Source organism: Acerihabitans sp. TG2 (assembly GCF_035013185.1).
Classification (GTDB): Bacteria; Pseudomonadota; Gammaproteobacteria; order Enterobacterales; family Enterobacteriaceae; genus Acerihabitans.
Genome location: NZ_JAYGJO010000004.1, coordinates 230,091 through 271,677 on the forward strand (window position 1 = coordinate 230,091; position 41,587 = coordinate 271,677).

Here is a 41,587-nt window from a genome sequence, read left to right on the forward strand (position 1 = left end):
TATCACCCATTGATGGCGTCCGGTACGCCAAATTATCCTTATGCCACCGCGCTGCTGCTGACCGCCGGCGAGACATTACACTGCGTCTCACAACCGCTTGAGGGTAAACCTCTCCCCCGCGTCTTGCCGCAAAGCCTACGCTTTTTGCATAGCTGGTTGAGCGGCAAAAGGGAGTTCAGCATAACCGGTGAGCGGCTACGCTGGCGCTGGAGTTGTCAATGAATACCATTGAAGCCCCACCCGTCTGGGCCAAACCCGATAATGCGCTGAAATTTACCTGGCGATTATTGATGACCGGGGGCTGTTTCGTTTTATTCGGAATCGGCGGATTGTTGATTACCGCATGGTTTCATATTCTGTGTCTACTGTTACGCGATCCGCCTCGACGCACCTTTTTGGCACGCCGGCTGATATCAGCAAGCTTTCGGTTTTTTTTGGCGATAACGCGCCAATTGGGCGTGTTGGATTTTCAGATTCACGGCGCACATTTGCTTGATCAGGATCGCGGAAATCTCGTGCTGGCGAATCATCCGACACTACTGGACTATGTGTTGTTGGCGTCAGTCATGCCGCAGTGTGATTGTGTGGTCAAGCAGGCATTACAAGATAATATTTATGTCAGCGGCGCCATTAAAGCGGCAGATTATCTGATCAACTCGCAGGCGGAAATTCTGTTGGCTGAAAGCGGCAAGCGGCTGCGGGACGGGGGGAGACTGTTGATTTTTCCAGAAGGAACGCGCACGCGTTATGGCGAACCAATACAGTTACAACGCGGCGCAGCAAACCTGGCGGTACGCAGTGGCTGCGATATCCGCATCGTGCATATTCGCTGTAGCCAGCCCTTTCTTTGTAAAGGCAGCAAATGGTATCAGATACCCTCAGCGAAACCACTGTTCATTATTGACGTTAAAGCGTTACTTTCTGCCGGTGATTTTTTTTCCGCCGACGATCGTTCTCCCGCCCTGGCGGCTCGGCGCTTAACCACCTATTTGACTTCGGTCCTGGATCCGAAAAATTGTTAAACTTTTGAGATAACGCCATGCAACAGCTCAATGTGGAAATCAAGCAGCTCATTATTGATACCCTTAATTTGGAAGGTATCAATACCGAAGATATAGACACCGACGCACCGTTGTTTGGTGACGGACTGGGATTGGATTCCATTGATGCGCTGGAACTCGGCCTGGCGGTGAAAAGCCGCTATAACGTCGTACTATCGGCGGAAAATCAAGAAATACGCCAGCATTTTTTCTCGGTGGCTACACTATCGACCTATATTCGGTCGCAGCAGGCTGCTGGGTAACCCTTTTAAGCCACTGGATTTTACGTTGCAGTAAGCCAACGCCCCTGCAACGTGAAGTATGACGCAATATACCCTAAATAATTCGCGTTAGCAGGAAGGCGACGACGCAGCGAACTCCCAGGAGCTTACACCGGTAAGTGACTGGGGTGAGCGAGGAAAGCCAACGCACCTGCAACATGAAGTATGACGGGTAAAACTCAGAAGAACAGGTCCATCAATGGATAAAAACACTATTTACCAAGATGTGTCGCAATTGCTCATCGCATTGTTTGACACCAAGCCGGCGTTGATTACGCCGCAGGCACGATTGTACGAAGATTTGGATCTCGACAGTATCGACGCTGTGGATATGGTTGTGCACTTACAAAAGAAAACCGGTAAAAAAATCAGCCCGGAGACGTTCAAATCCGTTAGGACCGTGCAAGATGTAGTGGATGCGGTGACAGTATTACTGGCGTCGGGATAATTTCATGGCCGCCCGTTGCAAACCTGTAGCTGGACTAAAATCGCCAGTAGGAGCCCTGCGTCTGTTCAGCCTGTTGGCAGTACTGTGTTACCCGTTCGTCATCTGGTTTGGTTTAACCCACTGGCGAGCGGAAACCATCGCTCTGGTGATGGCAGTGCTTTTTCTGCTGCGCCTACTGACATTCCGGCACCGAATACCGGCACTGGAGGGGTTGGCCAAAGCGCTGGCACTATTTGGCATTCTGCTTTGTCTGGCCGGCGGGTTACTGAAGAGCCACCATCTGCTGCTCTATTATCCCGTGATGATGAATGTGCTCATGCTGCTGCTGTTCGGCACATCGCTACTGGGTCCAACCAGCCTGGTGGAGCAACTGGCACGCCTGCGTCAACCCGTGCTGCCGCCAGAGGCGATAATCTATACCCGGCGGGTCACCCAAATCTGGTGCGTTTTTTTTATCGTTAACGGCACAGTGGCTTTGTTCACCTGCCTTCACGGCAATATGCCCTTATGGGCACTCTACAATGGTGGTATCAGTTATCTGTTAATGGGATTACTGATGGGAACAGAATGGATAATCAGAACGCGCAAACGCATCGGGCAGTAGATTCCTTGGCGATCACGTCGCCTCAGCGATGGCTAAGCTGCGATCGCCCCGACAATACACCCATTTCCTTGTGGGACGGCGGCGTGCTGACGCTTGGACAACTGCGCGGTGATGTTGTGGCCTTATGGCTAGATTTGGCTGACGCGCCAGGAGAACGCTGGGCATTATGCGTGGGGGATGGATATACGTTGTTGGTCGCATTACTGGCACTTTGGCATCGCGGCAAAACCCCAGTGATTCCCGGCCATAACCGAGAAAAACAGCTTGAAGAGCAGCGTGGTGATTTTGACGGTGTGATAAGCGACACCCCGTTGACCATCGGCTGCCCGCTGATCATGCTTAAACCGACTCATCAGCCTGCCACGGAGATATTACCGGCTATTGCGGATGATGCCCGGCTGATCATATTCACCTCCGGATCCACCGGCCGGCCGAAAGCGATCAGCAAGACGCTGCGCACCATGGCCACCGAGGCCCGCTGGCTGGCGACGTTGGTGCGCAAAACGTCACGGGATAAGCCGATAGCCGGTTGTCGGGTGGTCTCAAGCGTCACCCACCAGCATATGTACGGCTTGTCGTTCGGCCTGTTTTTACCGATGACCCTGGGCATCCCTTTCGCACGGGAAACCTCCCGCTATCCAGAGCACTTGATCCGTCAAAGCGCCCAGCTTCCGGTGTTGTTTATCAGCAGTCCGGCATTTTTAACCCGGCTCGACCAAAAGTTACCGGCGCCCGACTGTATTGGTGTGTTCTCCGCTGGGGGCCCGCTGCCTTGGCAAGCGGCACAGCAGGCCGGACACTGGTTATGCTCCTGCGTCACGGAAATATACGGCACCACTGAAACCGGGGTTTTAGCCTGGCGTCGTCGCCGGCAGGAGACCGATGCCTGGCAACCGTTCGACGGCATCGATTTCCACCGGTCGGAAAACCACCTTCGTGTGAGCTCGGCGCTCATCGATCAGCCAGAAGGACAATATCTGGACGATCGGCTGGAATTTACCGGTCAAGGCCAGCATTTTCAACTGGCTGGTCGCCATGATCAGGTGATCAATATAGAAGAAAAACGAGTCTCTCTGTGCGAAATAGAACAACGCATCACCGCAATGGCTGAGGTCAGCGAGGCGGCGGTAGTGCCCATCACCAAACATGGCCGCCGGTGTGTGGGTGCGGTTATTGTGTTAACAGAGCAGGGTACGCTAGGTTTACATCAGGGCACATTGTCCACACTGACTCAGTTATTTCGTCGCCGATTGAGCACTTGGCTTGAACCGGTGGCGGTACCGCGCTACTGGCGAGTCGTTCTGGCAATGCCGCGCACTGGCCGGGGAAAATATGACAGTGATCGGCTCAACGCGTTATTTTTTAACCGGCTGCCCCTGGAAATATCGCGGCTAATCTCAGCCGAAACCCAGGCCGAACTGTTGCTAAAAGTTGATCCGTCGCTGTTTTGGTTTCGCGGTCATTTTCCTGAACAACCTATTTTACCGGGTTTGGCTCAGGTGGAATGGGCCATGCATTATGGGCGGGAAGTATTGATGACCGAGGGCGTTTTCGGTGGTATTGAAAACGTTAAATTCCAGCGGCCGGTCAAGCCAGGACAAACGCTGCGTTTGCAGTTGGAATGGCAAGCGCAGCGCCGGTTATTACTGTTTTGTTATCAGCTTTGTGATCCGCAACAGCGGGAAGCGCCGACGATCAGCAGTGGGAAGATAAAATTATGCCCTTAACCGCATCCTGTCCGGGTCCACTAAAGCCTTGTGTTATCATCCCTTGCTTCGATCACGGTGCCATGATGGCCGGGGTCATGGCGCGCCTGCGCCCCTTTGGTCTGCACTGCTTTATCGTTGACGACGGTAGTCAAGCGTCAACCCAAAAGCTGCTAGAGCAGCTGTGCGCCGGCCAAAGCGACGTTACTCTACTGCGGCAACCGCGCAACCTGGGCAAAGGTCAGGCGGTGCTTACCGGTCTGGCAGCGGCTGCGCAGGCAGGTTTTACCCATGGAATACAGGTGGACGCCGACGGTCAGCATCAATTGGAGGATATTCCAATATTGCTGCACGAATCGGCAATATACCCCGATACCTTGATTTCGGGGCGACCGATTTACGATCGATCGGTACCACGTGCCAGACTTTATGGTCGTTATATCACTCACCTATGGGTATGGATTGAAACCTTGTCGTTGACGCTCAAGGACAGCATGTGCGGTTTTCGTATCTATCCCATCGCGCCCACCCTGGCGCTGGCGCAGCGGATTAATCTCGGCAAACGGATGAATTTCGATACCGAGGTAATGGTCAGGCTCTATTGGCAGGGCAACGAAAGCCACTTTATACCCACACGGGTGATTTATCCGGCGGATGGACTGTCGCACTTCGACGGGCTAAGGGATAATTGCCGCCTGTCCTGGTTACATACCCGGTTATTTTTCGGCATGTTGCCCCGGCTACCCGGCCTGCTCAAGCGCAATTGGCAGCGGCGTTCGCCACAGCAGCACTGGTCTGGCGTTCCAGAACGCCAAGGCGCACTGGGTATGCGTTGCATGCTGGCCGCCTACCGTCACGGCGGCAGAAGATTATTCTCGCTATTGCTCTATCCGGTAATAGGCTACTTCTGGCTCACCGGGCGCGTGCAGCGTCAGGCATCCATGGCGTATTTGCAGCGGGTCCGGCAGACCGCCGCTCGCCAGAACCGGCCATTGCCGTCATCCCTTAACAGCTTTCGCCATTTTATGCGCTTCGGCGACGCTATGCTCGATAAGTTGGCCAGTTGGCAAGGCGGTATCCGGATGGGTGAACATATTGACTTTGCCCCTCTGTCACCGGCACGGCCGGATAATGATCGCCCGCGCGGACTGCTGATTTTGGCCTCCCATCTGGGAGACATCGAAGTATGCCGGGCGCTGGCCGAGGGCGAGGGCCGAGTCAAGATTAATGCGTTGGTCTTCACCGATCATGCGCAGCGTTTCCAGACGCTACTGGCACAGATTAACCCTCAATCGGGAATCAACCTGATCTCGGTGACGGATATCGGCCCTGAAACCGCCATGCTATTGCAAGAAAAACTGGATGCGGGCGAATGGGTGGCGATCGTCGGCGATCGCACCGCCATACCGACTCACCGACGGGATGCTACGCAACGGGTGATTTGGAGTGACTTTCTCGGCGCTCCAGCGCCGTTTCCACCGGGCCCCTTTATCCTGGCCGCGGCACTGCGCTGTCCGGTTGCCCTGATGTTTGCTCTAAAGGAACAGGGGAAACTGCAGATTTATTATGAACACTTCGCCGACCGACTGGATTTACCGCGCGACCGACGGCCTCAAGCGTTGCAAGATATCGTCGATCGCTATGCGGCCAGGCTGCAATACTATTGCCTGATTTCGCCGCTTGATTGGTTCAATTTTTTTGATTTTTGGCGATTGCCCGATGCACCAACGCCACCAAACGAGGCCTGATATGGTGTTAACCGACCCGCGTTTCACGACGGAAATAGCGATAACTATCCCCTTTCACGATGTCGACGCCATGGGCGTCGTCTGGCATGGACACTATTTACGTTATATGGAAATCGCACGCGAAGCGTTACTTGGCCAGTTTAATTACGGTTATCGGCAAATGAAAGATTCCGGTTATCTCTGGCCGGTGGTGGATGCACGGGTTAAATACCGGGCGCCGCTGACCTTTGAGCAACGTATCCGAGTGAGAGCAAGTATTGAAGAGTATGAAAACCGCTTACGCATCGGCTATCGTATATTTGATGACGCCAGCGGCAAAAATACCACGTCCGGTTATACGATTCAGGTGGCGGTGGAGCAACACACCCAGGCACTCTGTTTCGTTTGCCCGCCTGTTTTGTTAGCGCGGCTGGGAATATCATTATGAAAAAATCCCTCCGCAGCGTGATATTTTCCGTCATGCCGACCACACTGCTGCTGGCGCTGGTGGCAACGCTAACCTTGGTAAACCAGGCCCACGCGCTCACGCTTGACGATCTGCAGCAACGCTTTGCCCATCAACCGGTGGTACGCGCTCATTTTGACCAGCAACGCACCATTAGTGGCATAACACATCCGTTGCGCTCCTCCGGCGAACTGCTGATATCCCGGGACAAAGGACTGTGGTGGCAACAACAACAGCCCTTTACGCTGACGCTGATCCTCAATGATAGCCGGATGGTACAAATTACCGGCAATCAGCCACCCGAGGTGATAACCGCCGAGGGCAACCCACAAATGTTTCGCTTTAACCACCTGCTACGCGCCCTGTTCCAGGCCGATCGCGCCGTGCTGGAACAAAATTTCACGCTAACGTTTACCGATAAGGGACAGGATAACTGGCAATTGGTACTCATACCTAAGGCCTCACCACTGGACAAATTATTTACCGCCATCACCCTGACGGGCCACACCTATCTTGAACATATTCAGCTCGATGACAAACAGGGCGATCGTACCGCCATCACTTTCAGCCAACAGCACACCGAACCTAAACTTCTGAGCCATGACGAACAACAGCGTTTTATTCAGTAAATTTTCCCTGCGCTGCGCTGCCGCCTGGCTAGCCGTCTGCCTGGGTTTGCTGCTGGCGTTGGCCGTCATGCTGCCGCGTAGCCAAATTAACAGTAGCGTTTTGGCGTTGCTGCCCCGACAAGCCATGGACCAGTTGTCGCCGGAAATTTATGACGGTTTTATGCAGCGCCTCGATCGCCAATTGGTGTGGATGGTCAGCCCCGCGCCAGGACAAGGTCTGCAACCGGTGGACGAATGGGCACAACAGCTGACCACCGTTCCCGGTATGGGTACAGTTAAAGGGGTGATGACCGAAGAGCAGCAACGGCAATGGGCCGCGTTTTATTTTCAACACCGCAATGGAATGCTCGATGCAGCAACCCGTGCGCGCCTGAGTCAAGGCGGCAACGCCCAGGCCGATTGGATAACCGCACAGCTCTATTCCGCTTTTGCCGGGGTTGGTGGCGGTGAGTTACGGCACGACCCGCTATTATTGGTGCGGGGCGCGCAGATAGCCTTACAACAGAGCGCCGGCAAGCTGACGTTGCAAAACGGCTGGCTAATGAGCCGAGATAAACAGGGCCGTGATTGGTACCTGCTGCATGGGGAACTGGCAGCCTCCTCCTATGATATGCATTCGGCCCATCGCGTGGTAACCGAGTTGGAGACGTTAGCCCAACAGCTTAAAACCCGCTGGCCAGGAACCCAGATTTTATCGCGCGGCACGTTGTTTTATAGCGATCACGCCAGCCAGCAGGCCAAACACGACATCTCAACACTTGGTCTGGCAACGGTTATCGGCGTACTGCTGCTGGTCGGGCTGGTGTTTCGCTCACTACTGCCCCTGGCCTGCTGCGCTTTATCAGTGGCGGTCGGCGCACTGGCGGGGACCGTAGCCTGCCTGCTGCTGTTTGGTGAATTGCACCTGATGACGCTGGTTATGAGTATCAGTATTGTCGGTATTTCTGCCGACTATACGCTCTATTACCTCACCGAACGGCTGATTCACGGGCGGCAAAACAGCCCAATAACCAGCCTGCGCAAGGTGTTGCCGGCACTGTTATCAGCCTTGGCAACCACCGTGGCGGCCTATTTGATTATGATGCTGGCCCCGTTTCCCGGCTTGCGACAACTATCAGTGTTCGCCGCCACCGGTCTGATTGCTGCCTGTCTGACGGTAATATGCTGGTATCCCCTATTGGTGGGTCGTCTGCCGGTTCGACCGGTACCGGCATTATCGGTACTGCGCGCCTGGCTGCACGCCTGGCAACACCGGAAATCAGTGCGTTATGGCATACCCCTGATCATGACCCTGTTTATTATCTCGGGGTTAATGCAGCTACGGGTGAGTGACGATATCGCCGAACTGCAGTCTTTGCCGGAGAACATTCATCATCAGGAGCAGCAAATTACCCACCTGTCCGGACAGGAATCAGATCAGAAATGGTTTGTGGTAACCGGTGCCAGTGCGGAACAAACCTTGCAACGCATGGAACGTTTGGCTCCCGCATTGGCCGAGGCGCAAACCAAGGGATGGCTTAGCCAGTATCGTCTGCTGCCCTTATCCTCATTGGAACGTCAGAACCAGGATCGGTTATTGTTAACCCAGGCGGCCCCCACGATAACGGCTCAACTGCGGAAAATCGGCGTGGATACGATAAACCCTGATCTTAACGCGATGCCGGTCACACCCACTACCTGGCTGCACAGCGTGGTGAGCGAGGGCTGGCGGTTGTTATGGTTGTCGCTACCCTCAGGGCAAAGCGCGGTGCTGATACCGGTAAGCGGCGTAACGCATAGCCAAGCATTGCAGTACCTCGCGCAGACGCATCCCGGCGTCGGCTGGGTTGATCGTAAAATGGATTTCGATCGTCTATTTGCGTCCTATCGCCACAAGCTCGGGGTGCTGTTACTGATCTCGCTAGCGGTGGTTGCCCTGAGTTTTATCGTGCGGCAAGGATGGCGGCAAGGTCTGTTAAGTTTTGTCCCGACGGTACTGTCCCTGGGGGCTGGCCTCTCGGCGCTGGCCTGGAGCGGGCATGTGCTGAATCTATTTTCCATGCTGGCTCTGGTACTGGTCATGGGGATCGGTATTAACTACCCGCTATTTTTTGCCAACCCGCGCGGCACCCCCACCACGTCGATGCTCGCAGTCACCCTGGCGGTAATGACGACCTCGCTGACGCTGGGCATGCTGGTTTTCAGCCATACTCAAGCCATCAGTAGCTTTGGGATCGTATTATGCAGCGGCATATTCACCGCCTATATTTTATCGCCGTTGGCCTTGCCGCAGACGCGGGAGAATGATTCATGAGAGTGCTACCCTTGATGTCCCTGCTGGTTATGATGCTGCTAACGGCCTGTGCCAGCACCCCCAAAACACCATCAGCCTGGTTAAAACCCGGTATATCGGTCCGACTGCCGATGCCCGAAATCGACCCGACCATCAGTGAACAACAGCTATTGACCGCCACGGTGCGAGGGCACCAACAATCGTTGCTGGTATTGCTCAATGCCGATCAGCAACAATTGACGCTGGTAGGATTGTCCTCGCTGGGTATTCGCTTGTTTACCTTGACCTATGACCAGCAAGGCATTCATACCGTTCAATCCATGGTGTTGCCACAACTGCCACCCGCCGGTCAGGTACTGGCGGATATTATGCTGATTTACTGGCCATTAGCGGCATGGCACACCGTCTTGCCGGCACACTGGACCTTAGTCGATGAAGGCGACCGGCGCCTCTTGTCCGATCCGGCGGGCGATATCATTACCGAAATCACCTACGCGAGGGTTGCCGGCAAAAGGCAGCCGGTTAGCCTGGACAATCGGGTCTTTCATTACCACATTGTCATACAGCACCTGGACGACTAACCATGATCTCAATTTCCGCAGTGGGCATGCTGAATGCATTGGGTAATGATATGGCGGAAATTGCCGTCAATCTTAGCCGTGGTTATGCGCCAGGCATGAGGATCAACCACAGTCGCCTGTTACAGCAACGTCCCTGTTGGCTGGGCGAAGTCACCGCCAAGCTCCCAGCGGTGCCCGCTGCCTTAAGCCGCCACGATAGCCGCAATAACCGACTACTGCTAGGCGCGCTGGCGCAGATCCGCGACCCGGTGGATCGGACCATCGCCGCCTATGGTGCCGATCGGGTAGCCGTGGTGCTCGGCACCAGTACCTCCGGACTGGATGAAAGTGACCAGTTGGTCAGCGCATGCCAGCGAGGACAGACCTTGCCGGGCTATCATTATCACATGCAAGAACTGGGGGATCCGGCACGTTTTTTGAGTGCTTACCTGGCGTTGAACGGGCCATCTTATACCCTTTCAACCGCCTGCTCTTCTAGCGCCCGAGCGATTATCAGCGGACGACGGCTGATCGAAACCGGTATGGCGGATGTCGCGATTGTCGGCGGTGCCGACAGCCTGAGCCGCATGCCAATCAATGGTTTTGACAGCTTAGAATCCCTATCCGCTAACCGCTGCCGCCCCTTTAGCGCTGAACGTGACGGTATCAGCATCGGTGAGGGCGCCGCCCTATTGCTGTTGACCAGAGAGCCTCATGATATCGCCCTGCGCGGAATCGGCGAATCATCCGATGCCTGGCATATGTCCGCGCCGCATCCAGAGGGCAGCGGCGCCATTCGCGCCATTCAGATGGCCCTGATGGACGCCAGGCTGAACGCGGCGGATATCGGTTATATTAATCTGCACGGTACCGCCACCGAGCTTAACGACCACATTGAAGCCAAGGTGATACATCAGCTGTTTGGCAATCGGGTACCCTGTAGTTCCACTAAACATCTGACCGGCCATACCTTGGGTGCCGCCGGCGCCATTGAAGCGGCGCTCGCCTGGTTATGCCTGACCCAGGATATCCCTTTGCCGCCACAGGACTTTACCGATGCGACGCTTGACGGCGGCCTGGCGGATTGTGGTCTGCTGACCGCGCCCGGCCGGCTTGAGCGGCGTTTCATTATGTCCAACTCATTCGCCTTTGGCGGTAACAATACCTGCCTGATCCTGGGAGACCATTGATGGCTGAGTCAACGCACAATGCTAAGGTGAGCGGTAAAACGTGTTATTGCTCACCCGGCCACTACCTGCCCCACGCGGCACCGATGATACTGCTCGAACAAGTATGCGATATCGGCGTCGACCACGCGCGCTGCCGTGTGACCCTTAATGATACCGGCGTCATGGGACCGTTTCTGACCCTTGATGGACACCTGCCGGGATGGTATGCCATCGAGATGATGGCACAAACTGTTGGCGTCTGGTCCGGCTGGCACGGTCGCCACCGGGGAGAGCCGCCGCGCGCCGGTCTGCTATTAGGCGCCAGGGCGCTACACTGTGTACGCCCGTTCTTCAACGCCGACAGTGTGCTGGACATCAGCATCAGTCTGTTATTGCAAGACGAACGTATCGGCAGCTTTGACTGCGTGATACAGCAAGACGAGGACATTCTCGCCACCGGTAGGTTGACCACCTACCAGACCGATGAAAATGAAATTTTTCAATTATTAAAGGATTAACCAGATGACACGCTCGGTATTGGTGACCGGAGCCAGCAAAGGCATCGGCCAGGCCATTGCCTGCCGGCTGGCGCAGGATGGCTTTGAGGCAATTGTTCATTATCATCACGATTGCGCCGGAGCAGAACACACCCTGCAACACATTTTCGCGTTGGGCGGCCAGGGTCGGCTGATACAGTTTGATGTTGCCGATCGCACCGCGTGCCACCAGGCAATAATCGCTGACATTGATGCCAATGGTGCTTATTACGGCGTTATCAGTAATGCCGGCATCACCCGTGACGGCGCGTTCCCCGCACTGAGTGAAGATCAGTGGGATAGCGTTATCCATACCAACCTCGACAGTTTTTATAATGTCCTGCATCCTTGTGTGATGCCAATGATCGGCCTGCGTCAGGGCGGGCGGATCATTACGCTCTCGTCCGTGGCAGGCCTGGCCGGCAATCGTGGACAGGTTAACTACAGTGCCGCTAAAGCGGGTATTATCGGCGCCACCAAAGCACTGGCCGTGGAACTGGCAAAACGTCGTATCACCGTTAACTGTATTGCGCCTGGGTTAATTGATACCAGTATGGTTAATCTTGAAGAGAGCGCCTTAACCCAAGCAATGAGCATGATCCCCATGCAACGCATGGGGCAAGCGGAAGAAGTGGCGGGCCTTGCCAGCTACCTAATGTCGGACATTGCAGGTTATGTCACCCGACAGGTCATATCCATTAATGGAGGCATGTTATGAACCGGCGCGTGGTTATTACCGGTATGGGCGGCATCACGGCGCTTGGGGAAAACTGGTCAAGCGTATCGGCGGGCCTGAAACGCAGGGAAAACGCGGTAATCAGCATGCCCGAGTGGCGCGAATTCGAGGGCCTGAACACCCTATTAGCCGCGCCACTGCCACGATTCATCCTGCCGGAGCACTACACCCGCAAGCGCATTCGTTCAATGGGGCGCGTCTCGTTGCTGGCTACCCGTGCCTGCGAACTGGCGCTGGAACAGGCTGGGCTTATTGGCGATCCGATACTGACCGGCGGGCAAACCGGTATTGCCTACGGATCCTCCACGGGCAGCACCAAACCCATCAGCGACTTTGCCACCATGCTGACGGAAAAGCACACCAACAATATTACCGGCACCACCTATGTACAGATGATGCCCCATACCACGGCGGTAAACGCCGGGCTATTCTTTGGATTAACCGGACGGGTCATTCCCACCTCTAGTGCCTGTACCTCGGGTAGCCAAGCCATCGGTTACGCCTATGAGGCGATTAAACACGGTTACCAAACGATCATGGTGGCCGGTGGGGCTGAGGAGTTGTGCCCCTCGGAAGCAGCGGCATTCGATACGCTTTTCGCCACCAGCCAGCTCAACGACTCACCAAAATTAACGCCATCCCCCTTTGACCGGGATCGTGATGGGCTGGTCATCGGCGAGGGTGCCGGCACCTTAGTGTTGGAAGATCTGTCTTACGCCCAGGCCAGAGGCGCAACCATTTATGGCGAGGTGGTAGGTTTTGCCACCAATTGTGACGCAAGCCATATCACCCAGCCACAGCAGTCCACGATGCAAATCTGCATGGCCATGGCGTTGCACAACGCCGGCCTGACCACCAGTGATATTGGTTATATCAGTGCACACGGCACCGCCACTGAACGAGGCGATATTGCCGAAAGCCAGGCGACCGCCGCGTTGTTTGGCAACCAGACCCCTATCTCATCGCTGAAAAGTTATTTCGGCCATACGCTTGGTGCCTGTGGCGCACTGGAGGCCTGGATGGGTCTGGAAATGATGCGCGAAGGCTGGTTCGCGCCGACATTAAATCTGGTTCACCCCGACCCTCACTGCGGCGATCTTGACTACATCACCGGCGAAATACGACATATTGATACAGAATATCTGCAGTCTAATAATTTTGCCTTTGGTGGTATCAATACGTCACTGGTTATACGGCGTTGGGCTTAACCGCTTCATGCTATTTATGCTGTTATAAGGAACTGAGGTAATGACCGATATTTCATGTGTGTTATTTGACTGTGACGGCACGCTGGTGGACAGCGAGATCCTCTGTTGCGAAGCCTATGTGAGAGTATTTCGCAAATATGGTATTTTGCTGACGCTTGAGCAGGCGATCAAAACGTTTAAAGGGGTCAAACTCTATGAAATCATCGATCGAATGAAAGCCGAACAAGGCCTGAACCAACAGGTGGATATCCTGGAAGCCGAATACCGTGCCGAAGTTGCACAGTTGTTTGATGAACGCTTGGTGCCTATCGACGGCGTTCGTGAGCTCCTGCAGCAGATCATCGTGCCTATCGCGGTGGTCTCCAACGGGCCGGTGAGCAAGATGCATCATTCTCTCGGCCTGGCGGAACTGTTGCCGTTCTTTCAGGAGCATCTTTATAGCGGTTACGACGTGGGCCGTTGGAAACCCGACCCCGCGGTAATCTATCACGCCGTTGCCGAATTAGGCATACCGGTGGAACGCTGTATTTTAGTTGAAGATTCAGTTTCCGGCACCCAGGCGGGCATTGCCGCCGGTATTCCGGTATTTTACTACTGCGCGGATCCGCACAACCCACCCATCAACCATCCGCTGGTCACCCGCTTCGACCAGATGGCACAACTGCCTGAATTATGGCGTCAGAAAGGGTGGTCTCTTACCGAGGGTTAATTTCCCTTCACGGGAAATATCACAGATACCCCAGCCGGTTAGCATTATTGGCGATACCGGCCAAGATAGGTTTGCTGATATGTTCGGGAAAATCCGCAGGCAATTGTTCAACGACCCGTTGTAATACGGCGGGCGTTTGCTCCTGAAAAGCAAGTAAAATGCTTTTCATGCGATCAACACTAAACCCTACGCTTCTGGCGGTGGCGATAAAGTGACGCGGAAATAATCTATGCCATAAATTTTTTCGGTTTTGACCTTTCGATGATGCCAAGCTCATGGCCATTTTAATATCTTGCTTCGCCACCCCCTGCCCCCCAATCATCGGATAACACGACATGATGTCGTACAAAGGAGTTAACGTATATCCACCGTTTGGCCCGATATAAACCGAGAAATTTTTCGCATGACCATCGCTCGCCGCCAACAGCCAAAATAACACCTGACTGCGCATAAACGTCTCCCGGTCTTGTTCAACATTATCCGAACCCAACAATACCGCCATAATATCGCTAATGCCCGGACCACCGTCACTTTCATATTTCCTGGCAGAAGGAATATTTAATACCTGACAAAAGTCCTCCTGCGGTAATCGTATAATCCACGTGCCGTCTGCAGCCGGTCTACGGTCGAAACGTGCGACCGATAAGACCTTTGAATCACCAATGGTTATCATTTGACAGTCCGGCACGGCAAAACCGAATTCTCGTGCAACCAGCATACACAACCACTCATTTTCTACGCTATCGCGTAAATCCAGAGTATGCGAGTGGCTTGGTATGATTCCTATAGGCAGTTTAATGATATGCGTGGTGGGCGTCGCGCCATGCGGCACAAACCAGTTCCCTTGCTGGTACAATAAGGCGGTTTTCTCCTGAGCACCGGCGATTGAGATCCGAAAATCATCCTCTTGTTTAAGCATGCCGAGCGGGATGTCATTTTTATAACCGTTTATTATTCGAATAAAGCCCTCGGTATCAAGCAACTTCGCTTCAACTTTGTGAATATCGGGCGTCGGTAAGTTGCCAGGGATAAGCTGCAATGCCCCAATACAATCCCGACCAATTTCAAATAATAAATCATAAGGCTGAGTGGAGCGCGCCTGATAACGGGCCACTATCCGTTCACGAATTTGCCGATTGTCAGGTAATAGATTATCAAAAAAATTTATCACCTCTGCACCTTTATAGGCGCCCGATTTTAAGGGCAATGATAAGGATATTGGCCGCGCTCCCGTGGTTTCAAGCCACGTTTTTTCATAAATAAACCAATGACTACCATTGGTTTTTTGCTTTAACCGCCCGACAAGGTATCCATTCATATAGATATTTAGAAAATCCATTTACCACTCCTCTTTCCATTCGGTTTTAGCATCAGGCTCAGCTATTTCCTGATGGTTTCTCGGTTCAATATGCAGTTCCAGATCCAATGCGGCCAATATTTTAAACAGTGTTTCCATTTTTGCCGACGCTGTCGCTATCTCAAACTTCGAGACGGTATCTTGCCTAATGCCGATTTTCTGTGCGACATCCATTTGCGTGGTATTTTTTTGCTTTCGGCAATCCTTAATAACAATACCCAGCTGCTTTGCGGAGGTAAGTTTCATTGATATGGCTCCCATCTTTTAACCGCACGCTGTCAAGACCTTCTCTACGGATCGGACGTCAATATGAGATTCACTGTACCCGCAATGACACCAACAATAATTTTACACGCTATAGCGTGTAAAATCAAACTACACGCTATAGCGTGTAAACTGTAATGTGCTAACTGCAGACGCTGGGAATTGTCGTCGAGGCGGGTTATGTTTACACGCTACAGCAGGCAAATTTAATATACCTGCTGTAGCGTGTAAATGCGGGGGACTGTTTATAAAGCGACGCCCCGCAAATCACCGTGATCCGGCGGCGGGACATCGCCTGATGGGGCGCGGGACTTTATTCGGCGGGGTCTATTGCCGGTGGCGTACTCTCTTTGCCGCTCAGCAACGTTTCCAATGCATCACCGCCCACATGGCGGAAATCCTGACCTTTGACGAAGTAAAAAATGTACTCGCAAATGTTTTGGCAGCGGTCACCGATACGTTCGATGGAACGGGCACAAAACAGTGCAGTTAACACGCTAGGAATCGTGCGGGGATCTTCCATCATGTAAGTCATCAACTGACGAACGATGCCCTCATATTCCTGATCGACTTTTTTATCTTCGCGATAGATACGGATGGCCTCATCCAAATCCATGCGTGCAAACGCATCCAACACGTCATGCAGCATTTGCACAGTATGACGCCCCAAGGATTCCAGGCTAACCAGCATCGGCAAATGCTGCTGAGAGTATTTTTCCAGCGCCGTGCGGCAGATTTTATCAGCGCCATCGCCAATACGCTCCAACTCGGAAATGGTTTTGATAATGGATATCACCAAACGCAAATCGCTGGCGGTCGGCTGACGCTTGGCAATGATGCGCACGCAGGCTTCATCAATGGCCACCTCCATAGCATTAACCTTAGCATCACCGGCCACCACCCGCTTGGCCAGTTCCTCATCTTGATTATGCATAGCGCTGATAGCGTCGATGAGCTGTTGCTCCACCATACCGCCCATAGCCATCACTTGGGTACGAATATGCTCCAGCTCGGCATTAAACTGGCCGGAAATATGCTTATTTAAATTCAGGTTTTCCATGATATGTCCCGTTATTAACCATAGCGGCCAGTAATATAATCTTCAGTCTGCTTATTCTTCGGCGCGGTGAAAATACTGTCCGTATCGCTGAATTCGATAAGCTCGCCAAGATACATAAATGCCGTGTGATCGGAGCAACGCGCCGCTTGCTGCATATTATGCGTGACAATCACTACGGTATAATCCGTTTTCAATTCCGAAATCAGCTCCTCAATCCGCCCGGTGGATATAGGGTCCAACGCGGAACAAGGTTCATCAAGCAATAAAACGTCCGGACGAATGGCAATACCCCGGGCGATACACAAACGCTGCTGCTGGCCACCGGACAAACTGTAACCACTTTGATTAAGCTTATCCTTGGTCTCATTCCACAACGCCGCCTTAGTGAGCGACCACTGCACCCGCTCTTCCATTTCGCTGCGCGAGATATTTTCGAACAACCGAACCCCGAAGGCGATATTGTCATAAATCGACATAGGAAAAGGTGTCGGCTTCTGGAAGACCATGCCCACCCGGGCGCGTAACAAAGACACATCACGCTTGTCGGCCAGGATATTTTCGCCATCAAGCAAAATTTCACCCTCAGCGCGCTGGTCTGGATAAAGCTGATACATCTTGTTAAAGGTACGCAATAGGGTGGATTTACCACAGCCGGACGGACCGATAAACGCGGTTACCTGGTTACGGGCAATATCGAGACTGATATTCTTCAACGCGTGGAATTTTCCATAATAAAAATTCAGGTCGCGTACCTTTATTTTGCTGTCGGTGGCGTGGTTCATCCCGCTCATGCAACACTCTCTCTTTCAATCAAAGACGCGTCAGCGTCTGACGCTTAATAGGTTTTATTAGCAAAAATAATCCGCGCGATAATGTTTAATAACAGCACGCACAGTGTTATCAACAAGACTCCAGCCCAGGCCAGCTGTTGCCACTCAGCGAACGGGCTCATGGCGAACTTAAATATAGTCACCGGCAAGTTGGCGATGGGCTGCATTAAATCGGTGCTCCAGAACTGATTGGAGAGCGAGGTAAACAGCAACGGCGCCGTTTCACCGGCAATCCTGGCTACCGCCAATAATACTCCGGTGATAATCCCCGACATCGATGCTTTTAGCGTAATAGCGGAAATCATTTTCCACTTCGGCGTACCCAGAGCATAGGCCGCTTCGCGCAGCGTATCGGGAACCAGGCGCATCATATTTTCTGTGGTACGGATAACGATGGGCACCTGTAACAATGCCAGGGAAATCACCCCGGCCCAGCCGGAAAAGTGCTCCATTCTCGCTACCATCAGCGTATAAACGAACAAACCTATCACGATGGACGGCGCGGATAGCAATATATCGTTGATAAATCGAGTCAACTCCGCTAACCAGGATTTACGCCCATATTCCGCCAGATAGATCCCCGCCATAATGCCTAACGGCGTACCTAAAACGGTGGCCCAAAGGATCATCAAACCACTGCCCGCCAAGGCATTAGCCAACCCGCCACCGGCGGTATTGGGTGGTGGCGTCATTTGGGTAAACAAGGCCAGCGACATCCCGTCAAATCCACGACTCACGGTGGTCAGCAAAATCCAGCATAACCAGAATAAACCAAACGCCATGGTGGCCATGGACAGCACTAACGCCAGGCGATTTTTTTGCCGGCGCCAGGCTTGTTTTTTACGCCGAGATTCCATCTGCGAGGGGGTATGGGTAAGTTGGTGCTCAACACTCGCCATTATTTAGAGCCCTCATTTTTCGCCAGACGCATAATCATCAACTTAGAACAAGCCAGCACGATAAAGGTGATCACAAACAGAATTAACCCCAGCTCCATCAGTGCAGCGGTATGCAAACCGGCCTGCGCTTCGGCGAACTCATTCGCCAACGCAGAGGTAATACTGTTGCCGGGCGCAAATAGCGAAATAGTGTCCAACTGATTGGTATTGCCGATAATGAACGTCACCGCCATGGTCTCGCCCAAAGCACGCCCCAACCCCAACATTACTCCGCCGATAACGCCGTTTTTAGTAAACGGCAGCACAATACGCCAGATCACCTCCCAAGTGGTACAACCGATACCATAGGCGGACTCTTTCATCAGTACCGGCGTCTGCTCAAACACATCACGCATTACGGCGGCAATATAAGGAATGATCATAATCGCCAAGATCACGCCCGCAGCCAGAATACCGATGCCAAACGCCGGCCCAGAAAACAACACACCGATGAATGGAATGGTCGACATCACGTCGCCAAGCGGCTGTTGGAAATATTTGGCAAATAACGGAGCAAACACAAACAGGCCCCACATGCCGTAAACAATGCTGGGGATAGCAGCCAACAGTTCAATGGCCACACCAAGCGGGCGTTTTAACCAATTTGGCGCCAACTCGGTAAGAAACAACGCGATACCGAAACTCACCGGTACGGCGATTAATAACGCAATAAATGAGGTAACCAGAGTGCCATAAATCGGAACTAACGCACCAAATTTTTCTCCAGGTGGATCCCATTCTTTGGTCCAGAGAAACGCGAAGCCGAATTTTTCAATACTTGGCCACGAGGCGACAAACAGTGAAACAATAATGCCACCCAACATCAGTAGCGTAACCAGTGCGGCCAGCCTGACTAATGTGCCAAATATCAGGTCGCCTTGTTTACCGGGAGGATGTAATGCCGGCTTATTTTCAGCCATAGAATACTCTTTTAGTGGGCCCGTAATCCCTTCCCATCAGGGAAGGGATGATACACATTTGCTTAGTATAGAGCTTTTCCGTCACTGTCTTTAATATTTGCTTTCCAAGCAGCACGAATCTGGGTGACCACTTCTTTTGGCAACGTAGCGTAATCAAGGGCGTTAGCCTCTTTAGCGCCGTGGTTGTATGCCCAATCAAAGAACTTCAGAGTTTCACGGCCCTGTTCAGGCTTGGTCTGGGTTGTATGCATCATGATGAAGGTGGTGGAGGTGATTGGCCAGGCATTGGCACCTTTTTGATAAGTTAAATCCTGAGCAAAGGACTCTTTCCAGTTCGCACCCTTGGCCGCTGCACTGAAGTTATCCTCAGTCGGCATAACAGACTTGCCGTCGGCGGAAATCAGCTTAGTGTAGGCCAGTTTGTTTTGTTTGGCGTAGGCATATTCCACATAACCAATGGCACCGGGTAAACGCTGAACAAACGCGGCAATACCGTCATTGCCTTTACCGCCCAGGCCAACCGGCCAGTTCACCGTCGTGCCGGCACCGACTTTTTCTTTCCAGGTCGGGCTCACTTTTGACAGGTAGCTGGTGAAAACGAACGAGGTACCAGAACCATCGGCGCGGCGTACCACGGCAATACTCTGATCGGGCAGTTTCAGACCTGGGTTTAGCTTGGTGATGGCCGGGTCGTTCCATTTTTTGACGTTACCCAGATAAATTTCACCCAGAGTATGACCATCAAGAGTCAATTCGCCACTTTTGATGCCTGGAACATTGATGGCCAGTACCACACCGCCAATAACCGTAGGGAATTGAAATAACCCTTCTTCTTTCAGTTTTTCATTACTTAACGGGGCGTCAGACGCGCCAAAATCAACGGTATTGGCTATGATTTGTTTTATGCCGCCAGAAGAACCAATGCCCTGATAGTTTACTTTAACACCTGTTTCTTTTTGATAGGTATCGGCCCATTTAGCATATACCGGGGCGGGGAATGTGCCGCCGGCACCGGTCAGGCTTGCGGCAGCGAACGAAGAAATACTCGCCAGGGCGAACGTAGCTGCTACAACACTGGCAACGGTGGTATGCATCAGTCTCATAATCCCTCCTGTGGGATATTAATTTCGGCCCAAGGCCGTTTTCTTCAATTATCAAAGCTGCAGGAGGGAAAATAGGGCAATCAGGTTACAGCGACATGTCAATAATATTACATTTTTATGACAGCGGAATTAATGGGTCATCCGCCTATTTCTTACTGTTTTTAAGCCCCCGAGTTCCCGCTGCACAATCCAATATAGCGCATAACGCCTACTGGCGAACGCAGGTTGGCCAACGCATTGACCAAAATGCCATATAGGCCGCAATATGGGATAAAATCTTCCTATTGCCATGACATAAAGGGTTGTGCCATTACCCCCTTACATGCATGACTTTTTAGTCATACACTTCGCGACGATGGCCTATCGTCGCCGCAAGAATGACCAGTTCTTGGTCACGGATCTCACAAAGCACACGATAATCACCCACTCTGTATCGCCAAAACTCACCAAGTTCCCCTTTCAAGGGTTTACCCACGGCCCTTGGATCGACACTGTCAGCAATCCGCTTATCCAGATAATCAACAATGCGTTTTGCCGCCTGTCTGTCCATTTTTTTTAACGCCTTCAGCGCAAAGTCGGTGTATTCAATCCTCCAGACCAAGGGAATGCCTCACATCCTGTGAACGATGGGTTTTCTCTTTGCCACTCCTGACACGAGCAACCGTATCCGCCGCAAGATAGTAGTCCTCCAGATCCTCAAGATGCGCCAGGATAGCCTCGCGGGCATAGAATGTTTTGGTTCGACCGGTCACTTTCGCCAGATTGGCGAGCCTGCTCTCTATATCATCGGGTAAACGAATAGCCAGCATCATTCATCTCATATTGCTATACATGTATACCATCAAACTACACTAGCCGTGGCCTACAGTAAAGCAATGAACACTATTCCCACATATCACCTATTTAAACCCAAAACCACCGACTGGCGTAGTGAACCCGTAAAATTTATCCCATGATTATAAACTTCACATGGTTGAATTGGCGTCCCAGCCTGGTGCCAATGTGTCCCAAATCGCCCGTGAGAATAGCGTTGGCAGTAATCTTATCTTTAAATGGTTATGCCTTTTGCAACAGGAAGGCCGCATACCCCGCCGCCTGCCGACCACTGATTACCGGCTAATGCACAATGGACACCGGATAGAACTGAAGAGTGAATAGATGATAAAATTTTTAAAAAACAATAATATATGGTAAAAATGAAGAGAGAAAAAGCGCGCGGGAAAAGTGCGATCGGAATCACCGTAATCAGTGGTCGGAATCACCGTAATACGCAGCTGGAGCAGTATACCTCGGGCCGTGCGCTGATCACGACCGAAACCAGCTCAGAAGGCGACGAGGGATACCACACGACGGACCACCTGAACCCCAAGCTCGATTACAGCGCCGTCGCAGGTGACCGGCGCGCATTGCCACCTAGGATCATGTACAAACTCCGTGAATTGCCAGCGCTGCAGGCCGAAGTCGAACGGTAGATTAACGGAAGTTATAAGGCTGACGATGCCCCCGAGTTTTTTATAGCATTCTTTGTGCGGCGATATCAGTACAACAGACTCGGTCTAAAGGCGGTCTTCCTCTCCCGTCGATTGAGGGTTTTATGCGGGATGCCCGTCACGCGGCTTCATGCTAAAGAAGGGGCAACTCAAATCGTCTTATGGCAGACCTGGCGTGAGGGACGCCATCAATTGCTAACAAATGCTAAGAATCACTCCTTATCCCGTGTACACAAACAGACGACGGCTGCGCCGGATAGACCACTATGACAACGCTTGTTCCTTTTGGTGGGCCTTCCGCTTTACCCCTGCAGCAGTTGGTAGCCATCGACATTCCGGCGGCGCGGGCGGCGGCCATCCTTAAACATCGCAGCGATTAGGGCTATTAACCGGTTGGGTCAGCGCCGTGGTGCTAAACACTAAAATGTTTGCGCTTGATATAGCTTCCCGGCATCGAGCGACATTTCCGAGCTAGGCAACAAGCTGGTGACCAGGTCAAACATCGAGGAATATGCGTTTTTATAAACGACACTGTCAGTTTTCATGCTAAAAATTAGCTCCCTTATAATGGCATATAAGGGTGAGTTATGATAAATTTATGAGGCACATATTTGTCATAACCCTGGTTTCTACAAAATTCGATCAACTGACTTAACGCACTTACGCCGATTTTTTCATAAACGGATTGGAGATATTTACTCACTGTATTGGGTGATACCTTAAGGCGCTTGGCTATTTCTTTGGCGCTTAACGATTGCATGGCAAAAAAAACGACATCAAACTCACGGTCAGTAAATAGATCTGTAGGATTACCAAAACATAAGGATTCTGGAGAACGATTATTCTCCATATGGTACATCGAATAGATTTCAAGTCTCTTTGCTCTACCGACCACCCCGATGGATGTACCATTTTTAATCAAAGGTGTGACATCAGCCATGAATGGTTGGATGAGTTGCTCCTTGCCACCGTAAACAAACGTCATTAAGGTTGGAATAACTTTTTGACTATCCATTACATTCTTATCATTAGCCTGTATCACATCGGCAATCTCAGACCAGGGTGCGGGGCACTCACTGTCCAATTTACCTTCTGGATTATACCCTTTAGGCAGGCCGCTGTAATATATAGCGTAATTATTAATGTAAATAAATCTATGTTCGTGGTCTTTTATGTACCAAAATTCATTGGAGTGCTCCATAAAGGCAATTAAAGCATCATACGAAGTTGAACGAAATTTTGCATCTTCACTTACTGAAAAGTCCATACACTTGCTCTCCATAGCGCACCCCTCAATATGAATATATTTACTACAAAAAGGCTACACCAAAATAAATTTTATTCATACCGAAAATTGTCATGCGTTATCATAAAGTTTCATGCAATTGAACATATATTATCTGCTAAATAAATTGTAATAAATCTTATATTTATTATTATTTGATTATTCTATTATTTTTACTTATAAATCAATGACAAAATATCATGTGTTACACCGGAGACAGTTCAACATCGGCTCGGTCATCCCAACTTGCCACACAAGGACTACGATTAATCGGTGAGATAGAAGCTTAAAGCGTTGCGTGCACCTTTCATATTGGCAACCTCTGGAGTTAAGACCGCGTCAACCATCGCTGTTGATAAACTACGTTCAGTTGGATTCATCCTGGATATATCATGCACATCAAAATATACTGGAAAAGCCAATATATGAATTAGATATTTTTCATTTGTCAATGCTAATTTTTAGCAGTTTACAAAATTTACCATCTTCCATAATGTCATCTCATAGCAAGAGTAATTTTGACTTGATCTTTCTATTTTAAATTATGTTTATCAACCCTAATAAGTGAACATACTCAAGCATGGGTAGGATCTAACTTTATCAGACATATCTATCTACACATAGGACAACAGGAACTATGAAAGTTGATTGGCATAGGGCAGACATTTTTGCGGCTCTACGGAGAAAAAGCACGACCATGGCCGCCTTATCCCGCAATGTGGGATTGAGCTCTGGCACATTGTCTAACACAATATCTAGACCATGGCCAAAGGGTGAATATATTATCGCAAGTGCACTAGAAGTCCATCCTGCAGAAATTTGGCCAAGCCGATATTTTGATGCCAAGGAGAAAATGATTGACCGATTTGCAATGATACGGAAGAGTCGATGCCGAGGGTTGAGCCTTTTTAAATGTTGATCCGTTAGATACGATCAGGCTTTTATGTTTTATTCGTTTAGCCATAATGTATAATTATTGTAAAACCCCTATTTGAGGCTTCATAGTTACTAGATGCCTCAAATATTACTTTTTAATATAATACAAATGAAACTGTTTGCAAATTTAGTTTATTAACGGTATATATGATCTATGATTGATATATTCATAAGGTGCATATTTATCATATCCTAAATCTTTACAGAACTCGACTACTTGGCCTAAAGTGTTGGTGTGGGTTTTGTTGAAAATAGACTGCAGCCGTTCATTCACTTTTTCAAGTGATATATTTAATAGCCTAGAAATATCATCATTGCGTAATGATTGCATAACATAAAAAATGACATCAAATTCTCTATCAGTAAATAAATTTACTGGATAATCTACGGGTGATTTGGCATGACGTACATTATTGTCAACGTAATACATGGAAAAGATTTGCATTTTTTTTGCTCTGCCCACCACGCCGATGGATTTACCATTTTCAATCAAAGGGATCACCTCAGCCATGAAGGGGTTGATTTTTTTTTCTTTATCACCACTGATAAATGTCATCAACGTAGGAATAGCTTGCTGCCTTTCCATCACTTTCTTATCATTAGCTTGAATCACATCTTCGATCTCAGACCAATGCGCTGGGCACTCACTATCCAGTTTTCCCTCTGGATTATACCCCTTTGGCAATCCACTGTAGTATTTAGCATAATCAGTCATGTAGATAAATCTATGCTCTAGATCTTTAATATACCAAAATTCGCCTGATTGTTTCATATGAGAAATGATAGAATCAAATGTTTTTGCATGGAACTCCATCCCTATATTTATAGAAAATCTCATATTATTATCCTCATTATTATTTTTGATTAAGTAATTTTCACCTTCAAGACTACAATACAAATCTCGTTTTTCATAGCCCCAAAATAAAGGTTTTTTTCTATTTGATATTCAAAAATGATGCAAAGGTTCGACTTAGCTAATCGATTAATAATAATGAATTTAATACTGATTGGATTGAGTTTTATTGTAGGTGTCTGTGTCCATTTATTTGATTAAAATTTGACTTATTACGCAGATTATTTGTTTGGTGAAGATATAGTTATTACGTCCAGGTTATTAGCGCTTTCGCTGAAAGGGAATATTAATTTTATACAATAAAATTAACATCGTAATGGGTCCATGAACTCACGTTGTGCGGATAAAATAACGTTGCAGACTGGCCGGTATTAGCTAAAGCTATTTTCAGCGTAGGGCAACAGCTCGTTAATTCGGCTGTTGGGCCAGGTGGGAAGCGGGTTAATACGTCCCGCAGCCAAAGATAAGGATCGTGGCCGTTGCGTTTGGCGGTTTCCAGCAGGCTCAGGATAGCGGCCATGCGTTTCCCGGCGCGTAACCCCTAAATACCTATTTAGGCGAAAAAGCCAAAGTGATGAAGGCCGCAGCCATAAATTGGCTCTGCGATGCTACGCGAGCTGCATCATGGGGAATTGGCTTTGATGTAGCCCCAGTGATGTTGACAGTTAACAGTGGTTGATCCTGAACGCCTGATCACTACGAATGAAAAAGGGGTTGGTAAGGCAAGGGCTTTTGGCTGTGGATTGTTATTACTTCGCCGTATCTGAAACAACAACCCTTACACCGCCGGGAACACTATTAATTTGTCATTAAAAAACCGCCCTAATAATGTTTAAAATCATCATAAGGGCGGTTCTATTTATCAATACCTACTATTGCCTATACCCGTTAAATCCAGCATAGAAGGCACATACCCGCTTAGGGTGCGCCATCAATAGCCTCACTCCACCGTCACCGATTTCGCCAGATTCCTCGGCTGATCGACATCCGTGCCTTTAATCAGCGCAATGTGATAGGCCAATAATTGCAGCGGCACGGTGTAGAAAATGGGCGCAACAATATCTTCTACGTGGGGCAAAGGGATAATCTTCATACTTTCGCTGTCGGTAAAACCGGCATTATCCTCAGCGAAGACATAAAGTAACCCGCCACGGGCGCGCACTTCTTCAATATTGGATTTGAGCTTCTCCAGCAGGTCGTTATTAGGCGCGATAACGATCACCGGCATATCGGCATCGATCAACGCCAACGGGCCGTGTTTCAGTTCTCCCGCCGCATAAGCCTCGGCATGAATATAGGAGATTTCCTTTAGCTTGAGCGCCCCCTCCATAGCAATGGGATACAGATCGCCTCGGCCCAGGAATAATGCATGGTGTTTATCCATGAAATCTGCGGCCAATTGTTCAATCGGCTTATCCAACGCCAACATCTGCTCAATGCGGGCGGGTAATGCTTGCAGCGCGTGCACAATATCCCGTTCAATATCCACCGCCATGCCACGCAGGCGACCGATTCTCGCCACCAGCATTAACAGCACCGTTAACTGGGTGGTAAAAGCCTTGGTCGATGCCACACCAATTTCGGTCCCGGCACGGGTCATCAAGGCCAAGTCGGATTCACGCACCAACGACGAACCGGCAACATTACATATCGCCAGTGAACCCAAGTATCCCAACGTTTTGGTCAAGCGCAGCGCCGCCAGCGTATCGGCGGTTTCACCAGACTGCGACAGGGTAATCAGCAGACTGCCGGCCCGCACAGCGGATTTACGATAGCGAAATTCCGAGGCGATTTCCACATCGCAGGGAACGCCGGCCAGCGCTTCAAACCAGTATTTGGACACCATAGCTGAATGATAAGAGGTACCGCAGGCAATAATTTGTACATGCTGTACCTGGGACAACAGCCGATCACCACCTTCACCCAGCTCGGGTAAGGTAATTTCGCCATGTTTGAACCGGCCTTCCAAGGTATTTTTAATGGCCTGGGGTTGTTCGAAGATCTCTTTTTGCATGTAGTGGCGATACACACCTTTATCGCCGGCATCATAGGTCACCTGCGACTCAATTTCCGCCCGTTCAACCGGATGACCGTTGGTATCCCAGACACGCACCCGGCTGCGAGACAGTTCGGCAACGTCACCTTCTTCCAAAAACATAAACCGCCGGGTAACCGGCAGTAGCGCCAGCTGATCGGACGCCAGGAAGTTTTCACCTACGCCCAGGCCGATGACCAGGGGACTCCCCGAACGGGCCGCCACCAGCACGTCAGGCTTGTTGCTGTCCATGATCACCGTGCCGTAAGCGCCGCGCAGTTGTGGAATCACCCGCATAATGACGTCCACCAACGTGCCACCAGCCTGACGCTGTTCCCAATGGACCAGATGGGCGATCACTTCAGTATCCGTTTCGGACACAAAATGATACCCGCGCTCAATCAAGATCTTACGCAAGGGCTCATGATTTTCAATGATACCATTATGCACCACGACAATATGGTCAGAAACATGGGGATGGGCATTGATTTCGGAGGGTTCACCATGGGTCGCCCAGCGGGTATGGGCAATCCCGGTCCCCCCGGACAGCGGATGCTTGGCCACCGCCTGGGATAACTCGCTGACTTTACCCACCCGCCGCACACGATGCAGATGGCCTTCATTATCAACCACCGCCAAACCGGCGGAGTCATAACCCCGATACTCGAGCCGGCGTAATCCCTCTAACAAGATTTCCGCAATATCACGTTGCGCTACCGCGCCTACTATTCCACACATCTGTGTTATTTTCCTAAATGAACGGCCATGAAAAGCCGTTACGATGTCTTTGACCTGACAGATACCGGTTATTTCCCGGTTTCCCCGAGCCTGTAGAACCAGGGATTATTATGTTTTGTCAGCCACTCTCACCGAAAATGGCTGACAAAACAGGGCGAAAATCCCAGCCGATTCGCCCGTTGATGCCCACACAACAAAAGCCTTGAGTATAAGGCATCACCTGATCCTGCCGGGTAATGCCAAGGTCTCAGGTCAGCTTTCCGAGGTTTTTTTTACCGGTCGTTGCCAACCGACAATATTATTTTGCCGTACCCGGCTCAGTACCAGTTCATGTGCCGCCACGTTTCGGGTAACCGTGGTACCTGCACCGATAGTGGCGCCGTTACCCACCGTAACCGGTGCCACCAGCTGAGTGTCGGAACCGACAAAAACATCATCACCAATGATGGTTTGGTGCTTATTGGCACCGTCATAATTACAGGTGATGGTACCCGCGCCGATATTCACTCCCGCACCAATCTGCGCATCACCGAGATAACTAAGATGACCCGCTTTTGATCCTTGGCCAAGGCGTGCCTTTTTCATTTCAACAAAGTTGCCAACATGTGCGCCCTGTTCCAGCTCAGAACCAGGACGTAGGCGGGCGAAAGGCCCCACGGTAACGTCAGCCCGCAGGACTGAGTGTTCAATGATCGTATAAGGACTCACCACGACGTTATCACCAATGTCGCAGTCCTTGAGCACGCAGCCGGTACCGATAACAACATGATCACCCAAGGACACCCGACCTTCGATAATAACGTTGGTATCAACAGTGACGTCCCGACCGTGCAGCAATTCGCCACGTAAATCAAAACGCGACGGGTCAAGCAGCATGACCCCAGCCAATAACAATTTTTCCGCCTGCTGACATTGGTAAGCGCGTTCCAGGGAGGCTAACTGCAAGCGATTGTTCACCCCGTCCACCTCGGTAATCCGCTCCGGGTTAACGGTATTGATTCGTCGCCCTTCCCGCCACGCCATGGCGATGATATCGGTAATATAATACTCACCCTGGGCATTCTGATTATCGAGTCGGCTTAACCAGCGCTTGAGGTCGCCTCCGTTAGCGACCAGGATCCCGGTATTGATTTCCTGTATCAGCAGTTGTTCCGCCGATGCATCTTTCTGCTCAACGATACCGGCTACCTGGCCCTGCTCACGCACGATACGGCCGTAACCTGTAGGATCTTGCAGGCAAACCGTCAGCAGTCCGATACCGCCGGCCGGTTTAGCCGCCATCAACCGTTCAAGGGTAGCGGGCGTTATCAGCGGCACGTCGCCGTATAGCATCAACACATCTTCTTCATCGTTGAAGAAAGGTGCAGCCTGTTGCATGGCATGGCCTGTACCCAGCTGTTCAGCCTGTAATACCCAGTTCAAGCGCGAACCGCCACTGGCTAATTGTTGCTGGAGTAAATCACCGCCATGGCCATAGACCATGTGGATTTGTGCGGCGCCCAACGCATCAGCGGCATCGATAACATGCTGAACCAGCGGTTTACCCGCCAGGGGATGCAATACTTTGGGCAAATCGGAATACATGCGAGTCCCCCTGCCGGCGGCAAGAATCACTACGCTCATTAATCGATTCGACATAACTATCCTGATGAATCAAATTCAATAGTCGAAAGTAAACCCGTTCATAGCAGGGATTACCACATATTTTGGGCTGAAAAACACGATATGCCCGCATAACACCTGAAGCTGCGTCCATTCTACCTCGAAAGAGGCTGATTAAGAGAAACGGGGTAACTCCAGTAGGAAAATGCAGCAATTTCACCGCAAAAGTGCCGCTTTAGCGCTCGACTATAGGAATACTTATTTTAGGAAAAAAAATAAGAGGGTATTAATGACCAGGGATTACGCGTAAATAGGGGGATTGGAAAATAAAAAAACCAGTCCGCAGGGACTGGTTTTTAGAACGTAAGCGCTTAGCTACATTGCTTTTCTAGTCAATTCAATGACCCGCAATTTAGCGATTGCCCTGGAAAGTTCAGCTGACGCTTGAGCAAAATCCACATCGCCGTGTGAACTATTAATTCGCTCTTCCGCCATACGCTTGGATTCCATTGCCCGCGCTTCATCAAGATCTTTGCCACGAATGGCGGTATCGGCCAGCACGGTTACGGTACTAGGCTGCACTTCAAGAATTCCACCGGACAGGTAGATATACTCTTCCTCGTTGTGCTCTTTAACGATACGCACCATACCGGGCTTAATGGCAGTGAGTAGCGGGGCATGACCGGGATAAATCCCCAGCTCGCCTTCGCTTCCCGTCACCTGGATTTTTTCCACCAGCCCGGAAAACATCTTATGTTCCGCGCTGACGACATCCAGATGGTAAGTGTTTGCAGCCATGTCACCCTCCTCTCACAGCGTTACAGTTTCTTGCCTTTTTCCACTGCTTCATCAATGGAACCGACCATATAAAACGCCTGCTCTGGCAGGTGATCATATTCACCGTCCATGATGCCTTTAAAGCCACGAATCGTGTCTTTCAAGGACACATATTTACCCGGCGAACCGGTAAATACTTCAGCAACAAAGAATGGTTGAGACAAGAAGCGCTGGATTTTACGTGCACGGGAGACGACCAGTTTGTCGTCTTCGGACAATTCGTCCATACCCAGGATGGCGATGATGTCTTTCAGTTCTTGATAACGCTGAAGGATCGACTGCACACCGCGGGCTACATCGTAATGTTCCTGTCCCACAACCAGAGGGTCCAGCTGACGGCTGGTGGAATCGAGTGGGTCAACCGCCGGGTAGATACCCAAAGATGCGATTTGGCGGCTCAATACCACAGTGGCGTCAAGGTGGGCAAACGTGGTTGCCGGCGACGGATCGGTTAAGTCATCCGCAGGTACATAAACGGCCTGTACCGAGGTGATAGAACCGGTTTTGGTAGACGTGATACGTTCTTGCAACACGCCCATTTCTTCCGCCAGTGTCGGCTGGTAACCTACCGCTGAAGGCATGCGGCCCAACAGTGCGGACACTTCGGTCCCGGCCAGGGTGTAACGGTAGATATTATCAATGAACAGCAGTACGTCGCGGCCTTCATCACGGAATTTTTCCGCCATGGTCAAGCCGGTCAGTGCCACACGCAGACGGTTTCCCGGCGGCTCGTTCATCTGACCGTATACCAACGATACTTTGTCGATAACGTTCGAATCGGTCATTTCGTGGTAGAAGTCGTTCCCTTCACGGGTACGTTCGCCCACGCCGGCAAATACCGAATAACCAGAGTGTTCAATCGCGATATTACGGATAAGCTCCATCATATTGACGGTTTTGCCCACACCGGCGCCGCCGAACAGGCCAACCTTACCGCCTTTGGCAAACGGGCACATCAGGTCGATAACCTTGATGCCTGTTTCCAGCAATTCCTGCGAACTAGACAGATCCTCGTAGCTCGGTGCAGGACGATGGATTGACCACCGCACTTCTTCGCCGATATCGCCTTTCATATCAACCGGTTCGCCCAGCACGTTCATGATACGTCCCAGTGTGGCTTTGCCCACCGGCACTTCAATTGAACGTTCCAGATTGGTCACTTCCAGACCACGACGCAGACCGTCTGACGAGCCCATGGCGATGCAACGGACAACGCCGCCGCCTAACTGCTGTTCTACTTCCAGCACCAATGTGGTGGCGCCGTTTTTCACTTCAAGGGCATTGTACACTTTTGGTACAGCATCTTGCGGGAACTCGACGTCAACCACGGCGCCGATAACCTGGATAACATTTCCAGTAGCCATCTTGAATCCTCTACGTAATTCGTAACCCTAACCTAAACCGCGGCGGCTCCCGAAACGATCTCGGTGAGTTCCTGAGTGATGCTGAATTGACGAGCCTTATTGTAAACAAGTTGCAACTCTTTAATCAGGTTGCCACCGTTATCCGTTGCGGCTTTCATCGCTACCATTCGCGCGGCCTGTTCGCTGGCCAGGTTTTCAACAACGCCCTGATAAACCTGTGATTCCACATAACGACGCAACAACGTATCGAGCAGCGCCTTAGGATCAGGTTCATACAGATAATCCCAGGTTTTTTCCTTCAGTTCCTCACCGTCTTCCGCTGCGGGTAGCGGCAGGATCTGCAGCAGTTGTGGTACCTGAGACATGGTATTAATGAATTTATTGCTGACAATATAGAGCTTGTCCAGGCGGCCTTCATCATAAGCTTGCAGCATGACTTTAACCGGCCCAATCAGTTCTGACAGCGTGGGGTTATCGCCCATGCCCGTGACCTGGGCAACCACTTTAGCGCCAACGGCATTAAAGAAGGAAACCGCCTTGGAGCCAATCAGCGCCAATTCTGCTTCAACGCCTTTCTCACTCCACCCCTTCATATCCGTCAGCACTTTCTTGAACAGGTTAATGTTCAGGCCGCCAGCCAGACCACGGTCAGTGGACACCACCAGATACCCAACGCGCTTAACATCACGCTCTTCCAGGTAGGGATGTTTATATTCCAGATTTCCCAAAGCAAGGTGACCAATGACCTTACGCATTGTTTCCGCATAAGGACGGCTGGCCGCCATACGCTCCTGCGATTTGCGCATTTTGGATGCGGCAACCATCTCCATCGCTTTGGTGATCTTCTGCGTGTTTTGCACGCTGGCGATCTTAGTACGTATTTCTTTGGCGCTGGCCATCTCTGCTTCTCCTCATTGCTTTATGGCCTGCCGAAGCAGGCCATAGCGCGTTACCAGGACTGGGTTGCCTTGAAGTTATCGAGAATAGCTTTCAGCTTAGCCTCAATCTCATCGTTATAAGCGCCGGTCTGGTTGATTTGGAGCATAAAATCACCTTCTTCGCGGTCGACATACGCTTGAAGCGCAGCTTCGAAATCACCGACTTTCGCCAGTTCGACATCTTGAAGATAACCACGTTCCGCAGCGAACAAAACCAAAGACTGCTGTGCCACAGACATTGGCGCATACTGTTTTTGTTTCAACAATTCAGTCACTTTCTGACCATGATTCAATTGTTTGCGGGTTGATTCATCCAAATCGGAAGCGAACTGGGAAAATGCGGCCAGCTCACGATACTGAGCCAACGCCGTACGAATACCGCCCGACAGTTTTTTCATGATCTTCGTCTGAGCTGCACCGCCCACACGAGAAACTGATATACCGGGGTTGACGGCAGGACGTATACCGGCGTTGAACAGGCTTGATTCCAGGAAAATCTGACCATCGGTGATGGAAATCACGTTGGTTGGAACAAACGCCGAAACGTCGCCCGCCTGGGTTTCGATGATCGGTAATGCGGTCAACGAGCCAGTTTTGCCCTTAACTTCACCCTTGGTGAATGCCTCAACGTAGTCCGCATTAACACGCGATGCACGTTCGAGCAAACGGGAGTGAAGATAGAACACATCCCCAGGATAAGCCTCACGTCCTGGCGGACGACGAAGCAGCAGGGAGATTTGGCGATAGGCTACCGCTTGCTTGGACAAATCATCATAGATGATCAGCGCGTCTTCGCCGCGGTCGCGGAAATACTCGCCCATTGCGCAACCTGAATACGGAGACAGATATTGCAACGCAGCGGATTCGGATGCGGTAGCAACGACGACGATGGTATTCGCCAGGGCACCATGCTCTTCGAGTTTACGCACTACGTTGGCAACGGTAGACGCTTTCTGACCGATAGCGACATAAACGCATTTAATGCCGGATTCGCGCTGGTTAATAATGGCATCAATTGCCAGAGCTGATTTGCCGGTCTGACGGTCACCGATGATCAGCTCACGCTGACCACGGCCGATAGGAATCATGGCATCGACGGATTTATAACCCGTCTGAACCGGCTCATCCACCGATTGACGTTCGATAACACCAGGTGCAATCGCTTCAACGGCGGCAAAGCCATCATGTTCGACCGGACCTTTACCATCGATAGGTTCGCCCAGCGTATTGAGCACACGGCCCAACAGACCACGACCCACCGGTACCTGCAAAATACGGCCGGTACATTTGACTTTCATGCCTTCGGCCAGATCTTCGTATGGCCCCATCACCACGGCGCCGACAGAGTCGCGTTCCAGGTTGAGGGCGATAGCGAAACGGTTGCCCGTCAGAGCGATCATCTCGCCCTGCATAACTTCGGCCAGGCCATGAATACGGATAATACCGTCACTCACGGAGACGATAGTACCTTCATTGTGAGCTTCGCTCACTACATTGAACTGAGCAATGCGCTGCTTGATCAGTTCGCTGATTTCGGTGGAATTCAGTTGCATGCTCCAGTCCCCTTAAGACTGCAATACGTCTGACAGACGATCGAGACGGCCACGTACGCTGCCATCAATCACCATATCGCCCGCACGAATAACGACGCCGGCTATGACAGACTTATCAATTTTGCAATTCAGCTTAACTTTGCGTGACAGACGTTTTTCCATCGCGGCAGCAATTTTCGCCAGTTGCTCATCTTTCAGTGTGCTGGAGGAAATGACATCCACTTCCACAGTTGATTCCTGCGCGGCGCGCAAATGAATAAATTGTTCCAGCACGTCAGGCAATACTGCCAAACGTCCATTTTCGGCCATGACCTTAATAAGATTTTGGCCCGCCTGGTCGAGTTGATCGCCGCACACCGCGATAAACGTCTCGGACAGTGTTTCTGGTGCAATCGCACCGGATAACAGTTCAGCCATCTGATCGTTGCGGCTAACCTCGGCGGTGAATGACAACATAGCTTGCCACTGTTCAACGCTTTTGTGCTCGACGGCAAAGTCAAAAGCTGCTTTGGCGTAGGGGCGAGCTACAGTAACTAATTCAGACATCAGCCCCTCCCTCCTTACAGTTCAGCGACCAGTTTATCAACGATGTCGCTGTTGGCAGCTTCATCCACGGAACGTTCAATAATCTTCTCGGCACCGGCAAAAGCCAGCAGCGCGACTTGCTTACGTAGCTCTTCACGAGCCCGTTTGGTTTCAGCCAAAATTTCAGCCTGAGCCTGCGCTACGATTTTGTTGCGTTCGTCTTCCGCTTCTGCCTTTGCTTCGTCCACAATCTGAGTTTTGCGCTTATTGGCTTGCTCGATGATTACCTGGGCTTCGGCTCTGGCTTTTTTCAGTTGATCGCTCGCATTGGCTTGCGCTATGTCCACCTCTTTTTTAGCCAGATCCGCAGAAGCGAGGCCATCAGCAATTTCTTTCTGACGCTTCTCTATGGCTGCGATAAGCGGCGGCCATATATATTTCATGCAGAACAGGACAAACAGGATGAACGCGATGGCCTGGCCGAGGATTGTTGCGTTAAGATTCACAGCACAATGCCTCTTATAAAGTTAACGGTTTGATGTCGTATTAATTTCACGCAGTGTACACACTACGCTACGGCAAACATCACGTACAGTCCCAGCCCCACAGCGATCATGGGGATGGCGTCAACCAGGCCCATAACGATAAAGAACTGAGTACGCAGCAGTGGGATCAGATCCGGCTGACGCGCTGCACCTTCCAAAAATTTGCCACCCAGGATGCCGATACCGATCGCAGCACCGATTGCCGCCAGACCCATCATCACAGCGGCAGCCATGTACAGCAGATCGAGATTCAGGTTTTCCATGACAGTCTCCAGTTTGTTTCAGATTAAACGCAACAGTATTGTAAAAAAATCAGTGTTCCTCGGACGCCATCGCAAGATAGACAATCGTCAGCACCATAAAGATAAAGGCTTGCAACGTAATGATCAGTATATGGAAAATGGCCCAGGGCACATTCAGAATCCACTGAGACCACCACGGTAACAGACCGGCAATCAGAATGAAGATCAACTCACCCGCATACATATTGCCGAACAACCGAAGGCCTAAAGATACCGGTTTAGACAGTAAACTCACGCCTTCGAGAATCAGGTTTATAGGGATAAAAGCCCAATGATTAAACGGTTGCATGGTGAGTTCTTTAACAAAACCACCAATGCCTTTCATCCGGATACTGTAAATCAGAATCAAGATAAACACGCCCAATGCCATGGATATGGTGATGTTCACATCGGCCGAAGGAACGACACGCAGCGCCGGCAAACCAAGATAACGCTCAGCAATAGTAGGCAGCAAATCGATTGGCAGCAAATCCATCAGGTTCATGAAGAAAACCCAGACGAAGATGGTTAACGCCAAAGGGGCGATTAACTTGCTTTTGCCGTGGAACATGTCTCGCACGCTACCGTCAACAAACCCAATAATCAATTCAACTGCAGTTTGCAATTTACCGGGGACGCCGCTGGTGGCATGTTTGGCCACGCGACCAAAAATCGCGATGAAAATCACGCCGAGCAGCACGGAAAAGAACATGGAGTCAATGTTCAGCGTCCAGAAAGTTGCCGGGCCGTCGTGGGGATTAACCAGTTCAAAAGTACGCAGGTTCAACTGAAGGTTATTCAGATGATGGCCTATGTATTCCTGTGGAGTAGAGATTTCTCCTGATGCAGACATGATGCCTCTTACCCTTTGTTGTTAATTACGGCCGGTGCCAATATCTGCACAATCAGCACCGATAAATAGGTCAGGCCCAGTGGAACAAACGCTGCCCTGAACATCCCAAGCGCAACTATTAGCAACGCTATAGTAACGACTACCTTGAGCGCTTCTCCTATGGCAAAAGACCAAGCAACTCGCCCCGCCGCCGGAACGTTAACCTGATGACACCAGGTAAAAAGGACAAACAACACATTCGGCAGCCAAGCGGCCAAGCCTCCGCACGCAGCAGAAAAACCCCAACCTGGTTTGCCAAAAGCGAAACACACGCTTAGTACAAGCCAGACTATTAGTTGGAAAAACAATAATTTACCAACAATTTTCCCACTATATAGGGATAAGGACATACGTTCACTTCCCCCTACTCGTGCTGGTCAGACTGAAGGTGTATAAAACTGCCTTTATCACCATGAGTCAAGTAACGAAAAACGTGCAAATTATACGGGTAGACACTACGAATTCAATGCATAAGTAGCGAAAAGGTGAACAATAATTTAAATCCCTACGTTTTTGTCTACTTTCCTCAAAATGCGCGGGAATCATACCATGCATAACTTTATACTGCTTGAGCAATTATTGCCTATGAAACTGTGCTCCAGATCACATTAAGTACGTGTGTAATGTTAATTTTGCTGGATATATTTTTCTTCCATGAGGATATCTTTTTAATTAATTAACTTAAAAAACAAATAGTTATATATTTTATTAACCAAAACAGGGCTTATATTCCCTTCACGATGCCTAACGACTGGAAGGTGAATTTATTTTTCTAAAACCGGGCAGCTAATATCATTGACATGTTTGGACATATATATTTTACATGGTTATTATTAGGTATTGAACTAAATTACTACCAAGATGATATGATAATGAAATGTAAAATTTTAGTAAACGATATTTAAAATAACGATCTACTAAAATTAATATTTCATGCAAAAAACACTGTTATTCTATTCAATCTTTTATTGATAAAAAACAATTTTAACCTAGCCGGATGACCACTAAGTGACGCTCCCCGCGCAATTGGGGAACGGTTAACGTAACCACCGATTCTATCTGATACTGCGCCGGCAGGCTGGCAAGTTCTTCTTCGGGAACCGTGCCTTTAAGCGCATAGAAACGTCCCTCACCCGATGCGGGCAAGTGATGGCACCAAGACAGCATATCGTTTATCGATGCAAAGGCTCGGCTGATGACACCATCAAAAGGCACCCGCGGCAGGTAATCCTCCACCCGGGCCTGTATCGGTTCGATATTACTCAAACCTAGCTCTTGCTGCGCCTGGCGTAGAAACCTGATTCGTTTTCCCAGGCTGTCCAACAAGGTAAAATGAGAATCGGGGCGCACAATAGCCAGCGGTATGCCCGGCAATCCCGCGCCAGTACCAACATCGATAAAGTTAAGCCCGCGCAAATGCGGCTCCACCACAATGCTGTCCATGATATGGCGAACCAACATTTGTGCTGGTTCACGTACCGACGTTAAGTTATAGGTTTTATTCCACTTGTTCAGCAGATCGACATACAACACCAACTGTTGTTTCTGTCGATCGGTCAGCGTAATGCCCGCTTCTATGAGTAGTGATTCCAGTTTAGCCAGCATGTTGTCACTCATTCTTATACATAACAAAAAACAAAGCCGCCGGGGAAACCGGCGGCATCGACTTTATCCCTGGTCATCAAGCGCTTCGACGCAACAGCCCCTGTTTTTTCAACCAGACCAGCAGAATTGATATGGCTGCCGGCGTAACGCCTGAAATCCGAGCCGCCTGTCCAATGGAATTAGGCTTATGATCGTTGAGCTTGGCGATCACTTCATTGGACAATCCAGCCACCTGCAGATAGTTCAGATCAAAGGGCAAAAGTGTATTTTCGTTACGCAACTGCCGGTCAATCTCTCCCTGTTGACGGGTGATATAACCTTCATACTTGATCTGGATTTCCACTTGTTCAGCCGCGTGCGGATCCGACAAGGGGGGAGAAAAAGCGGGTAATTCAGTCAGTATCTCATAGGTCATTTCGGGACGGCGCAGCAGCTCTTCGCCGCTGGCCTCACGCGATAACGGTGCTTTCAATAACTGGTTGACCTGATCCACATTTTCGGTACGTGGATTGACCCAGACGTCGCGTAAACGCTGACGTTCACGCTCAATACTTTCCAGTTTTGTGCAAAAATGCACCCAACGTTGATCATCCACCAATCCCAGTTCGCGCGCGGTTTGCGTAAGCCGCAAATCTGCATTGTCTTCCCGCAATAACAGCCGATACTCGGCCCGTGAAGTGAACATGCGGTAGGGTTCCTTGGTTCCCAAGGTACAGAGGTCATCTACCAGTACGCCCAGATAGGCCTGATCGCGACGCGGAGTCCACCCATCAAGCTCTTTAGTCAGTCGACCGGCGTTGATACCCGCCAGCATTCCCTGGGCGGCAGCTTCTTCATAGCCGGTGGTGCCATTTATCTGACCAGCAAAGAATAACCCGGCAATCAATTTACTTTCCAGGGTAAGTTTAAGATCCCGCGGATCGAAAAAATCATACTCGATGGCATAACCAGGTCGAATAATATTGGCATTTTCCAGACCTTTCATCGAATGGACGATTTTCATCTGCACATCGAAAGGTAGACTGGTGGAAATACCGTTCGGATAGACTTCATTGCTGGTCAGTCCTTCCGGTTCCAGGAAGATCTGGTGGGAATCTCGATCGGCAAAACGCATCACCTTATCTTCAATTGAAGGGCAATAACGTGGTCCCACGCCCTCAATTACGCCGGTGTACATCGGGCTACGATCAAGATTCTGGCGAATCACCTCATGGGTTTTTTCGTTAGTGTAAGTGATATAACACGGTACCTGACGTGGGTGCTGATCAACCGACCCCATGAACGAGAATACCGGCAGGGGAACATCGCCTTGTTGAGTGGCTAATTGGCTAAAATCGATAGTCCTGGCATCCAAACGCGGTGGTGTGCCGGTCTTGAGGCGCTTGACACGAAAAGGCAATTCACGCAACCGCTTGGACAAGGAGATTGACGGCGGATCGCCAGCACGACCACCACTGTAGTTATCCATACCGATATGGATCTTTCCATCAAGAAAAGTCCCCACGGTCAATACCACCGACTTCGCCCGGAATTTCAACCCCATTTGGGTCAGCGCGCCAACGACACGATCGTTTTCAACAATCAGATCCTCAACCGCCTGTTGGAAGATCATCAGGTTAGGTTGATTCTCCAGCGCGGTTCTGATGGCCAGACGATAAAGCAAACGATCCGCTTGGGCGCGAGTGGCGCGCACTGCCGGACCTTTGCTCGCGTTTAGTATCCTAAACTGAATACCCGCTTGGTCAATGGCCGTGGCCATAAGACCGCCCATGGCATCAATTTCTTTGACCAAATGGCCTTTACCGATCCCACCAATGGCTGGATTACAAGACATTTGTCCAAGCGTATCAATATTATGCGTCAACAACAGGGTCTTACATCCCATACGAGCTGACGCCATAGCCGCTTCTGTACCGGCATGGCCGCCACCAATAATTATGACGTCAAATTGATCGGGATAGAACATATTAAATAAACCTCGCTTGGGGCGAAAGATCGTCAAGGCCGTTTGGGAAAGTGGATTCTACTCAACTTTTGCATTGAAACAAGCCCTGAGGATCCGTCCGTAATTAAAGAAAGATCTTTTTATTTAAAGATCTCTTTATTATATCTACTACTATGATCGCGATCTTCTGTGGATAAGCCTTTTTTCATTTGCTAAAACAGATCGTTAGCAACGATCATTTGCTGTGAATGATCGGTGATCCCAAACGGTATAAGCTGGGATCAAGATCGGTACTTATCCACTGATTAAAAAATAGGCATAGTTATACAGTGGATAAATACCGGTTATAGGCGGGTTTTAAGCATAGTTATCCACAGAAAAAAACAGATCTTTTTACAATTTAGAGTAAAGCGATCCAGGTTTTAACCCATTCTTCTGCTGGATCCTCGGGAATTTCATGCTGCGTGATATCGATCTTGATCATCGATCCGATCCTGATAGCCCTATGGCCGATCATTTCACGATCGATAGTGTCGATAGCACCGCAAAAGGTGTCGTATTCACTGCTGCCGATGCCAATAGCACCGTATTTAACATCGACAAGCGAAGCATCTTTTTCTTTAATTTGTTCAAACAACGGCTGCAAATTATCCGGAAGATCGCCTGCGCCATGAGTTGACGATACGATCAGCCAAACACCCGTTAATGTGAGTTCTTCAAGCTCGGGACCGTGCAACACATTGGCCGTATGCCCCTGCTGTTCAATGATACCGGCAAGATGTTCCGCCACATATTCAGCACTGCCCAGGGTACTACCGCTGATGATCGTTACGTCGGTCATAATAGTTCCGTCTTAATAAAGAGCGGATATTGTACGCTGTGTACCGCCTGGGATCTACCTGTGGATAATAAGGGGATAATAAATCATGGTTAAGGAACGATCGTCCGGCTAATGGGGTTTTGCAGCGAGATCAGAGTCTCAGTTGACTGGATTTCATCAATAGTTTGGATCTTGTTGATAAGTACCTCTTGCAAGGCATCGATCGACCGGCACATGACTTTAATAAATATGCTGTAGTGGCCGGTGGTGTAATAGGCTTCCACCACTTCTTCCAACGCATCGAGTCTTTTTAATGTTGAAGGATAATCCTTGGCACTTTTCAATATGATACCGATAAAACAACACACGTCGTACCCGAGATGCTTGGCGCTGACGTCCACCCGTGCACCGGTGATGATACCCGCCTGTTTCATTTTCTCCACCCGCACATGAATGGTGCCAGCACTGACCATGAGCTGCTTGGCCAATTCAGCATAGGCGGTACGGGCATTGGCCATTAAGGCCTGTAAAATCGCGCGATCAAGGGTGTCGATCTGGTAGTAGTCCGGCATGATTTCCTCTTAAATCCCCCGTCATCTTTCAAGCCGCGGATGCGTTGGCTACGTGCGCTCACCCGAATCACTTACTAGAGTAAGCTCATCGGGGTTCGCTTACTTGCCGCCTGTCCGCAACTCGAAAGCTATAGGGGGGTTATCCGTCATCTTTCAAGCCGCGGATGCGTTGGCTACGTGCGCTCACCCGAATCACTTACTAGAGTAA

45 protein-coding genes and 2 pseudogenes (1 of these 47 running past the window's edge) are annotated in these 41,587 nt (G+C 50.4%); 20 read left to right on the top strand and 27 right to left on the bottom strand.

The window, feature by feature from the left end:
- From SJI19_RS05580 to yieH, 16 genes are all read left to right on the top strand, one after another.
- A protein-coding gene (locus tag SJI19_RS05580; RefSeq protein ID WP_323477272.1) for a beta-ketoacyl synthase chain length factor crosses the window boundary here: on the top strand, positions 1 to 222 show its end. 504 nt of this gene lie to the left of the window's left edge; 222 of the gene's 726 nt are visible here — the last part of the coding sequence; its start codon lies beyond the left edge, outside the window; its stop codon occupies positions 220 to 222.
- Positions 219 to 1,022 (top strand): lysophospholipid acyltransferase family protein, encoded by an 804-nt coding sequence (locus tag SJI19_RS05585; protein ID WP_323477273.1) that lies wholly within the window; start codon positions 219 to 221, stop codon positions 1,020 to 1,022. Before SJI19_RS05580 ends, SJI19_RS05585 begins: the two co-directional genes overlap by 4 nt.
- 17 nt (positions 1,023 to 1,039) lie before the next feature.
- Positions 1,040 to 1,303, top strand: a complete 264-nt coding sequence (locus SJI19_RS05590; protein WP_323477274.1) for a phosphopantetheine-binding protein — start codon at positions 1,040 to 1,042, stop codon at positions 1,301 to 1,303.
- A gap of 217 nt (positions 1,304 to 1,520) precedes the next feature.
- Positions 1,521 to 1,769: an acyl carrier protein gene (locus tag SJI19_RS05595; protein WP_323477275.1), complete on the top strand. Its 249-nt coding sequence runs from the start codon at positions 1,521 to 1,523 to the stop codon at positions 1,767 to 1,769.
- A 4-nt stretch (positions 1,770 to 1,773) separates the two neighbouring features.
- The gene (locus SJI19_RS05600; protein ID WP_323477276.1) at positions 1,774 to 2,373 is read left to right on the top strand and encodes a hypothetical protein; all 600 of its coding nucleotides are present in this window, start codon (positions 1,774 to 1,776) and stop codon (positions 2,371 to 2,373) included.
- Positions 2,337 to 4,100: an AMP-binding protein gene (locus SJI19_RS05605; protein ID WP_323477277.1), complete on the top strand. Its 1,764-nt coding sequence runs from the start codon at positions 2,337 to 2,339 to the stop codon at positions 4,098 to 4,100. The genes SJI19_RS05600 and SJI19_RS05605 overlap by 37 nt, the downstream gene beginning before the upstream one ends.
- Positions 4,091 to 5,827 (top strand): glycosyltransferase family 2 protein, encoded by a 1,737-nt coding sequence (locus SJI19_RS05610; protein WP_323477278.1) that lies wholly within the window; start codon positions 4,091 to 4,093, stop codon positions 5,825 to 5,827. Before SJI19_RS05605 ends, SJI19_RS05610 begins: the two co-directional genes overlap by 10 nt.
- A gap of 4 nt (positions 5,828 to 5,831) precedes the next feature.
- Positions 5,832 to 6,254, top strand: coding sequence for a thioesterase family protein (locus SJI19_RS05615; protein WP_323477325.1), 423 nt, complete (start codon positions 5,832 to 5,834; stop codon positions 6,252 to 6,254).
- 32 nt (positions 6,255 to 6,286) lie between these two features.
- Positions 6,287 to 6,901: an outer membrane lipoprotein carrier protein LolA gene (locus tag SJI19_RS05620; protein ID WP_323477326.1), complete on the top strand. Its 615-nt coding sequence runs from the start codon at positions 6,287 to 6,289 to the stop codon at positions 6,899 to 6,901.
- Entirely contained in the window at positions 6,873 to 9,194 is a 2,322-nt protein-coding gene (locus tag SJI19_RS05625) for an MMPL family transporter (RefSeq protein ID WP_323477279.1), read from the top strand. Before SJI19_RS05620 ends, SJI19_RS05625 begins: the two co-directional genes overlap by 29 nt.
- Entirely contained in the window at positions 9,191 to 9,754 is a 564-nt protein-coding gene (locus SJI19_RS05630; RefSeq protein ID WP_323477280.1) for a DUF3261 domain-containing protein, read from the top strand. Before SJI19_RS05625 ends, SJI19_RS05630 begins: the two co-directional genes overlap by 4 nt.
- Positions 9,755 to 9,756: 2 nt before the next feature.
- Positions 9,757 to 10,923, top strand: a complete 1,167-nt coding sequence (locus SJI19_RS05635; protein ID WP_323477281.1) for a beta-ketoacyl-[acyl-carrier-protein] synthase family protein — start codon at positions 9,757 to 9,759, stop codon at positions 10,921 to 10,923.
- Positions 10,923 to 11,420 carry a 3-hydroxy-fatty acyl-ACP dehydratase gene (locus tag SJI19_RS05640; protein ID WP_323477282.1) on the top strand — a complete coding sequence of 166 codons (498 nt, stop codon included), beginning with the start codon at positions 10,923 to 10,925 and terminating at the stop codon, positions 11,418 to 11,420. The genes SJI19_RS05635 and SJI19_RS05640 overlap by 1 nt, the downstream gene beginning before the upstream one ends.
- A 4-nt stretch (positions 11,421 to 11,424) precedes the next feature.
- Positions 11,425 to 12,156 carry a 3-ketoacyl-ACP reductase FabG2 gene (locus SJI19_RS05645; protein WP_323477283.1) on the top strand — a complete coding sequence of 244 codons (732 nt, stop codon included), beginning with the start codon at positions 11,425 to 11,427 and terminating at the stop codon, positions 12,154 to 12,156.
- Positions 12,153 to 13,382, top strand: coding sequence for a beta-ketoacyl-ACP synthase (locus tag SJI19_RS05650; RefSeq protein ID WP_323477284.1), 1,230 nt, complete (start codon positions 12,153 to 12,155; stop codon positions 13,380 to 13,382). The genes SJI19_RS05645 and SJI19_RS05650 overlap by 4 nt, the downstream gene beginning before the upstream one ends.
- A gap of 40 nt (positions 13,383 to 13,422) precedes the next feature.
- Positions 13,423 to 14,091 (top strand): 6-phosphogluconate phosphatase, encoded by a 669-nt coding sequence (yieH, locus tag SJI19_RS05655; protein ID WP_323477285.1) that lies wholly within the window; start codon positions 13,423 to 13,425, stop codon positions 14,089 to 14,091.
- Between the two features lie 19 nt (positions 14,092 to 14,110).
- Here the strand turns inward: yieH and SJI19_RS05660 are convergent, their stop codons facing one another.
- From SJI19_RS05660 to SJI19_RS05700, 9 genes are all read right to left on the bottom strand, one after another.
- Positions 14,111 to 15,430, bottom strand: coding sequence for a type II toxin-antitoxin system HipA family toxin (locus tag SJI19_RS05660; RefSeq protein WP_323477286.1), 1,320 nt, complete (start codon positions 15,428 to 15,430; stop codon positions 14,111 to 14,113).
- Entirely contained in the window at positions 15,431 to 15,694 is a 264-nt protein-coding gene (locus SJI19_RS05665) for a helix-turn-helix domain-containing protein (RefSeq protein ID WP_323477287.1), read from the bottom strand.
- Positions 15,695 to 16,025: 331 nt separating this feature from the next.
- Complete coding sequence (phoU, locus tag SJI19_RS05670; protein ID WP_323477288.1) at positions 16,026 to 16,772, bottom strand: phosphate signaling complex protein PhoU; 747 nt, start codon at positions 16,770 to 16,772, stop codon at positions 16,026 to 16,028.
- A 14-nt stretch (positions 16,773 to 16,786) separates the two neighbouring features.
- A complete protein-coding gene (gene pstB, locus SJI19_RS05675; RefSeq protein WP_323477327.1) occupies positions 16,787 to 17,554 on the bottom strand; it encodes a phosphate ABC transporter ATP-binding protein PstB in 768 nt (255 codons plus the stop codon).
- 53 nt (positions 17,555 to 17,607) lie between these two features.
- On the bottom strand, positions 17,608 to 18,501 hold the full coding sequence (gene pstA, locus SJI19_RS05680; RefSeq protein ID WP_323477289.1) for a phosphate ABC transporter permease PstA: 894 nt from the start codon (positions 18,499 to 18,501) through the stop codon (positions 17,608 to 17,610).
- Positions 18,501 to 19,460, bottom strand: coding sequence for a phosphate ABC transporter permease PstC (pstC, locus tag SJI19_RS05685; RefSeq protein WP_323477290.1), 960 nt, complete (start codon positions 19,458 to 19,460; stop codon positions 18,501 to 18,503). The genes pstA and pstC overlap by 1 nt, the downstream gene beginning before the upstream one ends.
- A 62-nt stretch (positions 19,461 to 19,522) precedes the next feature.
- A complete protein-coding gene (gene pstS / locus SJI19_RS05690; protein WP_323477291.1) occupies positions 19,523 to 20,563 on the bottom strand; it encodes a phosphate ABC transporter substrate-binding protein PstS in 1,041 nt (346 codons plus the stop codon).
- Between the two features lie 334 nt (positions 20,564 to 20,897).
- Complete coding sequence (locus SJI19_RS05695) at positions 20,898 to 21,113, bottom strand: type II toxin-antitoxin system RelE/ParE family toxin (protein WP_323477292.1); 216 nt, start codon at positions 21,111 to 21,113, stop codon at positions 20,898 to 20,900.
- Between the two features lie 34 nt (positions 21,114 to 21,147).
- On the bottom strand, positions 21,148 to 21,375 hold the full coding sequence (locus SJI19_RS05700; protein ID WP_323477293.1) for a TraY domain-containing protein: 228 nt from the start codon (positions 21,373 to 21,375) through the stop codon (positions 21,148 to 21,150).
- A gap of 63 nt (positions 21,376 to 21,438) precedes the next feature.
- Between SJI19_RS05700 and SJI19_RS05705 the strand changes: the two are divergent.
- Both SJI19_RS05705 and SJI19_RS05710 read left to right on the top strand, forming a co-directional pair.
- A pseudogene (locus tag SJI19_RS05705) lies at positions 21,439 to 21,670 on the top strand (transposase); the annotation flags it as partial.
- An 89-nt stretch (positions 21,671 to 21,759) separates the two neighbouring features.
- A complete protein-coding gene (locus SJI19_RS05710; RefSeq protein WP_323477294.1) occupies positions 21,760 to 22,035 on the top strand; it encodes a hypothetical protein in 276 nt (91 codons plus the stop codon).
- A gap of 580 nt (positions 22,036 to 22,615) precedes the next feature.
- Here SJI19_RS05710 and SJI19_RS05715 read toward each other — a convergent pair.
- Complete coding sequence (locus SJI19_RS05715; protein WP_323477295.1) at positions 22,616 to 23,335, bottom strand: helix-turn-helix transcriptional regulator; 720 nt, start codon at positions 23,333 to 23,335, stop codon at positions 22,616 to 22,618.
- A 640-nt stretch (positions 23,336 to 23,975) separates the two neighbouring features.
- Between SJI19_RS05715 and SJI19_RS05720 the strand changes: the two genes are divergently transcribed.
- Positions 23,976 to 24,257: a helix-turn-helix transcriptional regulator gene (locus tag SJI19_RS05720; RefSeq protein ID WP_323477296.1), complete on the top strand. Its 282-nt coding sequence runs from the start codon at positions 23,976 to 23,978 to the stop codon at positions 24,255 to 24,257.
- A gap of 144 nt (positions 24,258 to 24,401) precedes the next feature.
- On the opposite strand, the gene SJI19_RS05725 is transcribed toward SJI19_RS05720, so the two are convergent.
- Both SJI19_RS05725 and SJI19_RS05730 read right to left on the bottom strand, forming a co-directional pair.
- Positions 24,402 to 25,112 carry a helix-turn-helix transcriptional regulator gene (locus SJI19_RS05725; protein WP_323477297.1) on the bottom strand — a complete coding sequence of 237 codons (711 nt, stop codon included), beginning with the start codon at positions 25,110 to 25,112 and terminating at the stop codon, positions 24,402 to 24,404.
- Positions 25,113 to 25,498: 386 nt separating this feature from the next.
- Positions 25,499 to 25,659: pseudogene (locus SJI19_RS05730) on the bottom strand (transposase domain-containing protein); the annotation flags it as partial.
- 139 nt (positions 25,660 to 25,798) lie between these two features.
- Here SJI19_RS05730 and SJI19_RS24780 point away from each other — a divergent pair.
- Entirely contained in the window at positions 25,799 to 25,894 is a 96-nt protein-coding gene (locus tag SJI19_RS24780; RefSeq protein ID WP_416347508.1) for a type I-E CRISPR-associated protein Cas6/Cse3/CasE, read from the top strand.
- Positions 25,895 to 26,067: 173 nt separating this feature from the next.
- Here the strand turns inward: SJI19_RS24780 and glmS are convergent, their stop codons facing one another.
- The 15 genes from glmS to asnC form a co-directional block, all read right to left on the bottom strand.
- Positions 26,068 to 27,900, bottom strand: coding sequence for a glutamine--fructose-6-phosphate transaminase (isomerizing) (glmS, locus tag SJI19_RS05735; RefSeq protein WP_323477298.1), 1,833 nt, complete (start codon positions 27,898 to 27,900; stop codon positions 26,068 to 26,070).
- Between the two features lie 252 nt (positions 27,901 to 28,152).
- Positions 28,153 to 29,538, bottom strand: coding sequence for a bifunctional UDP-N-acetylglucosamine diphosphorylase/glucosamine-1-phosphate N-acetyltransferase GlmU (gene glmU, locus SJI19_RS05740; protein ID WP_323477299.1), 1,386 nt, complete (start codon positions 29,536 to 29,538; stop codon positions 28,153 to 28,155).
- Between the two features lie 339 nt (positions 29,539 to 29,877).
- On the bottom strand, positions 29,878 to 30,300 hold the full coding sequence (locus SJI19_RS05745; RefSeq protein WP_323477300.1) for a F0F1 ATP synthase subunit epsilon: 423 nt from the start codon (positions 30,298 to 30,300) through the stop codon (positions 29,878 to 29,880).
- Positions 30,301 to 30,320: 20 nt separating this feature from the next.
- Positions 30,321 to 31,703 (bottom strand): F0F1 ATP synthase subunit beta, encoded by a 1,383-nt coding sequence (gene atpD, locus SJI19_RS05750; RefSeq protein WP_323477301.1) that lies wholly within the window; start codon positions 31,701 to 31,703, stop codon positions 30,321 to 30,323.
- Positions 31,704 to 31,735: 32 nt separating this feature from the next.
- Positions 31,736 to 32,602: a F0F1 ATP synthase subunit gamma gene (gene atpG / locus SJI19_RS05755; RefSeq protein ID WP_323477302.1), complete on the bottom strand. Its 867-nt coding sequence runs from the start codon at positions 32,600 to 32,602 to the stop codon at positions 31,736 to 31,738.
- A 50-nt stretch (positions 32,603 to 32,652) separates the two neighbouring features.
- Positions 32,653 to 34,194 carry a F0F1 ATP synthase subunit alpha gene (gene atpA, locus SJI19_RS05760; RefSeq protein WP_323477303.1) on the bottom strand — a complete coding sequence of 514 codons (1,542 nt, stop codon included), beginning with the start codon at positions 34,192 to 34,194 and terminating at the stop codon, positions 32,653 to 32,655.
- A 12-nt stretch (positions 34,195 to 34,206) separates the two neighbouring features.
- On the bottom strand, positions 34,207 to 34,740 hold the full coding sequence (gene atpH, locus SJI19_RS05765) for a F0F1 ATP synthase subunit delta (protein ID WP_323477304.1): 534 nt from the start codon (positions 34,738 to 34,740) through the stop codon (positions 34,207 to 34,209).
- Positions 34,741 to 34,754: 14 nt separating this feature from the next.
- Positions 34,755 to 35,225, bottom strand: coding sequence for a F0F1 ATP synthase subunit B (gene atpF, locus SJI19_RS05770; protein ID WP_323477305.1), 471 nt, complete (start codon positions 35,223 to 35,225; stop codon positions 34,755 to 34,757).
- 62 nt (positions 35,226 to 35,287) lie between these two features.
- Positions 35,288 to 35,527 (bottom strand): F0F1 ATP synthase subunit C, encoded by a 240-nt coding sequence (gene atpE / locus SJI19_RS05775; protein WP_132924133.1) that lies wholly within the window; start codon positions 35,525 to 35,527, stop codon positions 35,288 to 35,290.
- A 49-nt stretch (positions 35,528 to 35,576) separates the two neighbouring features.
- Positions 35,577 to 36,398: a F0F1 ATP synthase subunit A gene (atpB, locus tag SJI19_RS05780; RefSeq protein ID WP_323477306.1), complete on the bottom strand. Its 822-nt coding sequence runs from the start codon at positions 36,396 to 36,398 to the stop codon at positions 35,577 to 35,579.
- An 8-nt stretch (positions 36,399 to 36,406) separates the two neighbouring features.
- Entirely contained in the window at positions 36,407 to 36,787 is a 381-nt protein-coding gene (gene atpI / locus SJI19_RS05785) for a F0F1 ATP synthase subunit I (protein ID WP_323477307.1), read from the bottom strand.
- 634 nt (positions 36,788 to 37,421) lie between these two features.
- Complete coding sequence (rsmG, locus tag SJI19_RS05790; RefSeq protein ID WP_323477308.1) at positions 37,422 to 38,042, bottom strand: 16S rRNA (guanine(527)-N(7))-methyltransferase RsmG; 621 nt, start codon at positions 38,040 to 38,042, stop codon at positions 37,422 to 37,424.
- A 76-nt stretch (positions 38,043 to 38,118) separates the two neighbouring features.
- Positions 38,119 to 40,008 carry a tRNA uridine-5-carboxymethylaminomethyl(34) synthesis enzyme MnmG gene (mnmG, locus tag SJI19_RS05795; protein WP_323477309.1) on the bottom strand — a complete coding sequence of 630 codons (1,890 nt, stop codon included), beginning with the start codon at positions 40,006 to 40,008 and terminating at the stop codon, positions 38,119 to 38,121.
- Between the two features lie 379 nt (positions 40,009 to 40,387).
- Positions 40,388 to 40,828 carry an FMN-binding protein MioC gene (mioC, locus tag SJI19_RS05800; protein WP_323477310.1) on the bottom strand — a complete coding sequence of 147 codons (441 nt, stop codon included), beginning with the start codon at positions 40,826 to 40,828 and terminating at the stop codon, positions 40,388 to 40,390.
- An 89-nt stretch (positions 40,829 to 40,917) separates the two neighbouring features.
- Positions 40,918 to 41,379: a transcriptional regulator AsnC gene (gene asnC / locus SJI19_RS05805; RefSeq protein WP_323477311.1), complete on the bottom strand. Its 462-nt coding sequence runs from the start codon at positions 41,377 to 41,379 to the stop codon at positions 40,918 to 40,920.
- Positions 41,380 to 41,587 lie beyond the last annotated feature (208 nt).

Coding starts and splice junctions, on each gene's coding strand:
- SJI19_RS05585 (WP_323477273.1), top strand. CDS start 219: ATGAATACCATTGAAGCCCCACCCGTCTGGGCCAAACCCGATAATGCG.
- SJI19_RS05590 (WP_323477274.1), top strand. CDS start 1,040: ATGCAACAGCTCAATGTGGAAATCAAGCAGCTCATTATTGATACCCTT.
- SJI19_RS05595 (WP_323477275.1), top strand. CDS start 1,521: ATGGATAAAAACACTATTTACCAAGATGTGTCGCAATTGCTCATCGCA.
- SJI19_RS05600 (WP_323477276.1), top strand. CDS start 1,774: ATGGCCGCCCGTTGCAAACCTGTAGCTGGACTAAAATCGCCAGTAGGA.
- SJI19_RS05605 (WP_323477277.1), top strand. CDS start 2,337: ATGGATAATCAGAACGCGCAAACGCATCGGGCAGTAGATTCCTTGGCG.
- SJI19_RS05610 (WP_323477278.1), top strand. CDS start 4,091: ATGCCCTTAACCGCATCCTGTCCGGGTCCACTAAAGCCTTGTGTTATC.
- SJI19_RS05620 (WP_323477326.1), top strand. CDS start 6,287: ATGCCGACCACACTGCTGCTGGCGCTGGTGGCAACGCTAACCTTGGTA.
- SJI19_RS05625 (WP_323477279.1), top strand. CDS start 6,873: ATGACGAACAACAGCGTTTTATTCAGTAAATTTTCCCTGCGCTGCGCT.
- SJI19_RS05630 (WP_323477280.1), top strand. CDS start 9,191: ATGAGAGTGCTACCCTTGATGTCCCTGCTGGTTATGATGCTGCTAACG.
- SJI19_RS05635 (WP_323477281.1), top strand. CDS start 9,757: ATGATCTCAATTTCCGCAGTGGGCATGCTGAATGCATTGGGTAATGAT.
- SJI19_RS05640 (WP_323477282.1), top strand. CDS start 10,923: ATGGCTGAGTCAACGCACAATGCTAAGGTGAGCGGTAAAACGTGTTAT.
- SJI19_RS05645 (WP_323477283.1), top strand. CDS start 11,425: ATGACACGCTCGGTATTGGTGACCGGAGCCAGCAAAGGCATCGGCCAG.
- SJI19_RS05650 (WP_323477284.1), top strand. CDS start 12,153: ATGAACCGGCGCGTGGTTATTACCGGTATGGGCGGCATCACGGCGCTT.
- yieH (WP_323477285.1), top strand. CDS start 13,423: ATGACCGATATTTCATGTGTGTTATTTGACTGTGACGGCACGCTGGTG.
- SJI19_RS05660 (WP_323477286.1), bottom strand. CDS start 15,430: ATGGATTTTCTAAATATCTATATGAATGGATACCTTGTCGGGCGGTTA.
- SJI19_RS05665 (WP_323477287.1), bottom strand. CDS start 15,694: ATGAAACTTACCTCCGCAAAGCAGCTGGGTATTGTTATTAAGGATTGC.
- phoU (WP_323477288.1), bottom strand. CDS start 16,772: ATGGAAAACCTGAATTTAAATAAGCATATTTCCGGCCAGTTTAATGCC.
- pstB (WP_323477327.1), bottom strand. CDS start 17,554: ATGAACCACGCCACCGACAGCAAAATAAAGGTACGCGACCTGAATTTT.
- pstA (WP_323477289.1), bottom strand. CDS start 18,501: ATGGCGAGTGTTGAGCACCAACTTACCCATACCCCCTCGCAGATGGAA.
- pstC (WP_323477290.1), bottom strand. CDS start 19,460: ATGGCTGAAAATAAGCCGGCATTACATCCTCCCGGTAAACAAGGCGAC.
- pstS (WP_323477291.1), bottom strand. CDS start 20,563: ATGAGACTGATGCATACCACCGTTGCCAGTGTTGTAGCAGCTACGTTC.
- SJI19_RS05695 (WP_323477292.1), bottom strand. CDS start 21,113: ATGGACAGACAGGCGGCAAAACGCATTGTTGATTATCTGGATAAGCGG.
- SJI19_RS05700 (WP_323477293.1), bottom strand. CDS start 21,375: ATGATGCTGGCTATTCGTTTACCCGATGATATAGAGAGCAGGCTCGCC.
- SJI19_RS05710 (WP_323477294.1), top strand. CDS start 21,760: ATGAAGAGAGAAAAAGCGCGCGGGAAAAGTGCGATCGGAATCACCGTA.
- SJI19_RS05715 (WP_323477295.1), bottom strand. CDS start 23,335: ATGGAGAGCAAGTGTATGGACTTTTCAGTAAGTGAAGATGCAAAATTT.
- SJI19_RS05720 (WP_323477296.1), top strand. CDS start 23,976: ATGAAAGTTGATTGGCATAGGGCAGACATTTTTGCGGCTCTACGGAGA.
- SJI19_RS05725 (WP_323477297.1), bottom strand. CDS start 25,112: ATGAGATTTTCTATAAATATAGGGATGGAGTTCCATGCAAAAACATTT.
- glmS (WP_323477298.1), bottom strand. CDS start 27,900: ATGTGTGGAATAGTAGGCGCGGTAGCGCAACGTGATATTGCGGAAATC.
- glmU (WP_323477299.1), bottom strand. CDS start 29,538: ATGTCGAATCGATTAATGAGCGTAGTGATTCTTGCCGCCGGCAGGGGG.
- SJI19_RS05745 (WP_323477300.1), bottom strand. CDS start 30,300: ATGGCTGCAAACACTTACCATCTGGATGTCGTCAGCGCGGAACATAAG.
- atpD (WP_323477301.1), bottom strand. CDS start 31,703: ATGGCTACTGGAAATGTTATCCAGGTTATCGGCGCCGTGGTTGACGTC.
- atpG (WP_323477302.1), bottom strand. CDS start 32,602: ATGGCCAGCGCCAAAGAAATACGTACTAAGATCGCCAGCGTGCAAAAC.
- atpA (WP_323477303.1), bottom strand. CDS start 34,194: ATGCAACTGAATTCCACCGAAATCAGCGAACTGATCAAGCAGCGCATT.
- atpH (WP_323477304.1), bottom strand. CDS start 34,740: ATGTCTGAATTAGTTACTGTAGCTCGCCCCTACGCCAAAGCAGCTTTT.
- atpE (WP_132924133.1), bottom strand. CDS start 35,527: ATGGAAAACCTGAATCTCGATCTGCTGTACATGGCTGCCGCTGTGATG.
- atpB (WP_323477306.1), bottom strand. CDS start 36,398: ATGTCTGCATCAGGAGAAATCTCTACTCCACAGGAATACATAGGCCAT.
- atpI (WP_323477307.1), bottom strand. CDS start 36,787: ATGTCCTTATCCCTATATAGTGGGAAAATTGTTGGTAAATTATTGTTT.
- rsmG (WP_323477308.1), bottom strand. CDS start 38,042: ATGCTGGCTAAACTGGAATCACTACTCATAGAAGCGGGCATTACGCTG.
- mnmG (WP_323477309.1), bottom strand. CDS start 40,008: ATGTTCTATCCCGATCAATTTGACGTCATAATTATTGGTGGCGGCCAT.
- mioC (WP_323477310.1), bottom strand. CDS start 40,828: ATGACCGACGTAACGATCATCAGCGGTAGTACCCTGGGCAGTGCTGAA.
- asnC (WP_323477311.1), bottom strand. CDS start 41,379: ATGCCGGACTACTACCAGATCGACACCCTTGATCGCGCGATTTTACAG.